This is a genomic window from Pedococcus bigeumensis (assembly GCF_006438965.1).
Classification (GTDB): Bacteria; Actinomycetota; Actinomycetes; order Actinomycetales; family Dermatophilaceae; genus Pedococcus; species Pedococcus bigeumensis_A.
Window position 1 is genome coordinate 57672 of record NZ_RCZM01000001.1, and the last position, 56687, is coordinate 114358.

Here is a 56687-nt window from a genome sequence, read left to right on the forward strand (position 1 = left end):
CCAGGAAGGCCCTGCACGCCAGGGGTGGCACGGTCTTCCGGATCCTCGAAGGAGGGGTCATCCGGGTGGGTGACCCGGTGGTGCGGGAGGGGTCCTGAGCGGGGGCTAGCCTTGCCGCCATGACCGAGCAGAACAGCAGCGACCAGGGCTTCTCGACGCGTGCGATCCACGCGGGACAGGAGCCCGACCTGGGCACCGGAGCCGTGATCACGCCCATCTTCCAGGTCTCCACCTACAAGCAGGACGGGATCGGCGGCTTCCGCGGCGGCTACGAGTACAGCCGCTCGGCCAACCCGACCCGGACGGCGCTGGAGGAGTGCTTCGCGGCGCTCGAGGGCGGTGCCCGCGGGTTCGCGTTCTCGTCCGGGCTGGCCGGTCAGGACACCGTGCTGCGCGCGCTGCTCAAGCCGGGCGACCACGTCGTCGTGCCGAGCGACGCCTACGGCGGCACCTACCGGCTGTTCAACAAGGTCCTCTCCACCTGGGGTGTCGAGCACACCATTGCCAAGATCGCGGACGTCGAGTCGGTGCGTGCCGCGATCCGCCCCGGGCAGACCAGGATCGTGTGGGTCGAAACGCCCACCAACCCCCTGCTCGGGATCGCTGACATCACCGCCCTCGCTGAGATCGCACACGAGGCCGGCGCCCTGCTCGTCGTCGACAACACGTTCGCGTCGCCCTACCTCCAGCAGCCGCTGGCCCTCGGGGCCGACATCGTCACCCACTCGACCACCAAGTACTGCGGGGGTCACTCCGACGTCGTCGGCGGCGCGGTCGTCGTGGGCAAGGACATCACCGTGCCGGGCTTCGAGGACGCGGTGGATCGCGTTGCCTTCCACCAGAACTCGATGGGTGCGGTCGCCGGCCCGATGGACGCCTGGCTGGTCCTTCGCGGGCTCAAGACGCTGGCGATCCGGATGGAGCGGCACAGCGACAACGCCGAGCGGGTCGTCGACTTCCTGCTCGGCCACCCGGCCGTCAGTGCGGTCCACTACCCGGGGCTGGAGAGCCACCCCGGCCACGAGGTCGCCAAGCGCCAGATGAAGCGGTTCGGCGGGATGATCTCGTTCCAGGTCAAGGTCGGCGAGGACGTCGCCGTCAAGGTCTGCGGCGAGACGCAGCTGTGGACCCTGGGGGAGTCGCTCGGTGGCGTCGAGTCGCTCATCGAGCACCCGGCCCGGATGACGCACGTCTCCGTTGCCGGCACCGAGCTCGAGGTCCCCGCCGACCTGATCCGGCTGTCGGTCGGCATCGAGGACGTCGAGGACCTCATCGCGGACCTCCAGCAGGCCCTCGACCGGCTCGGCTGAGCAGGCAGTGACAAGGGCGGGCGGCTTCAGGCGGACATGTGACGCAGCTGCTGTGTGTCGACTTCGGCTCGACCTTCACCAAGGCGGTGCTCGTCGCCGCAGACGGAACGGTGGTCACCACCGCGTCGACACCGACGACCATCGGCACCGACGTCCTCCATGGCTACCGCACCCTGCGCGCCGAGCTCGCCGCTCACGGTGCGGTCGACGAGGTCCTCGCCTGTTCGAGCGCGGGCGGCGGACTGCGGCTCGCCGTCGTCGGTTATGAGCGCGAGGTCACCGCGCAGGCCGGCCACCGGGTCGGGCTGAGCGCCGGTGCGCGGGTTGCCCACGTGACGTCGGGAGCGTTGTCGGGCGCAGCCGTCCGACAGCTGCAGGCCAGTCGCCCCGACCTCGTGCTGCTGGTCGGGGGCACCGATGGAGGCAACGCAGAAGTGTTGCTGCACAACGCATCTCGACTCGCCAAGGCGCGCATCACGGCACCCGTGGTGGTGGCCGGAAACGCCGACGCGCGGGCCGAGGTCGAGGCGAGGCTGTCCTCCACGGGGCGGTCCTTCACGGTGGCAGACAACGTGCTGCCCGCGATCGGCGTCATCGCACCGGAGTCGGCGCGGGCCGCGATCCGGCGGGTCTTCCTCGAGCACGTCATCGGCGGCAAGGGGCTGTCGCGGGGTCCTGACTTCGCGGCGATGGTCCAGGCGCCGACACCCGACGCGGTCCTCGACGGGGTGGCTGTGCTCGCCGAGCACCTGGACGGCGACGTCTTGGTGGTCGACATCGGCGGGGCCACCACCGACGTCTACTCCGCCCTGCGCCCGCAGGGCGAGGACGCCGGGCTCGCCAAGGACGTCGTCGCGCCGCTGTGGCACTCGCGCACCGTCGAGGCCGACCTCGGCATGCGGTGGAACGCCGAGGGGATCGTGGAGGCCGCGCACCGCGAGCAGGTGCCCCTCCCCGAAGGCATCGAGGCGTATGCCGCGCGCGTGGTCCGCGACACCGGGCACCTTCCGGTGGGCGACGGTGAGTGGGGGTTCGACCTGGCGCTCGCGAGGGCTGCCGCCGTCGTGGCCGTGCGCCGCCATGCCCGTCCGCCCGGGCCGGGCGCCGGCGCGAGGCCGCTTGCCGACGTGCAGGTGGTCGTCGGGTCCGGCGGCGTGCTTCGGCATGCGACGCCGGAGGGTCGCGATTCGGTGCTCTACGCCGTGGCCACGGACCACGCCGGCGGCTGGAAGGTGCCGCGGGCGGCAGCGGTGGTGACGGACACGGCATACCTGCTGTTCGCGGTCGGGCTGTTGCGCGATACGCACCCCGAGGCCGCGCGGGCGCTGGCACGGACCGTGGTCGGCGGGACTGTCGGTGGTGGGTCGTAGCGTCGCTCCCTGACCGGGGTCGCGCTGGCGTGGGTGCATGAGGGCTTGCCGTCGCGATCAGTAACGCGATATAACGTGTCTGGATAAACGCGATATAACGCGAATGGGAGGACCGGAAAATGGTTGGTTCGGCGATGAGGCCCCGGCCTATGGTCGAGGCATGACCTCCCTGGCGATCGAGGCGGAGCACCTCGTCAAGCGGTTCGGTGACCAGACGGCGGTCGACGACGTGAGCTTCTCGGTGCCGGAGGGTTCGGTCCTGGGACTGCTCGGGCCCAACGGCGCAGGGAAGACGACGACGGTGCGGATGATGACCACGCTCTCCAAGCCGACGAGCGGCACAGCCCGCGTCGCCGGGCACGACGTGCTGCGCGAGCCTGATGCGGTGCGTCGGTCGATGGGTCTCACCGGCCAGGCCGCCACCGTCGACGAGCTGCTCACCGGTCGCGAGAACATCCGGCTGATCGGCTCGCTCTACGGGCTGTCCTCGAGCTACGTCAAGGCGGCCGGCTCCGACCTGCTGGAGCGGTTCTCGCTGAGCGAGGCGGCCGACCGCACGGTCAAGACCTACTCAGGCGGCATGCGCCGACGGCTCGACCTCGCCGTCAGCCTCATCGCCACGCCGCGCGTGCTGTTCCTCGACGAGCCCACGACGGGCCTGGACCCCCGCAGCCGTGTTGAGCTGTGGGAGGTCCTGCGTGGGCTGGTCAAGGACGGCACCACGCTGCTCCTCACGACCCAGTACCTCGAGGAGGCCGACCAGCTCGCCGACCGCATCGTCGTCATCGACCGCGGCCAGATCATCGCCGAGGGCACCCCGCTCGAGCTCAAGGACCGCAGCGGCAAGGCGAGCCTGGTCCTCACCGTCTCGCGTGCGGAGGACCTGCAGACGGCCGCCGAGATGCTGCGCCAACGCGTGTCCGAGGTGCACGTCGACGAGGCCGCACGCCAGCTGACCGCGCCGGCCGAGGGGCTGCGCGACATGACCCGGATCGCGGCCGTCTTCGAGGACAGCGCGATCGAGCTCGACGACCTCGGCCTGAAGCGACCGAGCCTGGACGACGTGTTCCTCCACCTCACCGGCCACCGCGCCGAGGACACCGACGCAACCACCGACGAGGAGCAGGCGTCATGACAACCGAGACCACCACCCGCGCGTCGGCCAGCGGCATCGCCCGGCCAGAGATCAGGCCCACCGGGCTGTTGCGCCAGTCGCTGGCGATCACCCGGCGCAACCTCATCCACATCAAGCGGATGCCCGAGATGCTGATGGACGTCACCATCCAGCCGGTGATGTTCGTCCTGCTCTTCGCCTACGTCTTCGGTGGCTCGATCGCCGTCCAGGGCTCGCCGGCCGGCTACCGCGAGTGGCTGATGGGCGGGATCATGGGGCAGACGATCGCCTTCGCGTCCTTCATCGTGGCGGTCGGGCTCACCGCCGACATCGACAAGGGCATCGTCGACCGGATGCGGTCGCTCCCGATCAACCCGTCCGCGGTGCTCGTGGGGCGCAGCATCTCCAGCCTGCTGCACTCCAGCATCGGCATCCTGGTCATGTCCGTGACCGGGTTGTTCGTCGGCTGGCGGATCAGGGGCAGCCTCGCGGAGGCCGTGCTGGCCTACGCCCTGCTGCTGCTCTGGGGTTTCGCCATGATCTGGGTCGGGATCCTGGTCGGGTCGGCCATGCGGTCGGTCGAGGCCGTCAACGGCCTGATGTTCACGACGATGTTCCCGATCACCTTCCTGGCCAACACCTTTGCGCCGACCGACAAGATGCCGCACGGGCTGCGGGTGGTCGCCGAATGGAACCCGATCTCCTCGCTCGTCCAGGCGGTGCGACAGCTGTGGGGCAACGACATCCCGGTGCCGGCCGACGCACAGCTGCCGATGCACCACCCGGTCATCACCACGCTGATCTGGACGATCGGCCTGACTCTGGTCATCGCGCCGCTCGCGATCCGGGCCTTCAACAAGCGCACCCAGGGCTAGTCATCGACCGGTCGCGGAGGGACTAGCCTTCGCGGCATGGCATCACCGACGCTGTCCGTCACCCTCGACGACGTGCGCGCTGCGCAGGACCTGCTCAGCGGCGTCGTCCGTCCCACCCCGCTCGAGTACAGCCGGGCGCTGTCCGACCGCGTCGGCGCCGAGGTCTTCCTCAAGTGCGAGAACCTCCAACGCGCGGGGTCGTTCAAGATCCGCGGCGCGTACACCCGGATGGCCAGGCTCTCCGACGCGGAGAAGGCACGCGGGGTGGTGGCGGCCAGCGCGGGCAACCACGCCCAGGGCGTGGCCCTGGCCGGCCAGCTGCTGGGCATCGACGTCAAGGTCTACATGCCCCATGGCGCGCCCATGCCCAAGCTGATCGCCACCCAGGCCTACGGAGCCACGATCGAGCAGGTCGGGACGACCATCGACGAGTGCCTGGTCAAGGCACGCGCCTGGGAAGCCAGCAACGGCGCGGTCCTCATCCACCCGTTCGACCACCGCGACATCGTCGCGGGACAGGGCACCGCCGGGCTGGAGATCCTCGACCAGTGTCCCGACGTCAGGACCATCGTGGTCAGCACCGGTGGTGGCGGACTGCTCGCCGGGATCTCGGTGGTGGTCAAGGCTGCTCGGCCCGACGTCCGGATCATCGGCGTGCAGGCCGAACAGGCCGCGGCCTACCCGTTGTCGTTGGCGGCGGGAAAGCCCGTCGCCTTTGCCAACATGCAGACGATGGCCGACGGCATCGCGGTCGGGATGCCGGGCGACGTGCCCTACGCCCTGGTCCGCGACCTCGTCGACAGCATCGAGACGGTGAGCGAGGAGGAGCTGTCCCGCGCGCTCCTCTTCGTCCTCGAGCGCGCCAAGCTCGTCGTCGAACCCGCAGGTGCTGCCGCCGTGGCCCACCTGCTCGACCGTGCAGGGCAGCAGCAGCTCGACGGCCCGGTCGTGGCGGTCCTGTCCGGTGGCAACATCGACCCCCTCCTCCTGCTGCGCATCCTCCGACACGGCATGGCCGCGGCGGGACGCTACCTGCAGTTCCGGGTGCGGGTCTCCGACCGCCCGGGCCACCTGGCCAAGCTGCTCGCCGACTGCGCGGCGGTGGACGCCAACGTCCTCGAGGTCGAACACATCCGCACGGGCACGACGATCACCGTCGACGAGGTCGAGATCGGGCTGCAGCTGGAGACCCGCGGCAAGCAGCACTGCGACGAGGTCCTGAGCGCGCTGCGCGGCAAGGGCTACCAGCTCAAGTTCGGCTGACCGGCACCCTCCCGGGCGACTGGCGCACACTCCTGGGCGACCGGCATACGCCCGCAGCCGCGGGGCACGACGAAGGGCCGCACCCGTGGGTGCGGCCCTTCGTCGTTGACGCTCCGGGGATGTCGACGCTCAGGGGGTGTAGGGCGTGGCCGACTTCACGGAGACCTGGATGACCTTGCCGTTGGGGGCCTTGTAGGACGCCTTGGCACCGACCTTCTTGCCGTTGATGGCAAGGCCGAGCGGCGACTTCTCGCTGTAGACCTCGAGGTCGGTGCCCTCGGCGATCTCGCGCGAGCCGAGCAGGAACTCGACGTCCTCGCCGAACATCTGCACGGTGACGACCATGCCGGGCTCGACGATGCCGTCGTCCGCGGGCTTGGTGCCGACGATGGAGTTCTCGAGCAGCTGGGTCAGCTGGCGGATGCGGGCCTCCATCTTGCCCTGCTCCTCCTTGGCTGCGTGGTAGCCGCCGTTCTCCTTGAGGTCGCCCTCGTCGCGGGCGGCTTCGATCTTCTTGGCGATCTCCGTACGGCCGGTGCCGGAGAGCTGGTCCAGCTCGGCCTTCAGACGGTCGAAGGCCTCCTGGGTCAGGTAGCTCGCGGTGGGGGTCGCGGTCTCGCTCACGATGTACTCCTTGATTGGGTCTCCGTCGGACGCGGCTGCGTCTCGGAGAGGGTGGTACGCACAACGGCCCGGACTCCCGACCACGTGTGAGGTGTCATCGCAGTGGCGGGTCCAGACCGCTCGGTGAAGGCTCCAGACTACATCGCGCCGCTAGAAGGGGTCCATTTCGTCGAGCATCCGGACAACCCACCCGGGCGGCTCGCCGTCGGGCGTCCGGTGGGTCTCGTTCGGGGGTCTGCGGGCTAGGAAGTTCGGCAGTCGCGGACGCTGCCGCCGACGGCGCGTGAGGCCGTGCGGACCACCACCTGCTGGTGCACCGAGCGCACTGCGGACGGCGGCACCTGGACCTCGAGCACCCCGACGACGCCGTGCGCGGTGTCCTGCGCCTCGACCGTGCAGGTGACGGCCTGGTCGGGGGAGCGGTGCACGTCGAACCCGACCTGCACGCTGCGGTCGTCGATCACCTTGTAGTCGGTGTCGACGAACGTCACGGCGCCCAGGCTGTTGGCCAGCCCGAGCCACACGGCGAGCGCCACGCCGATGCTGATGCCGATCGTGCCGATGACCCACCAGCGGCCGGTGCCGGGGGCGGGACGGGGGAGCGGCATGGGGGACCTTCCACGGGTGAGAGGATGGCAAACGGTCCGGATGTCTGCTGACTCCGGACGACCATTGTCGGCGATGGACGAATGAGGTTGTGCAGGTGGCTGACCGGTTGCGGTTGATGGCGGTGCACGCGCACCCCGACGACGAGTCGAGCAAGGGCGCGGCGACGACGGCGAGGTATGCCGCCACGGGTTACGACGTGCTCGTGGTGTCGTGCACGGGTGGCGAGCGCGGCGACGTGCTCAACCCCCGGCTCAAGGGCGATCCCCACATCGAGCGTGACCTCGCGCAGGTCCGGCGGGACGAGATGAAGCGGGCACAGGAGATCCTCGGGGTGGACCACACCTGGCTCGGGTTCGTCGACTCGGGCCTGCCCGAGGGCGACCCGCTCCCTCCGTTGCCCGAGGGCTGTTTCGCCCTCGAGCCGATCGAGGTGACGACCGAGGCGCTGGTCCGCGAGATCCGCCGGTTCCGTCCCCACGTCATCACCACGTACGACGAGAACGGTGGCTACCCCCACCCGGACCACATCATGACCCACACGGTGTCGATGGCGGCCTTCGCGGCGGCCGGTGACGCCGCGGCATACCCCCATGCCGGTGAGCCGTGGCAGCCGCTCAAGCTCTACTACAACTCGCACAACCGGGCGAAGTACGCCGCCTTCCACGAGGCGTTGCTGGCGCAGGGGATCGAGAGCCCCTACGCCGACTGGCTCAAGGACTGGGACCCGGAGAAGGCCCGCACGATCACCACCCGCGTGCACTGCGCGGACTGGTTCGACCAGCGCGACCAGGCCCTGCTCGCCCACGCCACCCAGATCGACCCGGACGGCGCGTGGTTCCGCGTCCCGCGCGACCTGCAGGTGAGCGTCTGGCCGACCGAGGACTACGAGGCCGCGCTCTCCTACCTTCCCGTCACCCCGGTCGAGGACGACCTCTTCGCCGGCATCCCCGATGCAGCGACGGGCGACGAGCTGGCCACCCGCGGCGGGCTCGAGCTGGCCTATGACGGTCGCACAGAGGTGACCGCGTGAACGGCGCACCGTCGTCGATGGTCTCGCCTGGCTTGTGGGGCTTCGTGGCCTTCTTCGTGCTGGCCATCGCGCTCTACCTCTTGATGCGCAACATGAACGCGCGCATGCGGCGGATGTCCTACCGCTCGGAGGAGCTGGCGCGAGAGGCGCAGGCCGAGGCCGACGAGCGCAAGGCCCGCAAGCGCGGTGACGAGCCGAAGGGTGGCGCGCCTGAGGGTGACGCGCCCGAGGATCCGGAGCAGACTGGCAGCACCAACCCGTAGGTCCCGCACCCTCGGTCGGGACGTGTCCCAGGAGGCCAGCCATGAGCGGTCGGATCGTGCACTTCGAGCTCCCCTACGACGACCGCGACCGCGCGTCGGCCTTCTACGGCGAGCTGTTCGGCTGGGACCTGCAGTCCTACCCGGGCATGGACTACACGATGGTGTCGACCGGCCCGTCCGGCGACCAGGGGCCGACCGAACCCGGCTTCATCAACGGGGGCATGGGCCCGCGGACGGGCAACCTGACCGCGCCGACGGTCGTCATCGACGTCGAGGACATCGACGCCACGCTCGCCCAGGTCGCGGCGCAGGGTGGCTCCGTGCTGTCCGGGAAGGAGCCGGTTGCCTCGATGGGCTGGTCGGCCTACTTCACCGACTCCGAAGGCAACACCGTCGGGCTCTGGCAGACCAACCCCGCCGGCTGACGCTCGTCGGAGCCTCAGCGACGCGCGGGGCCTCAGCGACGCGTGGCGCGAGGAGCAGTCGTCCAGCTCGCGAGCAGGTCGAGGGCCTGCTGCGACGGTGAGCCCGGTTCTGCGGTGTAGGTCAGCAGGCTCTGGCCGGGATCGCCGGGCAGCGGGAGGAACTCGAACGGGAGGTCGAGGTCGCCGACCGTGGGGTGGTGGATGCTCTTGCGGCCGGTGACGTGGAGCCGGACGTTGTGATCTGCCCATCGCACTCGGAACTCGTCGCTGCGGGTCGAGAGCTCGCCGACGAGGTCGGAGAGGTCGCGGTCGTAGGGGTCACGGCCGGCCTCGGTGCGCAACATGGCGACGGTGTCGTTGGCTGCTTTGGCCCAGTCGACCCAGAACCGGGTCGCCTGGGGGTTGAGGAAGATGAACCGCGCGTTGTTGGGAGGGTCAGTGACCTCTTCGTAGATCGGCGCACAGAGGGCCCGCCCGAGCTCGTTCGAGGCCAGCACATCGAGCCGGCCGTTGATCACGAAGGCGGGCGTGCCGACCATCGAGTCGATGATGCGCTGCACGGTCGGACGGACCCGTGCGACGGCCGGCCGCTGCCGTGGGCGGCGCGTGCTGCTCGCGACGCGGAGCAGGTCGAGGAGGTGGCTGCGCTCGGCGTCGTCGAGCTGGAGGGCCTGCACGAGCCCGTCGACCACTCCTTCGGAGATGCCGGTGGCGTCGCCGCGCTCGAGCCGGACGTAGTACTCACTGGAGATGCCGGCGAGCATCGCGGCTTCCTCACGGCGCAGGCCCGGAACGCGTCGGCGAGCGGTGTCGAAGACCGGGAGCCCGGCTTGCTGCGGCGTGATCCGGGCGCGCCGGCTCGTGAGGAACTCACGGATCTGGGTGCGCACGTCGCCGCGAACATCCGGATCGCGATGGCTCGTCATTCCTCCAGCGTACGGACCTGCATCCGGTTGCGGGGTCGTCGAGGGAGGCACTGTCAGTACCACTCTTGACAGTGCCTTCTTCCTCGTCCGGAGGGGTGGTTCCGTGGAGGAGTCGGCAGCACCGACGACCCCGACTCCAAAGGAAGTACGACAATCATGAAGCTCGTTTCCCTGGGTGGCCTGCAGGTCTCCCGCATCGGTCTCGGTGCGATGACCATGGCCGGCACCTACACCAGCGAAGGCGCCCTCGACGACACCGAGTCGATCCGCACGATCAGGCGTGCCCTCGACCTCGGCGTCACCCACGTCGACACCGCTGAGATCTACGGCCCCTTCCACAGCGAGGAAGTCGTCGGCCAGGCATTGAGGGGCCGACGTGACCACGTGGTCGTCGCCAGCAAGTTCGGCCTGGTGTCCCATGCGGACGGCGAGGTCAGCCCGGGCGTCATGGACAGCAGCCCTGCCAGTGTTCGCGCTGCGGTCGAGGGCTCGCTGAAGCGTCTCGGCACGGACTACATCGACCTCTACTACCAGCACCGGGTCGACCCGAACACTCCGATCGAGGAGACCGCCGGTGCAGTCGCGGACCTCGTCGCCGAGGGCAAGGTCCTTCGCTTCGGGCTCTCCGAAGCCAGCCCCGAGACCATCCGCAGGGCTCACGCGGTCCACCCGGTGTCCGCGCTGCAGACCGAGTACTCGCTGTGGACCCGCGACCCGGAGGCGGAGATCCTGCCACTCCTTCGCGAGCTGGGCATCGGGTTCGTCCCGTACTCGCCACTCGGGCACGGGCTGCTCACCGGCCAGATCCGCTCCGTGGACGACTTCGCGGATGACGACTGGCGCAAGACCAACCCGCGGTTCACGGGAGAGAACTTCGTCCGGAACCTCGCCATCGTCGACGAGGTGCGTGCCATCGGTGCCGAGATCGGCGCCACCCCGGCGCAGACTGCCCTGGCGTGGCTACTGACGCGCGGGGACGACGTCGCGCCGATTCCCGGCACCCGTCGCGTCTCCCGGGTCGAGGAGAACATTGCCGCGGACGGCGTCGAGCTCACGGTCGACCAGATCGCCCGACTCGACACCCTCGCACCCGCGGCCGGCGAGCGCCACGACGAAGCCAACATGGCCTCGATCGACCAGTGACGAGGGGGTCAGGGTGAAGCAGTCACCAGGCCGTCAGGACGGGTGGCTCAGGAAGGCGACCCGGCGCCGTAGACCGACATCGACGCCGCGATGTAGTGCACCGTGAACGCGGCGACCGTCAGGGTGTGGAAGATCTCGTGGAACCCGAACCAGCGCGGTGAGGGGTTCGGCCGCTTGATGCCGTAGACGAGAGCGCCTGCGGTGTAGAGCAGGCCGCCGACGGCGATCAGGGTGACGATGGCGGGTCCGCCGAACTTGAGCAACGGGCCGAGGTAGAAGACCGCGACCCAGCCGAGGGCGACGTAGACCGGGGTGTAGAGCCAGCGGGGAGCGCCGACCCAGAAGACGCGGAACAGCACGCCTGCGATGGCGCCGATCCAGACGATGAGCAGCATGGTGCGTGCGTCGTCGCGCGGCAGCAGCAGCGTGAAGGGCGTGTAGGTGCCCGCGATGATGAGGAAGATGTTGGAGTGGTCCATCCGCTTCAGGATGCCGGCGACCTTGGGCGACCAGTTGCCGCGGTGGTAGACCGCGGAGGTGCCGAACAGGAGCCAGGCAGTGACGCTGAAGACCGCGGCAGCGATGCGCGCGGGAGTCGTGGGGGCCAGCGCGATCAGGACGATGCCTGCCGCGAGGGCGAGGGGGACCATGCCGGCGTGCAACCAGCCGCGCAGGTGCGGCTTCACCGTGGCGACGACTGACTCGAGGGGGCCCTGCTCGGAGCGAGGGGCGGGTGCCGTAGTCATGGGTCCACTGTAACCTACGGTTGCGTAGGTTACCTGAGCGTAGGTCGTGAGGCTGGTCGCAGGAGAGCCGTGGAACCGGCCATCCGTCACTCCTGCACCGCTGGTCGCACGAGCAGGGCCTGAGCCGTCCGTCCCACGAAGCCGTGCTCGTCGAACACCTCGGCCATCGCCAGGCCGACCGCGCCACCGCCCAGCGTGGTGTGCGCGCGCAGACCGATCCACTCGCCGGCTGCCTCTCGGACGAGGTGGCCGGTCAGCTCGGTGTTCATGAACTGCCAGTCGCGGATGTCCAGCGCCGCGCTGGCTCCCGATGCGGAGTCGACGCAGACCAGCAGCCGCTGCAGGGGTGACAGCGGTTCGTCCGGCACGAGCGTCACGCGGGGACGCATCCACACGGTGGCCGGACCGGGCTGCTCGAGCCCTCCCTCGACCCAGGACCACTCGATCGCGTCGAGGTACCCGGGGTGCCAGCCCTGCGGCATACCGTGCTCGACCCCGTCAGGGGGCCCGGGCGGAGGTGTCGGGAACCCCGCCACCGGGCCGTCCTCGACGCGCGGCACCAACCACAGCGCCGCTCGCGCCACCGCACGCGAGCTGGTGAGGTCGACCAGCTCGCACTCGACCAGCTCGACCGAGCGTCCGGGGCGGACCACACGAGAGTCGACCCGGAGCCGCCCGACCGGCACCGGTCCCAGCAGGTCGCAGGTCACCCTGGCGACGACGCGCGAGCCGTCGCCCAGCCGCTGCGCCTCACGAGCCATCAGCGCCATCGGTGGCCCACCGTGCTGGGCGTCCGGCGACCACGGCCCGGCTGTGTGGGTCGTGGCGGTCACGGTGCTGGTCCCGGTCGCGGCCTCGTCGAGCTCGTAGAAGGATCCAGGGGCGGGTGACATGGTCGCCATCCTGCCCGACCACATCGACCCCTCGGGGGTAGCGTGGTGTGGTGGGCCGCGGGTGCGGCCGCCGAGCTGGTTCGGGAGAGGGTGAGGAGTCCGCGTGGCGCTGTCCGACATCCTGTATGCCGCGTACGAGCGACGCCTGAGCCGTCGCCTCTCGCGCGAGACGCTTCCCCGCCACGTGGGCGTGATGCTGGACGGCAACCGCCGCTGGGCCAAGGCACGCGGCCATGGCACGAAGGAAGGCCACCAGGCCGGAGCGGACAACATCGCCGGGTTCCTGGACTGGTGCGAGGAGGCCCGGGTCGAAGTGGTCACCCTGTGGCTGCTGTCGACCGACAACCTCAGCCGCCCGGCCGCGGAGGTCGTCCCCCTGCTGTCGATCATCGAGAACACGGTGAGCGACCTGGCCCAGACCAAGCGCTGGGTGATCAACCCGGTCGGGTCGCTGGACCTGCTGCCGGCCGAGACCGCGCGTCGGCTCAAGGAGAGCGCTGACCTCACCGAGGGCGTGCAGGGTATGACGGTCAACGTCGCCGTGGGCTACGGCGGGCGCCAGGAGATCACCGACGCCGTCCGGTCGATGCTCGTCTCGCACGCCGCGAACGGCACGACGATCGAGGAGCTGGCCGAGACGCTGCAGGTGGAGCACATCGCCGAGCACCTCTACACCAAGGGCCAGCCCGACCCGGACCTCGTCATCCGCACGTCCGGCGAGCAGCGGCTTTCCGGCTTCCTGCTGTGGCAGAGCGCGCACAGCGAGTTCTACTTCTGCGAGGCCTACTGGCCCGACTTCCGGCACGTCGACTTCCTCCGCGCGCTGCGCGCCTACGCCGACCGCAACCGCAGGTTCGGCAACTGAGTGCGCCCCGCGGCATACCAACGTCTGAGGGGCGCATCGGGCCAACGGGTTAACTCTGGATGACACGCCGCGAGCCTGCCTTCCCCGAGGTCGGGTGAGTCGTACCGTCCGTAGTGACGCGGGGCACCCGTCCCGCGTTCGGGGAGGCCAACCTATGGAGCAGATCCAGCTCCGAGCGGAGGGCCGGAACCGGCTCCACCGCGGTGGGAAAGCCTGGTCCCGGCACCTCGTTCGCGAGTAGGCGCATCGCGCCGAAGCGCGCGCTGTGCCAAGGAGAGACATTGGCCTCGAACCACGACAGCACCCGTCGTACCTCCTCCAGCACTGCGGGCGCGCCCCGCGCGATGCCGGTTCCCAAGGCCAAGGGCAAGGCCAAGGCCCCCGACTTCCGGACCTTCGTGCTCGACACGTCCGTCCTGCTGTCCGACCCGCGGGCGATGCTGCGCTTCAAGGAGCACGAGGTCGTGCTGCCGGTCGTCGTCGTCACCGAGCTCGAGGCCAAGCGGCACCACCCGGAGCTGGGCTACTTCGCGCGCCAGGCGCTGCGGCTGCTCGACGACCTGCGCATGAGCGAAGGGCGGCTCGATGCCCCGGTGTCGGTCGGGGACGTGGGCGGGACCCTGCGCGTCGAGCTCAACCACACGGACCCGAGCTCACTGCCGGCCGGCTTCCGCTTGGGCGACAACGACACCCGCATTCTGTCGGTGGCCAAGAACCTGTCCGACGAGGGCTTCGCCGTCACGGTCGTCAGCAAGGACCTGCCGATGCGGGTCAAGGCGTCGGCCGTCGGGCTGGACGCCGAGGAGTACCGCGCCGAGCTGGCCATCGACTCCGGCTGGACGGGGATGACCGAGCTCGACATCAGCGTCGAGGAGATGGACTCGCTCTACGAGCACGGCCGGATCGAGAACGCCGCCGCTGCCGAGATGCCCTGCCACACCGGGCTGGTCCTGCTCTCGCCGCGGGGAAGCGGTCTGGGGCGGGTCGGTGCCGACAAGCAGATCCGGCTGGTGCGTGGCGACCGTGACGCGTTCGGGCTGCACGGCCGCAGCGCCGAGCAGCGGATCGCGCTCGACATCCTGCTCGATCCGGACGTGGGCATCGTCTCGCTCGGCGGCCGCGCCGGCACCGGGAAGTCCGCGCTCGCGCTCTGCGCCGGCATCGAGGCGGTCATGGAGCGTCGTCAGCACCGCAAGGTTGTGGTCTTCCGCCCCCTGTATGCCGTGGGCGGCCAGGAGCTGGGCTACCTCCCCGGTAGCGAGTCGGAGAAGATGGGGCCCTGGGCCCAGGCGGTCTTCGACACCCTCGGTGCGCTGGTCTCGCACGAGGTGGTCGAGGAGATCATGGACCGGGGGATGCTCGAGGTCCTGCCGCTGACCCACATCCGCGGGCGCTCGCTGCACGACGCCTTCGTCATCGTCGACGAGGCGCAGAGCCTCGAGCGCAACGTGCTGCTCACCGTGCTGTCGCGCATCGGCCAGAACTCCCGGGTCGTGCTCACCCACGACGTCGCCCAGCGGGACAACCTGAGGGTCGGCCGCCACGACGGGGTCGCGGCAGTCATCGAGGCGCTCAAGGGCCACCCGTTGTTCGCCCACGTCACCCTCACCCGCAGCGAGCGGAGCCCGATCGCGGCCCTGGTGACCGACCTGCTGGAGGGGCTCGAGGTCTGAGCGGTGGGCCTCGAGGCCCCGTCCTGGATGTGTCCGGAGGCACATCGCCCTGCTCAGTGGGCGGTGTGCCTCCACCAAAAGGATGAATCTGATGTCTCACCTGTCACACGGGTCACAGATGTCTGGGGACGATTGGGTTTTGACTTCCAAGTTCGGGTAAAGTCTCGGTTTCATAACGTGCCGGGACGCTTTCTGTGTGGCCACGGAGTTGGCTGCCGACTGATGAGCGACTTGGCGAACACATCCCCCCGGCACCGATTGAGGCCACCACCTGTGCGGTGGCCTTTCCTTTGGAGGAACCCCGTATGAGTCAGCCCTACCAGGGTCGGCACCGTCATGGTGCGGCCCACGGCAGGAAAGCCTCTCGATCCTCCGGCCTCACCAAGGCGATCCGTCGCCCCGCGGTGACGTCGAGCCTGCTGCTGGCGGTCATCGCGACCACCGCCGCCGGCTACCAGGCCGCCGACCAGCGCCAGACCGGCGCGGCCGCCTTCACCGTGAGCACCGAGGCGATCGCGCAGGCCAACGAGCTCGCGGACGCCCAGATCGAGGACACCGCGCGGCTCGCCGCTGATCGCAACGAGACCAACTCGAGCATCGCCGCGGCCCAGGAGAAGGACCGTATCGCCACGATCGCTGCCGGTGAGGCCGCCGCCAAGGCGCGTCGGCAGGCCGCCGAGAAGGTGGCCCGCGACAAGGCCCGCAAAGCCCTCGAGGCCAAGAAGCAGGCGATCCTCGAGAACGCCCAGAAGGACCCCCGCGCTGCCGCCCGCGCGCTGCTCTCCGAGTTCGGGATGAGCGACAGCCAGTTCGGCTGCCTGGACACCCTCTGGATGGGCGAGAGCGGCTGGCGCTACACCGCTGAGAACTCCTCGTCCGGCGCCTACGGCATCGCGCAGTCCCTCCCGGCGTCCAAGATGGCGAGCGTCGGCGCGGACTACCGCACCAACCCGGTGACCCAGATCCGCTGGGGCCTGCAGTACATCAAGGGCTCCTACGGCACACCCTGTGGCGCGCTGAGCGCGTGGCAGAGCCGCTCACCGCACTGGTACTGAGCCGCACCTCCCACGAACGTCGAGAGAGCCGCACCCCAAGGGTGCGGCTCTCTCGTTGCGTCCGTCCGCCCGTTGTCGGGTGAGGTATGCCGGGTGGCCGGCCACCCGGCATACCTCACCTAGCGCGGTGGGCGGGTCATGGCGAGGACGTCGAGCGCCTGGTCGAGCTGCTCCTCGGTGAGCTCGCCGCTGGCGACGTGGCCGCGCTCGATGACCACCTCGCGGATGGAGCGCCGCTCCTTGATCGACTGCTTCGCGACGGCAGCGGCGGCTTCGTAGCCGATGTAGCGGTTCAGCGGGGTGACGATCGACGGGGAGCCCTCGGCGAGGTCCCTGGCTCGCTCGATGTCGGCCTCGATGCCGTCGATGCAGCGGTCGGCGAGGAGCCGTGAGCTCGCCGCCAGCAGCGAGGTGGACTCGAGGATGTTGCGCGCCATCACGGGCAGCATCACGTTGAGCTCGAAGGCACCCGATGCTCCGGCCAACGTGATGGTGGTGTCGTTGCCGATGACCTGGGCGCAGGCCATCAGGGTGGCCTCGGGCAGGACCGGGTTGACCTTGCCCGGCATGATGCTGGACCCGGGCTGGAGGTCGGGCAGGTGGATCTCGCCGAGCCCCGACCGCGGGCCGGAGGACATCCAGCGCAGGTCGTTGCAGATCTTGGTCAGGCTGACGGCGACCACCTTGAGCGCGCCGCTCAGCTCGACGACGGCGTCCTGGGCGGACTGTGCCTCGAAGTGGTCGGCTGCCTCTCGGAAGGACACCCCCGTCTGCGCGCTCACGGCCTCGATGACAGCCTGCGCGAAGCCGGGCGCGGCGTTGAGACCGGTCCCTGCCGCGGTGCCGCCCAGCGGCAGCTCGGCTGTCGCCCCGGCAGCGGCGAGGACGCGTTCGGCGCCGAGCTCGACCTGGCGGGCATAGCCGCCGAACTCCTGGCCGAGGGTCACCGGCACGGCGTCCATCAGGTGGGTACGGCCGGCCTTGACCACGTCGGCGAACTGGGTCTCCTTGGCCCGCAACGCTTTCGCGAGGTGGGCCAGGCTGGGCGCCAGGTCTCGGTGCACCGCCAGGGTGGCCGCGATGCGAAGCGCACTCGGGAAGGTGTCGTTGCTGGACTGACCGGCGTTGACGTGGTCGTTGGGGTGGATTGCGTCACCGGTCGCCAGGTGGGCGATCCGGGCCACGACCTCGTTGACGTTCATGTTGGTCGAGGTGCCGGAGCCGGTCTGGAAGACGTCGATGGGGAACTGGTCGTCGTGCTGGCCCTGCGCCACCTCGGCCGCCGCGGCGGCGATGGCCGAGGCCCGGGCCGTGTCGATGACGCCCAGGCCGGCGTTGACCTCCGCGGCGGCGGCCTTGAGGAGGGCCAGGGCATGGATGACACCGGCTGGGACCGGTTGACCGGAGATGGGGAAGTTGTCGACGGCCCGGGCGGTCTGCGCGCCCCACAGGGCGTCAGCAGGGACCTCCACGTCGCCCATCGAGTCGTGCTCGGTGCGGGTGGCGGGTTTCAGCTCGCTCATGCCCCCATCATGCGCCACCCCTCAGCGGGCAGCAGGCGCAGTCACGCCGCTAGGAGGCGATCGCGGCCACCGGCCAGGCGAGCGCCGCGAACCGGGCCGCTCGGCCGAGCAGCACCGCCACGGTGAACATTGCCAGTGGGGTCCGGCGGAGCCCGGCGACCACGGCGACCACGGCCAGCGGGGGCAGCCCTGCCGAGGCGCTCACCAGCACCACGAGGCCACCCACCCACGGTCGGTCCAGCTGGAGCAGCAGCCGCGCCGACCAGTCGCGCAGCCTCAGCCGCCAGGCACTGGTCGGCTGTTGCGCCGGTCGCCGGCGCCGCTCCCGCAGGAACCTGCGATGTACTCCCTTACGCACCATCACGAAGATCGCGACCTTGCCGACCGTCTGTCCGAGGGAGGCCCCGGCCACGCCCCACACAGCCGCCGAGGCACCCCCGGCGGCCGCGGCCACGACGAAGGCCTCGGCGTTGAGCAGCGGGATGAATGCCGAGACGATGCCGTAGCCCAGCCCCCCGAGCGCGAGGTAGAGGAGTGCCGTCGTCACGGGACGAGGGTGCGGTCGCCGGCCGGCGTCAGCTCGCCGCGGCTGCTGGCGCCCCGAGTCGCGACGAGCAGGCGCGCGATCGACCAGACCTTGACGCCGAGGACAACCAGTGCGGCCAGCGCAGCCGGCCACACGAGGTCGGCAAGGCACAGCAGCACGACGAGGGAGTTGTTCAGGGCCTTGGCCGGGTGGGTCCAGTTCATCCGGTAGATCGACCGGTCGACGCGGTAGAAGTAGTTGGGGCTCACGATGTCGAAGGCGAGGAACGACAACGAGAGCATCGTGTCCACGACGCAGAACTGGAACAGGAAGATGCCGATGGCCGGCGTCGAGTCCGGGTCGATGCGCAGGAACGCCGCCGCAACCACCATGGTGCTCGCGCGGTCGCACACGATGTCGAACACGGCGCCCAGGCGGGTCTCCTGGTTCATCCGACGGGCGGCCTGTCCGTCGGCCATGTCGCCGAACCAGTAGACGATGTACGCCGCCACCAGCACCGGGACCGAACCCGTGTAGCCCGCCCAGACCGCGAGCCCCATCGCAACCACGGTGCGGACCACGGTGATCGCGTTCGGGACCGAGACCACCCGCTCACGCGTCCATAGACCCGCCAGCTGACCCGCGGGTCGGACGACCCCCGACCGACTACCCACCCGTCGAGCATAGGGCGACGCGGCAGCGCGGTGGGGGAGGTCGCTAAAGCTTGCGGAGCCGGATCCGGCGGACGCTGTGGTCCTTGCCCTTGGCGAGCACCAGCGTGGCCCGGCTGCGGGTGGGCAGCACGTTCTCCCGCAGGTTGACCTCGTTGATCTCCCGCCAGATGCGGGCGGCCGTGTCGCGAGCCTGCTCGTCGGACAGCACGGCATACCGGTGGAAGTAGGAGTCGGGATCCGCGAAGGCGGTCTCGCGCAGGCGCAGGAACCGTTCGACGTACCACTGGCGGATGTCGTCGAGGTGGGCGTCGACGTAGACCGAGAAGTCGAAGAAGTCGCTCACTGCCAGGCCGGTGCGGCCGTCCTCCTGCAGCCGCGGAGCCTGGAGCACGTTGAGGCCCTCCACGATCAGCACATCGGGCTGGCGGACCACGACGCGCTCGCCGGGGACGATGTCATACGTCAGGTGGGAGTACACCGGCGCACTGACCTCGGCCTTGCCGGACTTCACCTCGGCCACGAACCGCAGCAGCGCCCTGCGGTTGTAGGACTCGGGGAACCCCTTGCGCTGCAACAGGTTCCGGCGCTCGAGCTCGGCGTTGGGATAGAGGAAGCCATCCGTCGTGATCAGCGCGACCTCGGGTGTCCCCGGCCAGCGGGACAGCAGCTCCTTGAGCAGGCGCGCCGTCGTGGACTTGCCGACGGCCACCGACCCGGCCACTCCGATGACGAACGGTGTCTTGGCAGGACGCTCCCCGAGGAAGTCACCCGTGATGCGGTGCAGCCCGGCGGTGGCACCCACGTAGAAGTTGAGCAGCCGGGACAACGGGAGGTAGACCGCTTCGACCTCGGCGAGGTCGATCCGGTCGCCGAGTCCCCTGAGCCGCGTGAGGTCGGCGGCGTCGAGGTTCAGCGGCTGGTTCTCCCGCAGGCGGGCCCAGGCAGCGCGGTCGAGCTCGACGTAGGGCGAGGGAAGGGCGCCGTTGCCGTTCGCGGGATGGCTCACGGTCGCCATTCTTGCTCACCCCCGCGCAAGCCCTCGGATGCCGTCCGGGAGTCGGTCGACAGTTAGGCTGCCAGTCATGTGCGGAATCGTCGGATACGTCGGCCCCAACGCAGACGGCAGAGCCCTGGGCGTCGTCATGGAGGGCCTGGCCCGCCTCGAGTACCGCGGCTACGACTCGGCCGGTGTCGCCCTCGTCACGGCTGACGGTGTCTCGAGCGAGAAGCGCGCAGGCAAGCTGGTCAACCTCGTGGACGCGCTCGAGGCCGACCACCTCCCCGGAGCGACGACCAGCATCGGCCACACCCGCTGGGCCACGCACGGTGGGCCGACCGACCAGAACGCGCACCCGCACCGTGCCGGTGAGGGCGGCAAGCTCGCCCTCATCCACAACGGGATCATCGAGAACTTCCACCAGCTGAAGAGCGCCCTCCTCGCGGACGGCGCGACCTTCGAGAGTGAGACCGACACCGAGGTGGCTGCCCACCTGGTGGCACGCGAGTACGCCACGACCGGTGACCTCACCCTGGCCATGCAGAACGTCGTCAACCGGCTCGAGGGTGCGTTCACGCTGCTCGCGGTCCACGCCGACAGCCCGGGCGTCGTCGTCGGCGCGCGCCGCAACAGCCCGCTCGTCGTGGGCCTGGGCGACGGCGAGAACTTCCTCGGCTCCGACGTCGCGGCCTTCATCGGCCACACCCGCCACGCGCTCGAGCTGGGCCAGGACCAGATCGTCACGATCACGCCGGACTCCTACACGATCATCAACTTCGACGGCAGCCCCGCAGAGGGCAAGCGATACGAGGTCACCTGGGACGCCGCCGCTGCGGAGAAGGGCGGCTACGCGACCTTCATGGAGAAGGAGATCTACGACCAGCCGCACGCCGTCGGTGACACGCTGCTGGGCCGCACCGACATCGACGGACGGCTCGTGCTCGACGACATGTCGATCACCGAGGACCAGCTCCGCAACGTCGACCGCATCACCATCGTGGCGTGCGGCACTGCGGCCTACGCCGGCATGGTCGCCAAGTACGCGATCGAGCACTGGACCCGCATCCCGGTCGAGGTCGCCCTCGCGCACGAGTTCCGCTACAGCGACCCGATCGCGACCGAACGCACGCTGGTCGTCTCGATCAGCCAGTCCGGCGAGACGATGGACACGCTGATGGCCGTCAAGCACGCCCACGACCTGGGCGCGCTGACCCTGTCCATCTGCAACACCCACGGCTCGACCATCCCGCGCGAGTCCGACGCGGTGCTCTACACGCACGCCGGACCCGAGATCGCGGTCGCGTCGACCAAGGCGTTCCTCGCGCAGATCACCGCCTGCTACATCCTCGGCCTCTACCTCGCCCAGCTGCGTGGCGGGACGTTCGCCGACGACGCCCAGTCGGTGATGAAGGAGCTGCACGAGATCCCGGCCAAGCTCGAGGACCTGCTCGGCCGGATGGACCGGGTCAAGGAGATCGCCCGCTTCATGGCCGACACCCGGTCGGTGCTCTTCCTCGGTCGCAACGTCGGCTACCCCGTGGCCATGGAGGGCGCGCTCAAGCTCAAGGAGCTCGCCTACATTCACGCCGAGGGCTTCGCCGCCGGGGAGCTGAAGCACGGCCCGATCGCACTGATCGAGGCCGGGCAGCCGGTCTTCATCGTGGTTCCCGGCCCCGGTACCCCGCACGAGCTGCACAAGAAGGTCGTCTCCAACATCCAGGAGATCCGGGCCCGTGGCGCCCGCACGATCGTGGTCGCCGAGGACGGTGACGAGGACGTGGTCCCGTTCGCCGACGAGGTGATCCGCGTGCCTGCGACCTCGCCGCTGCTCGCGCCCCTGCTGACCGTCGTCCCGCTGCAGGTCTTCGCGCTGCACCTGTCGACCGCCAAGGGCCTCGACGTCGACCAGCCTCGCAACCTCGCCAAGAGCGTCACGGTCGAATGATCGTCGGCGTCGGGATCGACGTCGTGGACGTCGAGCGCTTCGGGCAGTCGCTCGAACGCACGCCCGGCCTGCTCGACCGCCTGTTCACCGACGAGGAGCGGTCCCTGCCGCTCAACTCGCTCGCGGCCCGGTTCGCGGCGAAGGAGGCGCTGGCCAAGGCTCTCGGCGCCCCGGTCGGGCTGCACTGGCAGGACGCCACCGTGCGCCGCGGCGAGGACGGCCGTCCCCACCTGCAGATCACCGGCACCGTCGAGGCCCGTGCCGAGGCGCTGGGCGTGCATGCGATGCACATCTCCCTGTCCCACGACGCGGGCATTGCCTCTGCCGTCGTGATCGCCGAGGGCTGAGCCGTGCTGCAGGCGTGGTCCGCCCAGCGCGTCCGCGCCGCCGAGGAGGCCCTGATGGGCGAGCTCGCCGACGGCGAGCTCATGGCCCGTGCAGCAGAGGGGCTGGCTGAGGTGTGCCGCGCCCGGCTGACTGCTTCTGGCGGCTCCCGTGTCGTGGTCCTCGCGGGGCCGGGCAACAACGGCGCCGATGCCTTGTATGCCGCGGCTCACCTCGCCGACGGCGGCTCGGACTGCGTTGCGCTGCAGGGAGGCTGGCCGTTGGCCATCGGCGATCCTGAGTCGTGGCTGGCCGCGGGTGTCCGCGTCGTCGCCCCCGACGGCGACTGGGTAACCGCCCTTGCCGACGCCGACCTCGTCATCGACGGGGTGCTTGGCATCGGCGGACGTCCGGGGCTGCCGGACGAGGCCGTGGCCTGGGTCGATGCGATCCCCGACTCTGCTTATGTCGTCAGCGTCGACCTCCCGTCGGGTCAGGACCCGGCAGGCGAGACGCCCTCGGACACCGGCGTGTTCGCCGACGAGACCGTGACCTTCGGCGTCGCCAAGCCGGTGCACCTGCTCCCTGCGACCGAGCCGGCCGTCGGTCGCCTGACGGTCATCGACATCGGGCTCACGGTGCAGGGTGCGCCGGATGTCGAGCGGCTCGACTTCGCGGATGTCGCCCGCCTGTGGCCGGTCCCGACCGACACCGATGACAAGTACTCCCGTGGCGTGCTCGGGGTGGTCGCCGGTGGTGAGGACTACTCGGGTGCAGCGGTCCTGTGCTGCACGGCGGCGGTCGGTGCCGGACTGGGGATGCTCCGCTACGTCGGCACCCCGACGCCGACCGGTCTGGTCCGGTCAGCCATCCCGGAGGCGGTGCACGGCGACGGACGGGTGCAGGCCTGGGTGGTCGGGCCCGGCCTCGACACCGGATCCCGGGCACGGGGCAGCAAGGCCCAGCTGGACGTCGCCCGGGCCGCCCTCGACTCCGAGCTGCCCGTCCTCGTCGATGCCGGCGGACTCGACCTGGTCGCCGGTCGCCGGGCCGGACCGACCCTGCTGACCCCCCACGCTGGAGAGCTGGCCCGGCTGCTCACCCGGCTCGAGGATGCCGAGACCACTCGCCCCGAGGTGGCGGCTGACCCGCTCGGCCACGCCCGCCGGGCGGCCGACCTGACCGGGGCGACGATCCTGCTGAAGGGCGCCACCACCCTGGTCGTCCCGCCAACCAGCGCAGGGCTGGCCGTGCGCTCGCAGAACGACGCACCCCCGTGGCTGGCCACTGCGGGTGCGGGCGATGTGTTGGCAGGAGTCTGCGGCGCCCTCCTGGCCGCCGGGCTCTCGCCGCTGGACGCCGGCAGCCTGGGCGCGCTCGTGCACGGGGTGGCCGCCGACCGGGCCAACCCGGGAGGGCCGGTCCGCGCGCTCGCGGTGGCCCACGGCATACCCGAGACCGTCGCCCACCTGCTCGTTCGCTGATTTCGGCGGTCGTGAAAGACTGCTCGGCGATGAGTGCCACCACGACGAACGCCACCCCAGCCCCGGCGCCGCCGGGGCTGCCCGCATGCGCCCAGGTCGACCTCGGCGCCATCACCAGCAACGTCGCAGCCCTCAAGGCGCTGGCCGGCAACGCAGAGGTGATGGCGGTCGTGAAGGCGGACGCCTATGGCCACGGTCTGCTGCCCAGCGCGCGCGCTGCCCTGCGTGGCGGAGCCACCTGGCTCGGCGTCGCCCAGCTCCCCGAGGCCGTCGAGCTGCGACGCGCCGGGATCGAGGCGCCGCTGCTCTCGTGGCTGCACGTGCCCGGTCAGGACTTCGTCAAGGCGGTCAACCTGGGCATCGACCTCGGTATCTCCACCACCTGGGCGCTCGACCAGGTGCTCGCGGCGGCCACCGTCTCCGGGCAGACCGCCCGCGTGCACCTCAAGGTCGACACCGGCCTGGGCCGCAACGGCGCCTGGGACGCAGACCTCGAGGCCCTTCTCGCGACCCTCGCCTCGGCGCAGGCCAAGCAGGCCGTCGAGGTCGTCGGCCTGTTCAGCCACTTCGCCTATGCCGACGCCCCGCAGCACCCGACGGTCAAGGCCCAGCAGGAGCGGTTCGAGGGCATCGTCGCCCAGGCCGAGCGCGCGGGGATCCGGCCGCAGGTGCGGCACCTGGCCAACTCGGCAGCCACGCTGACCAACCCGTCGGCCCACTACGACCTCGTGCGCCCGGGCCTGTCCGTCTACGGGCTCTCACCCGTCCCCGACCTGGCTGCGCCCGAGGACTTCGGTCTGCGTGAGGCGATGCGACTCGTCGCCCGGCTGTCCAGCGTGAAGGAATCCCCTGCAGGACAAGGGGTTTCGTACGGTCACGCCTACACGACCAGCGAGGACACCAGGCTCGGGTTGGTGCCGATGGGCTACAGCGACGGCGTGCCCAGGCACGCCACCAACGTCGGTCCGGTGCAGGTCGGCAGCCGCAGGTATGCCGTGGCGGGACGGGTCTGCATGGACCAGTTCGTCCTCGACCTGGGACGCGACAGCACCGCCAAGGCCGGCGACGAGGTCGTCCTGTTCGGCGTCGGCGTGGAGGGTGAGCCCACCGCGCAGGACTGGGCAGCAGCGATCGACACGATCAACTACGAGCTCGTGACACGGGTCGGCGCCAGGGTGCCTCGGGTCTACCTCGGCGGCGACACGTGAGCCCTGCGAACCGCAGCCTGGCCGGGCTCGGGATCGGCCTCGCGGCCGCCGGCGTGGCGGCTGCAGCCGGTATCGCCGCCGGACGGGTCACCAAGGAACGTCATGCCCGGCTGGCCGTCCTGGCCCCAGCCGGCGCCTATGCGCACACCCCAGACCTGGAGCTTGTGGTCATCGCCGACGACGGCGTGCCGCTGCACGTCGAGGTCGACGAGCCGGCCCCGGACGCCGCCACCGGCGACAAGCCGACCGTGGTCTTCTCGCACGGCTTCTGCCTGAGCCTCGAGAGCTGGGTGCTGCAGCGCAAGGAGCTCATCCGCGACGGCCATCGCGTGGTGACCTGGGACCAGCGTGGGCACGGGCGCTCCGGACGGGGCACCGAGGAGTCCTGCGACATCGACCAGCTGGGGCGCGACCTGTACCGCGTCATCGAAGAGGTCGCGCCGGATGGTCAGCTCGTCCTCGTGGGTCACTCCATGGGTGGCATGACGACCATGGCCCTGGCCGACCAGCACCCCGACCTGATCCGCGACCGGGTGGTGGCCACCGCGTTCGTCGCCACCAGCGCGGGCGGCGCCCAGCTCGTGTCGCTCGGCTTCGGCCAGTACTTCGGCAAGCTCGTGGGGCGCTTCGGCCCGGGGGTGCTGGACCGGCTCTCGGCGCGCCCCGGACTGGTCCGCACCGCGCTGCGCGCCGGCCGCGACATCGAGGAGTTCCTGGTGGAGCGGTGGAGCTTCGCGTCACCGGTGCCCCCGGCTGCGGTCCGACTGACCGGCGACATGATCTTCGGGACACCGCTGGACGTGATGGCCGACTTCCTGCCGACCTTCGACCGCCACGACAAGCGCGACGCGCTCGTCCACTTCCACGGTGTGGAGGTGTTGGTGCTCAACGGGAACCACGACGTGCTAACCCCGCCCGAGCACAGCGAGGAGATCGTCCACCTCATCCCCGGAGCCGAGCACGTGGTGATCGAGGAGGCCGGTCACATCATCATGCTCGAGCACCCCGAGGTGCTCAACGAGCAGTTCGCCGGCCTCATCGAGCGGGGCACCCGGGCCGCGGCTGAAGGCATCGAGATCGCGCGCAAGCCACGGGTCCGGCGCACTGTCACGGACCTGGCCAAGCGCCGCCGGGTGGCCAAGGCGCGTCGCGGGCAGAGCAGTGCCTGACCTGGTCAGCCCCGACCTGCCCACGGCCGAGGACACCCGGGCCTGGGGTGTGCGGCTCGGCCGCCTGCTGCGTGCCGGGGACCTCGTCGTCCTGACCGGCGGACTCGGGGCCGGCAAGACCACGCTGACCCAGGGGCTGGCCGAAGGAGTCGGGGTGCGCGGCCCGATCACCTCGCCGACCTTCGTCATCGCCCGCGTCCATCCGTCGCTGGTCGGCGGTCCCGCGCTCGTCCACGTCGACGCCTACCGCGTGGGTGGCTTCGCCGAGCTCGACGACCTCGATCTCGACACCTCGCTCGAGGACTCGGTCACCGTGGTCGAGTGGGGTCACGGGCTGGCCGAGGACCTGGCCGACGACCGGCTCGAAGTCACCCTGTCCGGTGAGGACACCCGCCGCGCCGCGGTCCAGACCCACGGTGACCGGTGGGCCACCGCCGACCTCACCTCCCTGGGTGGAGCTGCCTGATGTTGCTGCTGGCCATCGACACCTCGACCTCCGCAATCACCGTCGCGCTGCACGGTGACGAGGTCGCTGCGACCGCAACGGTTCTCGATGCGCGTGGTCACACCGAACACGTCGCGCCACTCATCGAACGCTGCCTGGAGTCAGCCGGGCGGAGCCCTGCTGACGTGACCGACGTGGTCGTCGGCAACGGCCCCGGACCCTTCACCGGCCTGCGGGTGGGCATCGTCACCGGGCTCGTCTTTGCGCACGCCCGCGGCATCCCGGTGCATGGCGTCTGCAGCCTCGACGTGCTCGCCTTCGACGTCGCTGCCCTGCGCGGCGAGGGTGACTTCCTCGTCGCCACCGACGCGCGCCGCAAGGAGGTCTACTGGGCGAGGTATGCCGCGTCGGCGGGTGTCGCACGTCGCCTCACCGATCCTGCGGTGGCGCTGCCGGCAGACCTGCCGGACGAGCTGCGTTCCCTGCCCACTGCCGGCCGCGGGCCGTTGCTCTATCCCCATCTCTTCCCCGCTCCCGTGCAGGTCCACGACGTCCAGGCCGGGTCGCTGGCAGTCGTTGCGCTGCAACGCCTGCGTGCTGGTGTGGCCATGCCGGTGGAGCCTCTCTACCTGCGACGGCCAGACGCGCTCACGACCGCAGAGCGGGCGAAGTCGTGAGGGAGCTGCACTGGACCGACATCGATGCCGTGGTGGGGCTGGAGCGCGAGCTCTTCCCCGACGACGCGTGGTCGCCGGCGAGCCTGTGGGCCGAGCTCGCTGCTCGTCCGCGACGGACCTACGTGGTCGACGAGGACGACGAGGGTGCAGTCGCGGGCTATGCCGGAGTCGACCTCGGTGGTGAGGTGGCCGACGTGATGACGATGGCGGTGGCGAGCCGCGCGCAGGGCGGTGGGCTGGGTCGCCGGCTCCTCGAGGAGCTGGTGGCGCGGGCGGCGGCCGACCACGCGGCCTACCTCATGCTCGAGGTGCGCGCCGACAACCTGCCTGCCCGAAAGCTCTATGAGTCAAGGGGATTCGAGCTGCTCACGGTGCGCCGCCGCTACTACCAGCCGGGTAACGTCGACGCGCACGTCATGCGGCTCACTCTGCAGGGAGCGACCGCATGAGCGCCGCATCGAGGAACACAGACCAGCCCCTCGTCCTCGGCCTCGAGACGTCCTGCGACGAGACGGGCGTGGGCATCGTGCGCGGCGAGACGCTGCTGTTCGACGCGATTGCCAGCAGCGTCGACGAGCACGCCCGGTTCGGCGGCGTGGTGCCCGAGGTGGCCAGCCGCGCGCACCTGGAGGCGATGGTTCCGACGATCGAACGCGCCACCCGTGAAGCCGGCGTCCGGCTCTCCGACCTGGACGCCATCGCCGTCACCTCCGGCCCCGGTCTCGCGGGCGCCCTGATGGTGGGGGTGGGCGCTGCGAAGGCCCTCTCGGTAGCCCTCGGGATCCCGCTGTACGGCGTCAACCACCTCGCGTCCCACGTCGCCGTCGACATCGTCGAGCACGGCCCGCTGCCCGAGCCGACCCTGGCCATGCTGGTCTCCGGCGGCCACTCGTCGTTGCTGCTGGTGCCCGACGTCACCCACGACATCCGTTCGCTGGGGTCGACGATCGACGACGCGGCGGGGGAGGCGTTCGACAAGGTCGCGCGCGTCCTCGGGCTGCCGTTCCCCGGTGGGCCGCACATCGACCGGATGGCTCGGGAGGGCAACCGGGTCGCCATCGACTTCCCGCGCGGACTGACGACGGGGCGCGACATGGAGCGCTACCGGTTCGACTTCTCGTTCTCCGGGCTCAAGACCTCCGTGGCCCGGTGGGTGCAGGCGCGCGAGGCGGCAGGGGAGCCGGTGCCCGTGGCAGACGTGGCCGCGTCGTTCCAGGAGGCGGTCACCGACGTGCTCACCCGCAAGGCCGTCCTGGCCTGCAAGGAGCACGGCGTCGCGAACCTCCAGATCGGCGGCGGGGTCGCCGCCAACAGCAGGCTCCGCGCGATGGCCCAGGAGCGCTGCGACGCGGCCGGGATCACGTTGCGCGTGCCGCGACCGGGCCTGTGCACCGACAACGGGGCAATGGTGGCCTCACTGGGGGCTCAGATGGTGCTCAAGGGGCGCGCGCCGTCCGACCTCGGGCTGCCGGCGGACTCGTCCATGCCGGTCACCCAGATCCAGTCGTAGCAGGCGCCGGCGCCGGCGCCGGTTCCGGCCCTGGGTCACCCGCACTTGACCAGGCCGAGGTCGGCCTTCAGGTCGAGCACGCGCGCGGCCGCCGCGTCCACCTGCGCCGCGAAGGCCGGGCTCGTGGCTCGCTTGGCCGCGATCGCCTTCAGCATCGCTGCGGCCTGCGACGCCTTCGCCGTGAGGACGATGTCGCCGCCGGCCGCGATGAAGCGCGTCGCCCGCTGCCCGACCGAGACGGGAGCCACGGCCTTGGCTGCGCCCACGTCGTCGGTGATGACCACCCCGTCGAAGCCCATCGACTCGCGCAGCAGGCCGGTGATCACGGCCTTGGAGAACATCGCCTGGTTCTCGGGGTCGAGCCGGGGGTAGCGCGCCGACGAGATCATCACCAGGGGCGCACCAGCCTCGATCCCCGCCGCGAAGGGCGCCAGGTAAGGGTCGTCGGGGCCGGTCGTCCGGTCAGTGATGCCCGAGCTGGTCACGTCGGTGTTCCCGGTGATGCGGCCGAGTCCCGGGAAGTGCTTGACCGTCGGCGCGATACCGGCGGCGAGGGTCCCGCGGACGAACGCCGCGGCATACCTCGCGTTGGTCTGGGGCGAGCCGGGCGCGAAGTCGCGGCGGTAGCGGCCGATCGGCTGGTTGGCGGCCCCGAGCGAGGTGGGCACGGTGTCGGAGACCGGCGCGAGGTTGACGTTGACGCCGCCCGCCACCAGCTCTCGCGACCACGTCTCGACGTTCTTCTCCTCGGCGGCGACGCCGGTCTGAGCCTGGGTGCGCGCTGACGGCATCCGGGTGAACCCGGGCCCGCGCAGCTGCTGGACCTGCCCACCCTCCTGGTCGGCGGCCACCAGCAGGCCGTCCACGGCGGCCGCCTTCAGTCGCTTGGAGATGGTCGCCATCGACGCGGTTCCGCCCGACCAGCCACCGAGGTAGATCACCCCGCCCAGCCCCTGGGCCTTGATCTGGGCCGCCAGGGCGCGTGAGCTGCCGGTCGGCTGGAGCCCGACCATGAGCAGCTGGCCCGACCGCTGTCGTGCCGTCATCGCTGCCGCGAGCTGCTCGCCGCACGTGGGGGCAGCGGTGGTCGTGCTGGAGGTGCTCGAGGTCCCCGACGACGTGGAGCTGGTGGCCGAACCCGGGCCGCTGGTCGAACCCGTGGCCGACCCGGTCGGTGTCGCCACGGGGCTGTCCGCGTCGCACGCAGCCGTTGCCGTCAGCGCCATCGCGGTCAGGGCGACCAGCACCAGGCGGGTGTGGCGGGCCGGGGGAGCAGTCACGGTCGGAACCTACCCCGCGGCCGTGGCCCCGACGAAACCCGGACTCAGTCGGATCCGCCGGGCCTCTGGCAGGATCGACGCATGGCCATTCCCGTCGTCCTCGACGTTGACACCGGGGTCGACGACGCCTGTGCCCTGCTGCTCGCCGCCCTGCACCCGGCGCTCGACCTGCGTGCGGTCTCCTGCGTCGGCGGCAACGCGCCGGTGGACGCCGTCGTGGCCAACACCCTCACGGCGCTCGATGCCGCGGGCCGCCCCGATGTCCCCGTGGCGCGTGGTGCCGACCGTCCGCTGCTGGAGGAACCCGTCGATGCCCGGCACGTCCACGGCCAGGACGGGATGGGCGACCTCGACTGGGCCAGGTCCGAGCGTGTGCCGGACCCGCGGCACGCCGTCGAGCTGCTCCGGGACGTGCTCCACGAGGCTGCCGACCACGGCGACGATGCCCGACGGATCACTCTCATCCCGCTCGCGCCGCTCACGAACATCGCGCTGCTCTTGCGCACCTATCCCAGTGTTGCCAAGGGAATTCGCGAGATCGTATTCATGGGTGGCGCTGCTGAAGTCGGCAACGCGACGGCCTCGGCCGAGTTCAACGTCTTCCACGACCCCGAGGCCGCGGCGGTCGTCTTGGACGCGTGCGCGGATCTCGACATCCCCGTCACGATGTACGGCCTGGACGTCTTCTACGCCCCGCGGATCAGCATCGAGACGGCCCGCAAGCTCGCTGCGCCGGGAGGTCACGGTGCGGCCGAGCTGGCCGGGCGGCTCATCGAGTTCCAGTGCGAGCGCTTCGGATCGGTGGACGCGACGATCGGTGACGCCGGTGCCGTCTGCGCCGTCCTCGAACCAGCCGGGGTCCGCCGGGAGCAGCTCCCCGTCCGGGTCGAGCTGGCCGGCACCTGGTCACGAGGCCGCACGATCGTCGACCGGCGCGACTGGTCGGGCGACCTCTCGCACGACCCACACGGCCAGGCGCGCTCCAGCATCGACGTCTGCCTCGAGGTCGACGCCCAGCGCTACGCAACGCTCTGGCTCGACACCGTGAGCGGCGGGATGCGCTGATGGGGCGGGTGGTCGTCCTCGGGTCGCTCAACGTGGACCTCGTCGCCACGGTGGAGCGTCACCCGAAACCCGGTGAGACGGTGCTGGCGGACGGCGAGCTGCAGCGGTTCGCCGGGGGCAAGGGCGGCAACCAGGCCGTAGCGGCTGCCGCAGCAGGTGCCCGCGTGAGCTTCGTCGGGGCCGTGGGTTCCGACGAGGGGGGCCGGGCCTACCTCGAGCGGCTGCGGTCGCGCGACATCGACGTCTCCGCGGTGCGCACCGTGGACGGCACCTCCACTGGTCAGGCGTGGATCACCGTCGACGACGAGGGCGAGAACTCCATCGTCGTCATCGCGGGCGCCAACGCCCAGGTCACCGCCGACCAGCTGGAGGGCCTGACCGACATCGGGCCCGGGGACGTCCTGCTGCTCCAGCTCGAGGTGCCGCTGCGGACCGTCGCCGCGGCCGCGCGCAGCGCCCACGGGCGCGGGGCGCGAGTGGTCCTCAACGCTGCGCCGTATGCCGCCCTGCCGCACGACGTGGTTGCCCTCGCCGACCCGCTTGTGGTCAACGAGCACGAGGCGCTGCAGCTGGCCGACAGCGATGCGGCACCCACCTCGGTGCTGGTGACCTTCGGCGCCGCGGGGTGCAGCTGGGACGGCGACCGGTCGGACGGCATACCCGTGGACGACGCGGACGTCGTGGACACGACCGGCGCCGGTGACGCGTTCTGTGGCGCGCTGGCTGCCGCCCTGGCCGCTGGCGCGACGCGGGAGCAGGCCGTCACGGCAGCCAGTGAGGCGGGCGCGGCCGCGGTCCGGCACCGCGGCGCGCAGCGTGACCCGGAGCTGTCCTAGAAGACCGAGACGTGCACGTGGTCCATGTGGTTGGCGGTCGGGCTGCCGCGGTCCGCCATGGCCTTCCAGCTGCCGCCGGGGTACCAGATGCGCTGACGCCAGATGAGGTACTTGATGTTGAGCTCACCGGCGTGCGCCTGGAGGAAGCTCGCGATGGTGTTGCCCTCGGTCGTGCTGCACATGATGTCGACCGCGTGGCCGGTGCCGTGGTCCAGTGGGTCGCCGGGGCGGTAGCCACCGAACGGCCCGGACCCGGGGAACTGCGCCTTGACCGCGTTGATGACGGCGATCGCGTTCGGCGTCATGCCCCCGACGTTGGACAGGCCGACGCGGGAGGTGTTGCGCGAGATGCCGGAGCTGCGGGAGGTGGCACCGTCGGCGGTGCTGCCCTGCCCGGCCTTGGCCTTGGGTGCCGCCTTCGCGGTGAACCCGATGACGCCGTACTTGGCGACCTGCGCCGGAGCCGAGACGGCTTCGGCGCGTGCCACGACCGGCGGCCGGAGCTCCGCGGAGGTCAGCTCGAAGGCCTGCGTCGAGGCGGGAGCGGGGGCGGCAAAGGCCGTGGCCACCCCGAGGGCCGACGCGGCCAGGCCGAGCCCCTTGAGGGCCGACTTGTGGCTCGGGCGTCGCCGCAGGCCTGACAGCAGGGCTGTGGAGCGGGCGCTGCTGGCGCGGTGACGGCCGGAGCCGGTGGTGTGGGGGGAAGGCATCGCCGACGAGGATACGAGATGGTAACGGCGCAGGGCCAACCCGCGGCGTGTCAGGGCGCAGCTTGGGCACCAGTGCGTGCAGTTGCCTCCGGTTGCGGCTCGGCGGTGGGCCATGGAGGGCCCGGGAACGGCCTGGTTCAGGCGGGGCGGACGATGATGGCCACCTGGTTGCTGCGCACCCGCGTGAGGATCACGATCGCCTCGTTGTGCCCCTTGGTCGGCAACCGCAGCTGGCGACGCAGCAGGTCCGCATCGACGCTCACGCCGCGCTTCTTGATGGTCAGCCGGTCGATGCCGTGGTCGCGCAGCCAGCCGCGCAGCGCCTTGACGTTGAACGGCATCGCCTCCACCACGGCATACCTCCTCGCAAAGGGGACGTCGACGGACCGCGTCGACCCGACGTAGCCGACACCCGCATCCAGCTCGGCGCCGTCGGTCGCGGCCGTGAGCGCGCTGACCAGACCGGCGCGCAGCACCGCCTTGTCGGGTTCGTAGAGCCAGCCGCCCAGCGCCGCGAGGTTCTGCAGCGGAGCAGCGTTCTCGTCCCCGTCGGCCTCACTGACGACGACGGCGGGGCCGGTGGCGCGGAGCAGAGCGGCGGTGCGGCCCCGGGTGCGCACGAGCGGACCCCACCAGACGACGCACTCGACGACGTCGCCCTCCCACGAGGTCCACTGCCCCTCGGTCCCGGCCGGCAGCGCCGCGTGCGGGAAGCCCGGGCTCAGCTTGGCGCCAGTGGCGGGCAGGGCGCGGGCGATGTCCTGGACGGTGTCCCACGTGGGCGAGATCTCGGAGAGGTTGAAGATCCGGCGGGTGCGACCGGAGACGTCCGCGACGCCCGGGGTGCGGCGCGCCGGGTCGAGCCACGCGCCCACCCCGCGGGCGCCCTCACCCGAAGGTGCGGTGAACTCCTCCACCACCCCTTGGTATGCCGTGGAGTCCGGCCAGTGCCGCAGGTTCACCGCGGCGATCCCCGCCGTGACCTCGTCGGCGTCGATCGCCCGGACCCGCAGGTCGAGCCCCGCCATCGCCATGGCGTCCGACCCGATGCCACACCCGAGGTCGTGCACGGTGTGGATGCCGGCGGCGCGGAAGCGTTGGGCGTGCTGGGCGGCGACCCCGAGCCTGGTTGCCTGCTCCAGGCCGTGGGAGGTGAGCACCATGCCGCGGGCGAACTCGCCGAACTTGTCCTTCGCCTTGGCCCGCAGCCGAGCCTGGTTGAGCGCGGCGGCGACGAGGTCGGGATCGAAGCCGGCGTCCCGAAGGCGTTGCTGCAGGGCCAGCGCGACCGACTCGTCGTACGGCGGGAGCGACTGCATCAGTCCCCAGCCCTCGCCGGTGGTCAGCCGTCGCAGCAGGGCCAGGTCCATGGCGGGCATTCTGTCGTACGGGAGGGCAGCGGGTGCCGGAGGCACTCGGGTGCTACGGACGGCGCCACTCGTAGGGCGTCGTCGTCGAGACCTTGAGGAAGCCGGAGCGTTCGAGGATCGGCCGGGAGAACTCGGTCGAGTCGCTGTTGATGTAGCGCTTGCCGTGGGCGATCGCCGACCGTGCTCGCGCCGACGTGAGGGCGCGGTAGATCCCCCGGCCCCGGTACTCGGGACGGGTGGCGCCACCCCAGATGCCGGCGAACTCGGTGCCGGCAACCGGCTCGAGGCGACCGGCACTGACGATCTCGCCGTCGTGCTCGGCGACCCACATCTCCATGTCGTCGCGGGTCCGCAGCCGGTGCAGGATCTGCTCGACCATCTCCGCCTCCTCTTCAGCGCTATCGCCGAAGACCTCAGCCTGCATGGCCATCATCCGGCGGACCTCCGCCTCCTCGGTGACCTGTCGGACGACCATCGCGTCGGGCAGCTCCACGTCGACGGCGAGCAGGTGGGCCTCGCCGATCATCACCGACTCGGACTCGTCGGGAGTGAAGCCGTGCGTGACGAGGGCCTCGTGCAGGCCCGGGGCGTGGTCGTGGCCCCGGGACTTCCACTCGACCCGCGTGATCTCGGGCATCGACTGGTAGTGCGCGAGGGCCTCCTCGACGAGCTGGGCGACCGAGTCCTCGGTGGCTGGCGCTCCGGCCGAGTCCAGGTTCCGGTAGGTGATGAAGCCTCGCCCGCCGACGAAGGTCGCCAGCACCAACGGGCCGAGCCGATCGGTGCGAACCGCCGACGGCACCTCCGCCTCCTCACGCAGCTGCTCGTCGTAGGCGCGCAGGAGGGTGGCGGCGTCAGCCGTGGGGGTGGGAGCAGCGGGCGTCTCGGGGGTGTCGGTCACGGGGCTGACCCTGCCGTCGGGAGGCCCTTTCGGGCAACTGGTTTGTGGGGCGGACGGGAGCCGGTCGTCCGCCGGTGGCGAACGCGCCGACAAACTCTGGCACTCGAGTTGACCGAGTGCTAACCACGAGCCTAGATTTGCGTTGGCACTCCGGTTCGCCGAGTGCTAACGCAGCCAGTCGGTCGACCCCCGCGACGGCGACCGCCAGGCAGTGCATCGGTACCAAGCTCCACAGCATGACCAGCACCATCCACCTGTCCATCTTCGACATTCCCGAAGGGGAGGTCACCATCGTGTCGGTTTCCATCAAGCCGCTCGAAGACCGCATCGTCGTCAAGTCCGTCGAGGCCGAGCAGACCACCGCGTCTGGCCTCGTCATCCCGGACACCGCGAAGGAGAAGCCCCAGGAGGGCGAGGTCCTCGCGATCGGTCCCGGCCGGATCGACGACAACGGCAACCGCGTCCCGCTCGACGTCACCATCGGTGACCGGGTCATCTACAGCAAGTACGGCGGCACCGAGATCAAGCACGGCGGCGAGGAGTACCTCATCCTCTCCGCCCGCGACATCCTCGCCATCGTCGGCTGAACGACGCTGCACTGAGAGCACGCCCCGGCGGGCCCCGCTGGGGCCTCGCCCGGGGCGTGCTCTTCTTCTCGGCTTTCCAGTTCCTGATCACCAGTTCGCCCCGGTATGCCGCATGGCCGGCATACGGCTGAATCTCACTGAACCAGAAGGACATTCATGGCTAAGACGCTGGAGTTCAACGACTCCGCCCGCAAGTCGCTGGAGCGCGGCGTTGACGCGCTCGCGAACGCGGTCAAGGTGACGCTCGGCCCGAAGGGCCGCAACGTCGTCATCGACAAGAAGTGGGGCGCCCCGACCATCACCAACGATGGCGTGACCATCGCCCGTGAGATCGAGCTCGAGGACCCGTACGAGAACCTCGGTGCCCAGCTCGCGAAGGAGGTCGCCACCAAGACCAACGACGTCGCGGGTGACGGCACCACCACCGCCACCGTGCTCGCCCAGGCCATGGTCAAGGAGGGCCTGCGCAACGTTGCTGCAGGCGCCGCTCCGGCCAGCCTGAAGCGTGGCATCGACGCTGCGGTCAGGGCCGTCAGCGAGCGGCTGCTCGAGACGGCTCGCGAGATCGAGGGCAAGGAAGAGATCGCCCAGGTCGCCGCGCTGTCCGCACAGGACGAGACGATCGGCTCGACCATCGCCGAGGCATTCGACAAGGTCGGCAAGGACGGCGTCATCACCGTCGAGGAGTCTTCGACCGCGACGACCGAGCTCGAGTTCACCGAGGGCATGCAGTTCGACAAGGGCTACATCTCGCCCTACTTCGTCTCCGATGCCGAGCGCATGGAGGCCGTGGTCGAGGACGCCTACATCCTCATCAACCAGGGCAAGATCTCGGCGATCGCCGACGTCCTCCCGGTGCTGGAGAAGGTCGTCAAGACCGGCAAGCCGTTGCTGATCATCGCCGAGGACATCGACGGCGAAGCGCTGTCGACCCTGGTGGTCAACAAGATCCGTGGCACGTTCAACGTGGTTGCGGTCAAGGCGCCCGGCTTCGGCGACCGTCGCAAGGCGATGCTCCAGGACATGGCGACCCTCACCGGTGGCCAGGTCATCTCCGAGGAGGTCGGCCTCAAGCTCGACCAGGCTGACCTCGACGTGCTGGGCCAGGCCCGCCGCGTCGTCGTCACCAAGGACACCACCACGATCATCGACGGCGCCGGCAACTCCGACGACGTCGCCGGCCGGGTCAACCAGCTCAAGGCCGAGATCGAGCGCACCGACTCCGACTGGGACCGCGAGAAGCTCCAGGAGCGTCTCGCCAAGCTCGCCGGTGGCGTCTGCGTCATCAAGGTGGGTGCCCACACCGAGGTGGAGCTCAAGGAGAAGAAGCACCGCATCGAGGACGCCATCTCGGCGACTCGCGCGGCCATCGAGGAGGGCATCGTCGCCGGTGGCGGCTCCGCCCTCGTCCACGCCTCCAGCGTCATCGACGACCTCGACCTCGAGGGCGACGAGGCGACCGGTGCGCTCATCGTCAAGAAGGCGTCGGCCGAGCCGCTGCGCTGGATCGCCGAGAACGCCGGCATGGAGGGCTACGTCGCCGTCTCCAAGGTGCGCGAGCTCACCGCGGGCAACGGCCTCAACGCCGCGACCGGCGAGTACGGCGACCTGATCAAGGCCGGCGTCATCGACCCGGTCAAGGTCACCCGCTCCGCTCTGGTCAACGCCGCCTCGATCGCGTCGATGGTGCTCACCACCGACACGCTCGTCGTGGAGAAGAAGGAAGACGACGACAGCCAGGGCGCCGGCGGCCACGGTCACGGCCACGGTCACTGACCGGGCCAAGCAGGTCGTCCAAGACTGAGCAGGTTGACAGAGGCTGACGTGCGGCGCTGAGCCGCCCGGCATACCTCTCGAAGGCCCGTCCCCACTGCGGGGGCGGGCCTTCGTCGTGCCTGCCGTCATACGATGCGGTGAACGGGGTGGCGCAGAGCGAGGTGGCCCATGGCGGATCGGTTCGCCGAACCTCCCAGCTTCGACGAGTACGTCGTGGCTCGGGGTGCCGACCTGCTGCGGACCGCGTGGCTGCTGGTCGGGGACGACCGGGGTGCCGAGTCACTGGTCCGGGCGACCCTCGCCCGCAGCTGGCCGCAGTGGCACCACCTGTCCGAGGTGGGGGCTGGGTCGTACGACGCGGAGCTGCGACGGTCGCTGATGGCGACCTATCTGGGGCGTTCGCGTATTCACCGAAGTCACGACGAACACGCGAAACCCGCTGTGCCGCAGGGTCTCACGTCGACCCCTCCCTCTAAGACGCACGTGCTGAACGCGTTGGGCGGGTTGTCCCGCCGCGAGCGGGCGATCCTCGTGCTGTGGACCTTCGACGGCCTCAGCGAGACCCAGATCGCCGACGCGCTCGACGACGGCGTCGCAGCGGTCCACCGCCAGCGGCTGCACGCCCTCGGGACCGTCGGGGCGGAGCTCGCACTCGACGAGGAGGGACTGCGCGCAGTCCTCGCCGGGTTGCCGCCCCAGGACCCGTCGATCAACGGCCTTGTCGACCCACCTCGCGCGTATCCCGGGTGGAGACGCGGTGCGCGCGGGTGGGCGCTGGCCGCAGCGGGCCTGGTCGTGGTGGCCGTGGTTGGTGGGCTCGCCTCCAGAGGCGGTGACGCCGGGGTCGGCCCGACTCCACCGACCCCGGAGAAGGAGAGCCTGGCGTGCCGGACGACCTACGGGCCACCGACAGCACCCGTCGTCCCCAGTGAGCCGCTCAGCATCACGGTCGCCGCCGTCCTCGTCTGTGCCCAGACCGACGTGGGGTCGGTCTGGGCCGGCTCGCTACCGCCCGATGCCCCCGTCAGCGTGCCGCTCGCGGTCGACGCGCTGGCCCTTCAGCCGCGCACCGGCGGATCCGAGTGTGCCGCCCTCCCTCAGGGGCCGGCCTTCCGCATGGTGCTCGAGGGAAAGGACGGCGCCTTCAGGACCTACGCCAACGAGGGTCTCGCCTGCAACGGCTGGCCCGCTCTCGCGAGCTACTACGTCGCTCTGGCGGAACAGTCGGCGGAAGCAGGCTCCGGGTCCGGTTCGACGGGCGACGGGTTCCTGGGGTGCCCGTCGATCCTCGGCAAGACCCTCTCGTCGCCGGGCGTCGCGCCACCGAGCCTGTCCCGGGGGACCGTGCTGGTGACGGCGACCGCCTGCCTGCACCCGCGAGCCGTCCTCACCAAGCTCCCGCGGTACCGCGCGATCCGGACCAACGTCATGGGCGCCCCCCAGCTCGCCCAGCTCAACGCCGACCTGGCCAGGGCGGGGTCGAGCCTGGCGCCCGGCAGCACCTGCGTCGCAGGGAGCTCACTGTTCGTGGTGCGGGGGAAGACCGACGAGGGGCGACTGGTCGAGCTCAGCAGCGTGTGCGCCGACCTGTTCACGGTGGACTGGAAGGCGCGCGACAGCTGGCCGGTGAGCAAGCAGACCCGGGACATGCTCCGAGCCCTTCTGGTCGTCGCCGACTGAGCGACGGGGCTTGAACCCGTCGCCGAGGCGGCGCGAGCTCAGCCTGCTCTGACCACGGTCAGGGACTGACCGGCATACCCAACGCTCTGACCCGGGCGCACCTGCGCGCCGCGGCGGACCTCCACCGCACCGTCGACGGTGACCTCCCCGAGCTCGATGACCGACCGCGCCATCGCGCCGTCGTCGACCACCCCCGCGAGCTTGAGCAGCTGGCCGAGTCGGATCGACTCGTCACGGATGGGGACGTCGAGGGGGCTGCTCACGCAGCCGAGTCTAGGTCGCTCAGCTGGCGGTCGGGACGGCGTGGCCGGCGTAGTGGGCCTCGCGCTCGTCCTCGGTCATCGCGCCCCACACGCCGTAGGGCTCGCGGACCCGCAAGGCGTGCTCGCGACACTGCTTGAGCACCGGGCAGGCGAGGCAGACCTCTTTGGCCTGGGAGTCGCGGGACCGGCGAGCCGGGCCACGCTCACCCTCGGGGTGGAAGAAGACCTCTGGGTTGAGCTGGCGACAGGAGCCGTCAAGCTGCCATTCCCACAGGTCAGCGACTGGTCCCGGAAGCCGTGACAACTCAGCCATGTCGTCCTCTTCTCCCCGCGGCACGTTGCCGCACGTCTCGGACGCTACCGCCCCCTGACCTGCGGAAACAGTCCAGAAAGTTAAGGACTTGTTCAAGGCCCTTCACACGCGACGGGGTCATCCCGAATGCTGGACAGTGCGCGCGCGCCAGCTCTCCCGGGCCTGTCCGGATGTCCGGGACGGGGCGGCTACGATTGGGCAATGAGCCTTGGTGTCGACCTGGAAGACCGTCAGCGCCTGTCGGAGTCCGCTCCCGACTCGACCCCGGAGCCCACTCCCGAGCTCGAGGAGCACGACCCGTTCGGCAAGCTGGGCCTGACCTACGACGACGTCCTCCTGCTTCCCGGTGAGACCGACGTGATCCCGTCGGACGTCGACACCACGGCGCGGCTGACCCGGGAGCTGTCCCTGCGGATCCCGCTCGTCTCAGCGGCGATGGACACCGTCACCGAGTCGCGGATGGCCATCGCGATGGCCCGGCAGGGCGGGATCGGCATCCTCCACCGCAACCTGTCGATCGAGGACCAGGCCTACCAGGTTGACCTCGTGAAGCGGACCCAGACGGGGATGATCAGCAACCCCATCACGATCGGTCCCGACGCCACGCTCGAGGAGCTCGACCGGATCTGCGGCGAGTACCGCGTCTCCGGCCTCCCGGTCGTCCAGCCCGACGCGACCCTCATCGGCATGATCACCAACCGCGACCTGCGGTTCACACCGGTCGCCGAGTGGGGCACCACGCTGGTGCGCGACGTCATGACGCCGATGCCCCTCGTCACTGGCGCCGTCGGCATCTCGCGGGACGACGCGACCGCCCTGCTGCGCCAGCACAAGCGCGAGCGGCTGCCGCTGGTCGACGACCGTGGCCGGCTCGCCGGCCTCATCACCGTCAAGGACTTCGTGAAGTCCGAGCAGTTCCCCCACGCCAGCAAGGACGACCACGGCCGGCTGCTCGTCGGGGCCGCGATCGGCTTCTTCGGCGATGCGTGGGAGCGGGCGACCACCCTTGTGGAGGCAGGCGTCGACGTGCTCGTTGCCGACACCGCCAACGGCCACGCCCGGCTCATGCTCGACATGGTCCGCCGGCTGAAGACCGACCCGGCCACCCGGCACGTCCAGGTCATCGGTGGCAACGTCGCGACCCGCGCCGGGGCCCAGGCCCTCGTCGACGCCGGCGTCGACGCCGTCAAGGTCGGCGTCGGACCGGGCTCGATCTGCACCACGCGCGTGGTCGCCGGTGTGGGCGTGCCGCAGGTGACCGCCATCTACGACGCCTCCCTCGCCTGCCGCCGGGCCGGTGTGCCCGTGATCGGTGATGGCGGGCTCCAGTACTCCGGTGACATCGCCAAGGCGCTCGTCGCCGGGGCAGACACCGTCATGCTGGGCTCGCTGCTCGCCGGCTGCGAGGAGAGCCCCGGCGAGCTGATCTTCGTCAACGGCAAGCAGTTCAAGTCCTACCGCGGCATGGGGTCGCTCGGAGCGATGGCCTCGCGTGGAAAGAAGTCCTTCTCCAAGGACCGGTACTTCCAGGCCGATGTCGCCAGCGACGACAAGATCGTGCCCGAGGGCATCGAGGGCCAGGTTGCCTACCGCGGCCCGCTCGGCAACGTCGTCCACCAGCTCGTCGGCGGCTTGGCCCAGTCCATGTTCTACGTCGGTGCACCGACCATCCCCGAGCTCAAGGCTCGCGGAAAGTTCGTGCGGATCACCTCGGCGGGACTCAAGGAGAGCCACCCGCACGACATCCAGATGACCGTCGAGGCACCCAACTACAGCGGCCGCTGAGTCGCCCCACCGAGTGTCCAGATCGGGATACGCAATCTGGGTGAGTCGCGACGGGCTCCGGCAACTTATGGTGGCGACACGAGCGCTTTCGCGTATCGCAGCAGGGGGTTCGCCAAGTACGTCGTCGTGCCACGCCATGGCCTGGTCCGACGATCCAAGGGCGTCCCGTCGCCGGCCGCCCCCTCACCCGGCGACGGGACGTCGCGCGCGGACGTGGTTGGCGGACGGGGTGGGCGGACAGCCCTGGGCGCGCGTCGTGGCCCCGATCCAACTCCCGATAGCCTTGCGCGGTGACTGAGATCGAGATCGGCCGAGGCAAGCGCGGCCGTCGGGCCTACTCCTTCGACGACATCGCGGTGGTCCCCTCGAGGCGCACCCGCGACCCCGAGGACGTGTCCGTCGGCTGGCAGATCGACGCCTACCACTTCGACATCCCGGTCATCGCTGCCCCGATGGACTCGGTGATGTCCCCTGACTCCGCCATCGCGCTCGGCAAGCTCGGCGGTCTGCCGGTCCTCGACCTCGAGGGTCTCTGGACCCGCTACGACGACCCGACCCCGCTGCTCGCCGAGATCGCCACGCTCGACCCGGCCCTGGCGACCGCTCGGATGCAGGAGATCTACTCTGCCGAGATCCAGCCCGAGCTGATCACCCAACGACTGCGCCAGGTGCGCGAGGCAGGAGTCACCGCTGCCGGTGCACTCAGCCCGCAGCGCACCCAGCAGTTCTGGAAGACCGTCGTCGACGCCGGCGTGGACCTGTTCGTCATCCGTGGCACGACCGTCAGCGCCGAGCACGTCTCGGGCCGCGCCGAGCCGCTCAACCTCAAGCGGTTCATCTACGAGCTCGACGTGCCCGTCATCGTCGGTGGCGCCGCGTCCTACACGGCCGCCCTGCACCTCATGCGCACCGGCGCCGCCGGCGTCCTCGTCGGGTTCGGCGGGGGAGCGGCGCACACCACCCGTCGCACCCTCGGCATCCACGCGCCGATGGCCAGCGCCATCGCCGACGTGGCGGCGGCCCGCCGTGACTACCTCGACGAGTCGGGTGGCCGCTACGTCCACGTCATCGCCGACGGTGGCATGGGCGACAGCGGCGACATCGTCAAGGCCGTGGCCTGTGGCGCCGACGCCGTGATGCTGGGTGCCGCGCTCGCGCGGGCCACCGAAGCCCCCGGTCGCGGCCTGCACTGGGGGTCCGAGGCCCACCACCCCGACCTGCCTCGCGGCGAGCGCGTCGAGGTCGGAGCCCTGGCCCCGCTCGAGCAGATCCTGTTCGGCCCTGGACGCACCGCCGACGGCAAGAGCAACCTGATCGGCGCGCTGCGCCGGGCGATGGCCACCACCGGCTACTCCGACCTCAAGGAGTTCCAGCGGGTCGAGGTCGTCGTCGCGCCCTACCAGCGCAGCTGACCGCTCCCAGTGACCAGGGTCGCTAACTTACTGCTGGTAATGAAGGGTGCGCAGACCTAGGCTGCCTGCATGGCTCCGGACCTGATCGCCGACCCCGAGACCGACCCCACCGCGACGTATGCCGTGGACCCGGCGCTCGCTCGACGGCTGGCCCGGCGGGTGGTGTCAGCACCACGAGCCGAGCACTTCGTGAGCCACACCCCGCTGACCGGGGCGCCGCTTGCGTCGCTGCCGCTGTCGACGCGCGAGGACGTCGCCGTCGCGGTGGATGCGGCCCGCTCCGCCCAACGCGCGTGGTCGCGGACCCCGATGGAGCTGCGCGAACGCATCTTCCTGCGCTACCACGACCTCGTCCTCGAACGGCAGGTCGAGCTGCTCGACATCGTCCAGCTGGAGTCCGGCAAGACCCGCCGCCAGGCCTTCGAGGAGGTCGCCGACGTCGCCCTGGTGTCGCGGCACTACGCCCGCTCCGCCGCGGCATACCTGCGGCCACGGCGCCGGGCCGGGCTCTTCCCGGTGCTCACGCAAAGCACCGTCCACCACCACGCCCGTGGTGTGGTCGGCATCGTCAGCCCGTGGAACTACCCCCTGTCGTTGGCGATCACCGACGCGATCCCCGCGCTGCTGGCCGGCAACGCCGTCGTCCTTCGCCCCGACCTGCAGGCGTCGCTCACCGCGCTCCAGGCCGTGCAGCTGCTGACCGAGGCGGGGCTGCCCGAGTCGGTCCTGCAGGTCGTCCTCGGCGACGGACCGACGGTCGGGCAGGCGGTTGTCGACCTCACCGACTACGTCTGCTACACCGGCTCGACGGACACCGGCCGGCGGGTCGCCGAGTCGGTGGCCGGGCGCCTCGTGGGCTACTCGCTCGAGCTCGGCGGCAAGAACTCGATGTACGTCGCGGACGACGCGAACCTCGACAAAGCGGTGGAGGGTGCGGTCCGGGCCTGCTTCTCCTCGGCCGGCCAGCTGTGCATCTCGATCGAGCGGTTGCTCGTCCACGGCTCGGTGGCCGACGAGTTCACCAGCCGGTTCGTGACGGCGGTCAAGGCGATGCGGCTGGGGGCGGACCTCGCCTACGGCATCGACTTGGGCTCGCTCGTCTCGGCGCAGCAGCTCGAGCGGGTCACCGCCCACGTCGACGACGCCCGCGCCAAGGGTGCCCGGGTCTTGACCGGTGGCCGCGCCCGCCCCGACGTCGGCCCGTACTTCTACGAACCGACCGTCATCGAGGGTGTCACCGCCGCGATGGAGCTGCGCGACGGCGAGACGTTCGGCCCGGTCGTGTCGATCTACCGGGTGCACAGCGACGACGAGGCGATCCGGCTGGCCAACGACACCGACTACGGCCTCAACGCCGCCGTCTTCACCCGCGACGTGGCGCGCGGACGTCGCATCGCGACCGCGATCCAGGCGGGCACCGTCAACATCAACGAGGGGTATGCCGCCGCCTGGGGCAGCGTCGCCTCGCCCATGGGTGGGATGAAGCAGTCCGGCGTCGGTCGTCGGCACGGCAGCGAGGGCATCCTCAAGTACACCGAGTCGCAGAACGTCACCGCGCAGTACGTCCTGCCCATCGCGCCCGTCGCCGGGATGAGCGAGGAGACCTACACCCGGCTGATGACTGGCGCGCTGAGGCTGCTCAAGGTCGTGGGGCGCCGATGACCGCTGGTGCGGCGACCGGTTCGGCCGCGTCGGACAGCCACTACGACGTCCTGGTGGTCGGGTCTGGCTTCGGGGGTTCGGTCACCGCGCTGCGCCTGGCCGAGAAGGGCTACCGCGTCCACGTGGTCGAGTCCGGCCGGCGGTTCCGAGACGAGGACTTCGCCAAGACGTCGTGGGACGTGCGCCGCTACCTGTGGGCGCCCAAGCTCAAGTGCTTTGGGGTGCAACGGATCCACCGCCTCCCCGATGTCATGGTCCTCGCCGGTGCCGGGGTCGGCGGTGGGTCGCTCAACTACGCCAACACCTTGTACGTCCCGCCGGCTGCGTTCTTCCAGGACCCGCAGTGGGGCGACATCACCGACTGGCAGTCCGAGCTCGCGCCGCACTACGACCTGGCTTCGACGATGCTCGGCGTGGTGACCAACCCGTGCGACGGCGTCGTCGACGACGTCATGCGCCTGGCCGCGCGCGACATGGGCGTCGAGGACACCTTCCGCAAGACGCCGACGGGTGTCTTCTACGGCATGCCCGGCAAGCGTGTCCCCGACCCCTACTTCGGCGGCGCCGGACCCGACCGCACCGGCTGCACCGAGTGCGGCAACTGCATGGTCGGCTGCCGCGTCGGGGCCAAGAACACCTTGGTCAAGAACTACCTCGCCCTCGCAGAGAAGCTCGGCGTCACGATCGAGCCGATGCGCACCGTCGTCCGCGTGGCACCTCGCCGTCAGGGCGGGTATGCCGTGACGCACGAGGCGAGCGGCGCGTGGTTCCGGCGGGCGCGGCATACCGTCACTGCCGACCAGGTGGTCTTCGCCGGCGGCACGTGGGGCACCCAGAAGCTGCTGCACGCCATGCGCCAGACGGGTGTGCTGCCGCGGCTGTCCGCCCGTCTGGGTCACTTGACGCGCACCAACTCCGAGGCCGTCAACGGTGTGATGATGGAGAAGGTCAAGGCCGGGATGGACCTGTCCAAGGGGGTGGCCATCACGTCGTCGTTCCACCCGGACGCCGACACCCACGTGGAGAACGTGCGCTACGGCAAGGGCTCCAACGCGATGGGGGTGATGGCGACCATCCTCGTCCCGGGAGGCCAGCTCCCGCGGCCCGTCCAGTTCGTCGTCGAGGCGGTCCGGCACCCGTCGATCTTCGTGAGGTCGTTGTCGCAGTACCGGTGGAGCGAGCGGACCGTGATCGGCCTGATCATGCAGACCCGCGACAACTCGCTGCACGTCCGCGGCACTTCGGGGCTGTTCGGCGGACGTGGGCTGACGTCCCGCCAGGGTCACGGTGAGCCCAACCCGACCTACATCCCGGCGGGGCAGGAAGCCATGAAGGCCGTGGCCACCCGACTCAGCGAGGCCACCGGGCTGCGCGCCTTTGCCGGCAGCAGCCTCGGCGAGATCGTCAACATCCCGCTGACCGCGCACTTCCTCGGCGGCGTGACGATCGGCTCCAGCCCCGAGCGGGGTGTTCTCGACGGCTACCAGCGGGTCTGGGGCTACCCCGACCTGCACGTGGTCGACGGCTCGGCCGTCTCGGCCAACCTCGGCGTGAACCCGTCGCTCACCATCACCGCGCAGGCCGAGCGGGCGATGTCGCTGTGGCCCAACAAGGGCGACGCGGACCAGCGTCCTGCCCAGGACGAGGGCTACCGCAGCCTTGAGGCCGTGAAGGCCGCGAACCCCGCCGTCACCAGCTACACCCACGAGAGCGCCAAGGTCTAGCGGCGACCCCCGTCAGGGCACAGCAAAGACGGTGGGCGACGCAGGCCCCTGCGCCACGCCGACCACCGCCTCAGGTGGTGTGGCTGGAGACGAGCCGGGGGGTGGGTCTCCAGCCACACCACCCAGACAACGACCCGCGTGACGAGGGGTTACGCGGGTCCCGGGGATTTCTCTGCGCCGGGCTGGTCCGAGTCGAGAGTGCACGACACGCTGACCGCGGACAAGCGACATGAGCGGGTCGTGCACTCTCGACCGTGGCCGCGCTGGGCACCCTCCGTCGCCTGTGGATGGCGGTCGGGATTGGTGGTCGCGTGCAGCACAGTGTCAGGGATGCAGACGCACTGGCTGCCTCCCGAGTTCGCGGCGGCACCGTTCGGTGTGGCCGACGCTCGTGCGTCAGGTATGCCGCTCTGGCGGCTACGCAACGGCGTCCTCCACTCCCCGACGCGGTCGGTTCGATCGGTCGACGCCCCACGCACGCCGGTCCAGCGCGCCGCGGCCTTCTGGGTGGCCCTCCCGGATGACGCGGTTTTCAGCCACGTCACGGCGGGCCAGCTGTGGAAGCTGTCGTTGCCCAACGACCTCGAAGGACAGCGAGACCTCGACGTCATGAGGGCGACCAGCCGAGCCCATGTCCGCCGCTCTGAATGCATCGGCCACCGAGGGCTGGAGCTCCGTGCGACGACGACAGCCGCCGGCTTGAGAGTGACCGGGCTGGCGGACACCTGGGTGGACCTGGGTGAAGTCTTGGATCGCGGCATCACGCTGGACGACTTGGTCGTGATGGGTGACGAGGTGGCCACCCGGCTGTGCGGGCGGCCGGAGCCGGGCAACGCCCACCAGGGGCTGTCCGACCTCGGACGGGAACAGCTGCGTGCGACCCTCGCTCGTCGCGTGCGGCCACGTGGCAAATCCATCCTCGTGGAAGCACTTGGCCTCGTGCGTGCCCCGGTGCGGTCGCCGATGGAGACGCGGGCACGCCTGATGTTCCACCGAGCTGGTTTCCCGGAACCCCAGGTCAACCGACCTGTGTTCCATCGCGACGGCAGCTGGCTGCTCGAGGGCGACCTCGTCTGGGAGTCGGAGCGGGTTGTGGGCGAGTACCAGGGACGCGATCACGCGTCGATCCGCCGCAGGAGCTACGACGCGAGTCGCAACGCGCTCGCTGCCGACGAGGCCTGGCGAGTTCTCGAGATCTACGCGGAAGACGTCTACCGCCCGGCGCGACGGGTCGACTGCCTGACTCGCTTCGCCAGGGCGCTCCACCTCGACCCAGCACGCCTCGTGATTCGGTGAGGCGCGATCGAGTGTGCACGACACGCTGAGGGTCGACACGTGCCTCCAGCGTGTCGTGCACTTTCGACTGCTAAATGGTCCCGGGGCCCGGCTCTCCGCCACCACGACCTTGCCCGACACCCGGCGCGGGTGAGCCGGCAGCCGCGGAGGTCGCGCTCGGCTGGTCGCGCCAGGAGGCCCAGAGGGCGGCATACGGGCCATCGGCGGCGACCAGCTCGTCGTGCGTTCCGATCTCGGTGACGAGCCCGTCCTCCACCACCGCCACCCGGTCCGCGTCGTGCGCGGTGTGCAGCCGGTGCGCGATCGCCACCACCGTGCGGCCCTCGACCACGGCAGCCAGCGAGCGCTCGAGGTGGCGGGCGGCGCGCGGGTCGAGCAGCGACGTGGCCTCGTCCAGGACGAGGGTGTGCGGGTCGGCGAGCACCAGGCGGGCGAGCGCGACCTGCTGCGACTGGGCCTCGCCGAGCGTGTGCCCACCGCTGCCCACGACCGTGTCGAGGCCTTCGGGCAGGCCGGTGGCCCACTCATGGGCGTCGACGGCCCGCAGTGCGGACTCCAGCTCCTCACGGCTCGCGTGCGGCCGGGCCAGCAGGAGGTTGTCGGCGAGGGTACCCACGAAGACGTGGTGCTCCTGGGTGACGAGCGCGACCTCGCCTCTTAGCTGACCGAGGGTGAGGTCGACCAGCGGCACGCCACCGACGTCCACGCGTCCCTCGCGCGGCCCGTCGATGCCCGCCATCAGCCGTCCGAGGGTCGACTTGCCGGCACCGGACGGACCCACGATGGCCAGCCGCTCGCCCGGTCGCAGGTCCAGCGACACGCCACGCAGGACGTCATGGCCGGGACGGTAGGAGTAGCGGATGTCGTCGACCGTGATGTCGGCCCCGTCAGGCTGCTCGCCCGTCGCCGTCCGGTCGGGCGGCACCGCGCCCACGCCGATGACCCGCGCCAGCGACGTGGCACCGACCTGGATCTCGTCGAGCCAGCTGAGCACCTCGTCGAGCGGGTTGACCATCTGCTGGATGTACAGCGTGACCGCGGTCGCCGCGCCCGCCGTGATGTGGCCGTTGATGACCAGCCAGCCACCCCAGACGATGGCCCCGGCAGTCGGCACGTAGTAGCCGAACACGACGGAGGGGAACCAGTGCAGCCGCAGGCCCAGGGTGTAGCGCTCGGCCCGGTAGCACTCACGCAGGGCCTCGTGGAACCGGCTGCGGCGCACGCCGACTAGCGACAGCGCGTCGATGGTGCGGGCGCCGTCGACCGTCTCGGCCACGACCCCGTTGAGCTGGGCGTAGGTCGCCCGTTCCCAGAGGTAGCCGTCGGACGCGTGCTTGAGGTAGCGACGGGTCGAGAACCAGTAGAACGGCAGCCCGAACAGGATCGGGACGGTCGCCAAGGGTGAGGTGAACAGCGCCGCAACCACGGTCATCAGCACCGTCATGACCGCCACGAACAGCGAGGGGATGCCGAACCGCACCACGTGCGACAGCGCCTCCACGTCGTTGGTGGTCCGCGCCACGAGGTCGCCCGTGCCGGCCCGCTCGACGGTGGACAGCGGCAGGTTGACCGCGCGGCCGACGAACTGCTCACGCAGCTGGGCGAACACCGTCTCGCCGAGGATGAAGGACAGCCGTCGGGCAGCCCAGGTCAGCCCCGTCTGGGCGACGACGGCGACGGCGAGGCCGACCGCGATCCTGTCGACGGTGCCACGGCTGCCCTGGCTGCTGACCTCGTCGACGAGCCGGCCGACGAGCCACGGCCCCGCCAGCGCGGCGAGGGCCGCGAGGGCGTGCAACCCCAGCACCCGGGCCACCAGCCCACGGTGGGTGGCGGCCAGGGCGCGCGTCTCCCGCCACACGGCACGGGAGTCCGCGATCGGCAGCGTCCGCCGGGTGGGGTCGGTGTTCATCGGTCGTCCTCCTCTCCGCGCAAGACGATGTGGCGGTATGCCGGGTGGTCCAGGAGCTCGCGGTGCGTGCCGCGCGCGGTGGCGAGCCCGTCCTCGAGCAGCACGACCTCGTCGGCCTGGCCGAGCAGCAGCGGACTGACCGTGGTCACGACGGTGGTGCGGTCGCGGCGGTGCTGGGCCAGGCGCTGGGCGATGCGTGCCTCGGTGTGGGCGTCGACGGCGCTGGTCGGCTCGACCAGCACGAGGACCGGCGCCTCGGTGAGGAGGGCACGCGCCAGCGCCATCCGCTGGCGCTGGCCGCCGGAGTAGGACCGTCCGCGTTCCTCCACGGTGCCGTCCAGCCCGTCGGGCAGGGCGTCGAGGACGTCGAGAGCGCTCGCGGTGTCGAGGGCGCGGTTGACCCGGCGGTCCCCGGCCGGCTCTGGCTGGCCCGAGGCGCTCGCGGTCCCGGTCGCGCCAGACCCGAGCAGCTGGTCGCGGAGCACGCCCGTGAACAGCCGGGGGTCCGGCTCGCTGACGACGATGTGTCGACGGACCTCGGCGATCGAGAGGTCGTCGAGCCGCGTGCCGCCCCAGGTGGTCTGGTGCGGACCGGGACCGTGTCGACCGAGCCGGTCGGCCACGGCCGAGGACTCCTCGGGCCTCGCCGAGACGATGGCGGTGAGGCGCCCGCCACGGATCACGGTGCCGGACAACGGGTCCACGAGGTCAGCGTCGTCGTCGGGGACGGCGGCGGTGCTGGGCTTGGTGGCGTCGTGGTCGGGCCGGACCGCCATGACCCGGAGCATCTTGCCGGCCGCGATCTGGGCCCGGATGCCGCGGTCCACGATCTCGATCGCGGTCTGCAACGGCATGGTGAGGAACGCGGTGTAGCCGTAGAACGCCACGAGCTGTCCCGCGCTGATCTCGCCCTCGATCGCCTGTCGGGCACCGAGCCAGGTCACCAGCACGACGAAGACGCCGGGGAGCAGCACCTGGGCCGAGTCGAGCGCCGCCTGGATGCCCGCGACCCGGACACCACGCACCCGCACCCGCTGGGACTGCTCCTCATAGCGGCGCAGGAAGGTCTGTTCGCCGCCGATACCGCGCAGCACGCGCAGCCCGGCGACCGTGTCGGCGCCGAGCGTGGTCAGCCGCCCGGCCTCCTCGCGCTGGAGCGCCTGCCGACGCTGCAGCGGGCGGACGATCAGGGCCAGGCTGGCCAGCATGACGGGGCCGCCGAGCAGCACCAGCCACCCGAGCGGCGGCGACGCGGCGAGCAAGATAGCGCCAACGACGATGTAGCTGACGACAGCACCGGCGAACCGGCCCATCGCGTCGTAGAGCCCACCCAGACGCATGACGTCGTTGGCGAACACCGTGACGACCTCGCCTGCGGGGATCGACCGGGTCAGCGCTGGCCCGGCGCGCTCGGCACCCTCGGCGGCCAGCTGGGCGCCCCGGTAGGACGCGTAGAGCCAGTTGTGCACGGCGAAGAAGTGTCGCGCGGCTGCCGTCGACGCAGCGATTGCGCCGAGCCCGAGCAGGGCCAGCGCCCACCGGAACAGGCCCGCGCGGTCGCCGGGCACGATGCCCTCGTCGACGCCACGGCCGACGGCGGCCGGGATCAGGGCGATGGAGACCATCCACACCATGCCGGAGAGCATCCCCAGCACCTGGGTTCGCCACTGCTCCCGGGCGACCCACACCATGAATCGCAGCGTGCTGCGGGTGTCGGGACGGCCGGGATCCGGGAACGGGATCTCGCGCATCAGGGTCACCACCGTAGGCCGCGGGACCGACCCTCCGACACCGAATATCCGGCGGCACAGTGGCTCTGTCACCAGTGGAGCATCCTCGTCCTCGATGGCTCCGGGCGTCCCGTAGCCTGACCCGGTGCTGCGAACCGCCCTCAAGCCCCGGTGGCTGGGGCTGTTCGCCCTCCTGCTCGTCATCATCGCCGCCTGCACCCAGCTCGGCCTCTGGCAGCTGCACGTCGCCCAGGACAAGGGACTCCGTGACGCCCTGCAGAAGGCCCACGAGGCCCGTCCGGCGTTGATCGACACCGTGGTCCGACCGCACCAGGCCTTCCCGAACCCCCAGTCCAACCGTGCGGTCACCGCCATCGGCAGGTATGCCGCGTCCGACCAGTTCCTCGTCGGCCCCCGTCGGCTCGGGGGCCGGACCGGCTACTGGGTCGTGACCCCGCTCGACGTCACCGAGACCGGTGCGCGCCTGGCCGTGGTCCGCGGCTTCGTCACCGACACGACCACCCCCATCGAGCCCCCGGCGGGCGCGGTATCGGTCGACGGTTCGCTTGCTCCGGGAGAGGCCCCGGGCACGGCGCCGGCCGGCGTGCTCCCCTGGCCGAAGCCCGCGCGCGGCTCGATCGACTTCTCCCTCCTCGTCAACGACTGGCCGGGGGAGCTCTACAACGCCTTCGTGTTCGCCCAGGGCGAGAAGACCGCTGCCGGTGCGGGGATCCCGGCCCCCGCCGGGCTGGACCGGGTGCCGCCGCCCGAGGTGACGGGCGGGCTGAAGTGGCGCAACGCGGCATACGCGCTGCAGTGGTGGGTCTTCGGCGGCTTTGCCGCGTTCATGTGGTTCAGGATGGTGCGAGAGGATGCCCAGCGTGACCCAGCCACTGAAGGAGACCCAGAACGTGAGTGACATCAAGGACGTGGAGGCCACGACCAAGGCCCTGCGCTTCTTCAAGGTGATGGCCATCCTGTCCGGACTGGCGCTGTTCGTGCTGATCGGGATCATCGTGGTCAACGGTGGCTTCGGGAAGGGCGGGGCATCGGAGGTGTGGAGCCCGATTCACGGGCTGATCTACTTCGTGTACGTCGTGTCCATCGCCAACCTGGGGTTCAAGGTGGGCTGGAGCCTGCCCAAGATGGTGCTCATCATGCTGACCGGGTTCGTCCCGCTCCTGCCGTTCTGGGCGGAGCGACGGTTCGCGCGTGAGACCGAGGCGCGACTGGCGGAGGCCCGCCGGTAACCTGTGCGCGTGAGCGACCCCGCAGCCGCCGACGTGGTGACCCAGGCCCAGGACGACGATCGGGTCGAGGCCCCCGATGCTGAGCGCTCGGAGGTGCCGGCGACACCCCTGCAGGCCCGCCCCGTGCTCGTCGTCGACTTCGGCGCGCAGTACGCGCAGCTGATCGCGCGCCGGGTGCGGGAGGCGAAGATCTACAGCGAGGTCGTCCCGCACACGATGAGCACGGCCGAGATGCTGGCCAAGGACCCCGCGGCGATCGTGCTGTCGGGTGGCCCGTCGTCGGTCTACGCCGAGGGTGCGCCCGAGCTCGACAAGGCCGTTCTCGAGGCCGGCGTCCCGGTGTTCGGCATGTGTTACGGCTTCCAGGCGATGTCCCAGGCGCTCGGCGGCACCGTGGCCCACACGGGGCTGGGGGAGTACGGCGCCACCCCAGCAGCAATCTCCGACACCGAGTCCACTCTCTTCAACGGGCAGCCGCTCGACCAGTCGGTCTGGATGAGCCACGGCGACTCGGTCATCGAGGCCCCGGCGGGGATGCGGGTCACCGCCTCGTCCGCGGGCGCTCCCGTTGCTGCCATCGAGGACGACGAGCGCAAGCTCTATGGCGTGCAGTGGCACCCCGAGGTGATGCACTCGACCTTCGGTCAGCGGGTGCTCGAGAACTTCCTCTACCGCGGCGCCGGTCTTGAGGGGGACTGGACCGCGGCCAACGTCGTCGAGGAGCTCGTCGACTCCATCCGCGAGAAGGTCGGCGACTCGCGCGTGCTCTGCGCCCTGTCCGGTGGCGTCGACTCCTCGGTCGCTGCGGCCCTCGTGCAGAAGGCCGTGGGCGACCAGCTCACCTGCGTCTTCGTCGACCACGGGCTGCTGCGCTCCGGTGAGGCCGAGCAGGTCGAGAAGGAGTTCGTCGCGGCGACCGGGGTCGACCTCGTGGTCGTCGACGCCAAGGAGCGCTTCCTGTCCGCGCTCGCCGGGGTCTCCGACCCCGAGGAGAAGCGCAAGATCATCGGGCGCGAGTTCATCCGGGTGTTCGAGCAGGCGGCTCGTGACGTCGTCGGCACCCGCGGCGACGACGAGCACCCCGTCGAGTTCCTCGTGCAGGGCACGCTCTACCCCGACGTGGTCGAGTCCGGCGGTGGCACCGGCGCGGCGAACATCAAGTCGCACCACAACGTCGGCGGACTTCCTGAGGACCTGCAGTTCAAGCTCGTCGAGCCGCTGCGCTCGCTGTTCAAGGACGAGGTCCGCCAGGTCGGGCTCGAGCTCGGTGTCCCCGAGGCGATCGTCTGGCGCCAGCCGTTCCCGGGTCCCGGGCTGGGCATCCGGATCGTCGGCGAGGTCACCGGTGAGCGGCTCGAGATCCTGCGCGCGGCCGACCAGATCGCACGCGAGGAGCTCACCGCTGCAGGCCTGGACCGCGACATCTGGCAGTGCCCCGTCGTCCTGCTCGGCGACGTGAGATCCGTTGGTGTGCAAGGAGATGGCCGGACCTATGGCCACCCCATCGTGCTGCGCCCGGTGTCCTCCGAGGACGCCATGACGGCCGACTGGACCCGCGTCCCCTACGACGTGCTGGCCAAGATCTCGACGCGGATCACCAACGAGGTCCGCGAGGTGAACCGGGTCGTGCTCGACATCACGAGCAAGCCGCCGGGCACCATCGAGTGGGAGTGACGCTTGCGTCCCGGTAAGGCATCCGGCCTGAGCACGGCCAGCGTCAATGACGCCGTGAGCCGCGCGGTGATGCGCCACGTCCTCATCGGGCCGCCGATGCGGCTGCTGACCGGGCTGCGCGTCGAGGGACGCGAGAACGTGCCCCGCGAGGGCGGGCTCATCGTCGCGTCCAACCACCTGTCGTTCGTGGACTCGATCGTCATCCCGCTGGCGTCGGGCCGGCAGGTGCACTTCTTGGGCAAGTCCGAGTACTTCGAGGGCAAGGGCCTGCGGGGCGCAGCCGTCCGGTGGTTCCACTCGACAGGCGGCACCATCCCCGTCGACCGCACCGACCCTCGCGCCGCGGCAGCCTCGCTCGAGATGTCCGAGGACGTCCTGCGCCAGGGAGAGGCGTTCGGTGTCTACCCGGAAGGCACCCGCTCGCCCGATGGTCGGCTGCACCGCGGACGCACCGGTGTCGCGCGGATGGCCCTCTCGACCGGCGCGACCGTGCTGCCGTGTGGCGTCATCGGCACCGACCACGTCCAGCCCTCCGGGTCCAACGGCTTCCGTCCAGCGAAGGTCACCGTGAAGTTCGGCCCGCCCATCGATGTGGCGGGCCTGTCCGCCCAGTTCCAGAAGGCCGCCCTGCTGCGCGCCATCACCGACGCCACGATGGCGGCCATCGGTGAGCTGTCCGGTCAGGAGTACTCCGGCCAGTACGCCTCCGACGTGAAGGCCGCGCTGGGCCGCTGAGGACACCTCCTCAGTCGAAAATCTCCCCGGTAGATGGTGGATCGACGGCCCCTGAGGGTGTAGGCATGGCGTGGGCGCGACCTGCGCGTTCCTCAGCGAGGAGGACCCCATGGCCGGACTCGACAGCGCGCAGCTGCTCGCCGCCCTCGAGCCGGCGGTCGAGGAGAACCTCAACCGTCACCTGGCGGTCGCGCAGGAGTGGATGCCGCACGAGTACGTCCCGTGGTCGCTGGGCCGCGACTTCGCCGAGATGGGGGGCGAGGCGTGGTCGCCAGACCAGTCGCAGCTCTCGCCGATCGCTCGCACGGCGCTGGAGGTCAACCTCCTCACCGAGGACAACCTGCCGAGCTACCACCGGGTGATTGACCAGGTCTTCGGACGGGACAGCGCCTGGGGGACCTGGGTCAACCGCTGGACCGCCGAAGAGGGGCGGCACGCGTTCTGCATCCGCGACTACCTGCTCGTCACGCGCGGCGTCGACCCCATCGAGCTCGAACGGGCGCGCATGGACACGATGGAGACGGGTTACGACGCGGGTGAGAAGTCACTGCTCAATGTCTGTGCCTACGTCTCGTTCCAAGAGCTGGCCACCCGCGTGTCGCACCGGAACACGGGCCGCTACACCGAGGAGCCGATCGCCGAGAAGCTGCTCACCCGGGTCGCCAAGGACGAGAACCTCCACATGATCTTCTACCGGAACCTCGTCCAGGCTGCGCTCGAGCTGACGCCGAGCCAGACGATGCGGGCGATCACCGACGAGGTGGTCACCTTCCAGATGCCCGGCGCGATCATCCCCGGGTTCGGCCGCAAGGCCGTGCAGATGGCCATGGCTGGTATCTACGACCTGCGCATCCACCACGACGACATCGTGGCGCCGATGCTGCGCCAGTGGGGCGTCTGGGACCTCGAGGGCCTCGACGCCGATGGCGAGCAGGCTCGGGAGGAGCTTGCCGCTGCTCTCACGGCCCTCGACGAGGAGGCCGCTCGGTTCGTGGCCCGCCGCGAGGAGCGCACGGCAAAGCGGGCGGCCCGCCAGGAGGGCTAGCGTCACGCCCGGACCTCACGGACCTCAGAAGGTCCAGCGGGTCGCGCCACCTGGCTCGGACGTCGCCAGCGCCGTGGCGGAGGTGGGGACGATGCGGAACACCGACCACGGTGGTGGCCCGGCTGAGGGGGCGCTGTAGGGCGCCGTGAGCGCGGTGCCGCTGTCGTCCACCCGAGCCGGCCAGCCCCCGTCCACCGCGACGACCGCGATGCGTGCGACGCGGTCAGGGTCGGTGACCAGTGACGCGTTCCCGTCCACCACCAGGTCGTAGTCGCTGGTGGCGACGCTCACGGCGCAGCGCCGTTCGCGGGTCAGGTTCCGGCCCTTGCGGGTGCGCGTGCCCGTGACCACCCAGAACGCCCCGTCGTCCCAGAAGGCGCCGACACCCGTGACGTGCGGGCTCCCGTCGGCGTTCACGGTGCTGAGCCAGCAGGTGTGCCGGTTGGGACCGCCGGTCCCGGGCTTCTGCGTCAAGGCCGGACCGAGCTGGGCCTCGATGGGCGCCCAGTCCAGTTGTGGCAGGTCGTACAGCTCCGCGAGGTTCGTGGCATCCATACGGCTACTGACCGCCACCGGCCGTTGAACTCATCGGTCCTTTGGCGGGTCGACGCCGGCGCTCCCACGGCACGGTGTTCCGGGGTCGATGCCTCCCAACGTGAAGGCGGCGCTGGCCGGCGGAGCCAGTTCCGCGGCATACCCGCCTGCCTCGCGTATGCCGCGTGCTCGCGGCCCGCCCGCGGACGGTTAGGGTTTGGAGCGTGCTCAGGACAACAGCGGCAGTCGTCGCCGGCAAGGCGGCGCGGGCGGCTTCGCGCCTGCGTGGTGGTGGCTCCGCGCTGCCCGGACTGGTGGCCGAACGGATCGACCCCGGGTTCTTGGCGCACGCGCTGGCCGACGTGCCCGGCGGGATCGTGGTGGTCACCGGCACCAACGGCAAGACCACGACCACCAAGATGCTGGTCGCCGTGCTGCGCGCCCACGGACGCCGTGTGTTCAGCAACCCGACGGGCTCGAA

General features: G+C 70.7%; 56 protein-coding genes (2 of these 56 cut by a window edge). 38 read left to right on the forward strand and 18 right to left on the reverse strand.

Annotated features, from left to right (window positions below):
• The 6 genes from EAH86_RS00250 to ilvA form a co-directional block, all read left to right on the forward strand.
• Positions 1–98: the 3' portion of an MOSC domain-containing protein gene (locus tag EAH86_RS00250; protein WP_241668100.1), read on the forward strand. The gene continues 367 nt to the left of window position 1, outside the view; 98 of the gene's 465 nt are visible here — the last part of the coding sequence; its start codon lies beyond the left edge, outside the window; the stop codon is at positions 96–98.
• Positions 99–119: 21 nt separating this feature from the next.
• Positions 120–1310 carry a cystathionine gamma-synthase gene (locus EAH86_RS00255; RefSeq protein ID WP_140736639.1) on the forward strand — a complete coding sequence of 397 codons (1191 nt, stop codon included), beginning with the start codon at positions 120–122 and terminating at the stop codon, positions 1308–1310.
• Positions 1311–1348: 38 nt separating this feature from the next.
• On the forward strand, positions 1349–2680 hold the full coding sequence (locus EAH86_RS00260) for a glutamate mutase L (protein WP_140736640.1): 1332 nt from the start codon (positions 1349–1351) through the stop codon (positions 2678–2680).
• A 160-nt stretch (positions 2681–2840) separates the two neighbouring features.
• Positions 2841–3815 carry an ATP-binding cassette domain-containing protein gene (locus tag EAH86_RS00265; protein ID WP_140736641.1) on the forward strand — a complete coding sequence of 325 codons (975 nt, stop codon included), beginning with the start codon at positions 2841–2843 and terminating at the stop codon, positions 3813–3815.
• Complete coding sequence (locus tag EAH86_RS00270; protein WP_140736642.1) at positions 3812–4669, forward strand: ABC transporter permease; 858 nt, start codon at positions 3812–3814, stop codon at positions 4667–4669. Before EAH86_RS00265 ends, EAH86_RS00270 begins: the two co-directional genes overlap by 4 nt.
• Positions 4670–4705: 36 nt before the next feature.
• Positions 4706–5932 carry a threonine ammonia-lyase gene (gene ilvA / locus EAH86_RS00275; protein ID WP_194150720.1) on the forward strand — a complete coding sequence of 409 codons (1227 nt, stop codon included), beginning with the start codon at positions 4706–4708 and terminating at the stop codon, positions 5930–5932.
• 129 nt (positions 5933–6061) lie between these two features.
• On the opposite strand, the gene greA is transcribed toward ilvA, so the two are convergent.
• On the reverse strand, positions 6062–6556 hold the full coding sequence (gene greA / locus EAH86_RS00280; protein ID WP_140736643.1) for a transcription elongation factor GreA: 495 nt from the start codon (positions 6554–6556) through the stop codon (positions 6062–6064).
• 242 nt (positions 6557–6798) lie between these two features.
• On the reverse strand, positions 6799–7164 hold the full coding sequence (locus EAH86_RS00285) for a DUF4307 domain-containing protein (RefSeq protein ID WP_140736644.1): 366 nt from the start codon (positions 7162–7164) through the stop codon (positions 6799–6801).
• Positions 7165–7259: 95 nt separating this feature from the next.
• On the opposite strand from EAH86_RS00285, the gene mca reads away from it, so the two are divergent.
• Genes mca through EAH86_RS00300 form a run of 3 tightly spaced genes read left to right on the forward strand, consistent with a single transcriptional unit; the run spans position 7260 to position 8883 of the window.
• Positions 7260–8195 (forward strand): mycothiol conjugate amidase Mca, encoded by a 936-nt coding sequence (mca, locus tag EAH86_RS00290; RefSeq protein ID WP_194150721.1) that lies wholly within the window; start codon positions 7260–7262, stop codon positions 8193–8195.
• Positions 8192–8458 (forward strand): hypothetical protein, encoded by a 267-nt coding sequence (locus tag EAH86_RS00295; protein ID WP_140736645.1) that lies wholly within the window; start codon positions 8192–8194, stop codon positions 8456–8458. The genes mca and EAH86_RS00295 overlap by 4 nt, the downstream gene beginning before the upstream one ends.
• 41 nt (positions 8459–8499) lie before the next feature.
• Positions 8500–8883 carry a VOC family protein gene (locus EAH86_RS00300; protein ID WP_140736646.1) on the forward strand — a complete coding sequence of 128 codons (384 nt, stop codon included), beginning with the start codon at positions 8500–8502 and terminating at the stop codon, positions 8881–8883.
• A gap of 32 nt (positions 8884–8915) precedes the next feature.
• Here EAH86_RS00300 and EAH86_RS00305 read toward each other — a convergent pair whose 3' ends face one another.
• A complete protein-coding gene (locus EAH86_RS00305) occupies positions 8916–9809 on the reverse strand; it encodes a helix-turn-helix transcriptional regulator (protein WP_140736647.1) in 894 nt (297 codons plus the stop codon).
• A gap of 156 nt (positions 9810–9965) precedes the next feature.
• Between EAH86_RS00305 and EAH86_RS00310 the strand changes: the two genes are divergently transcribed.
• Positions 9966–10952 (forward strand): aldo/keto reductase, encoded by a 987-nt coding sequence (locus EAH86_RS00310; RefSeq protein WP_140736648.1) that lies wholly within the window; start codon positions 9966–9968, stop codon positions 10950–10952.
• 47 nt (positions 10953–10999) lie between these two features.
• Here EAH86_RS00310 and trhA read toward each other — a convergent pair whose 3' ends face one another.
• Entirely contained in the window at positions 11000–11698 is a 699-nt protein-coding gene (trhA, locus tag EAH86_RS00315; RefSeq protein WP_140736649.1) for a PAQR family membrane homeostasis protein TrhA, read from the reverse strand.
• Positions 11699–11784: 86 nt separating this feature from the next.
• Positions 11785–12591: a thioesterase family protein gene (locus tag EAH86_RS00320; protein WP_140736650.1), complete on the reverse strand. Its 807-nt coding sequence runs from the start codon at positions 12589–12591 to the stop codon at positions 11785–11787.
• A gap of 103 nt (positions 12592–12694) precedes the next feature.
• Between EAH86_RS00320 and EAH86_RS00325 the strand changes: the two genes are divergently transcribed.
• The 3 genes from EAH86_RS00325 (at position 12695) to EAH86_RS00335 (ending at position 16184) form a co-directional block, all read left to right on the forward strand.
• Positions 12695–13456: an isoprenyl transferase gene (locus EAH86_RS00325; protein ID WP_140736651.1), complete on the forward strand. Its 762-nt coding sequence runs from the start codon at positions 12695–12697 to the stop codon at positions 13454–13456.
• 344 nt (positions 13457–13800) lie between these two features.
• On the forward strand, positions 13801–15129 hold the full coding sequence (locus tag EAH86_RS00330) for a PhoH family protein (RefSeq protein ID WP_140737435.1): 1329 nt from the start codon (positions 13801–13803) through the stop codon (positions 15127–15129).
• A 305-nt stretch (positions 15130–15434) separates the two neighbouring features.
• Positions 15435–16184, forward strand: coding sequence for a lytic transglycosylase domain-containing protein (locus EAH86_RS00335; protein WP_140736652.1), 750 nt, complete (start codon positions 15435–15437; stop codon positions 16182–16184).
• A 119-nt stretch (positions 16185–16303) separates the two neighbouring features.
• Here EAH86_RS00335 and EAH86_RS00340 read toward each other — a convergent pair whose 3' ends face one another.
• From EAH86_RS00340 to coaA, 4 genes are read right to left on the reverse strand one after another with little or no spacing between them, the layout of a single operon-like run.
• Complete coding sequence (locus EAH86_RS00340; RefSeq protein ID WP_140736653.1) at positions 16304–17707, reverse strand: class II fumarate hydratase; 1404 nt, start codon at positions 17705–17707, stop codon at positions 16304–16306.
• A 49-nt stretch (positions 17708–17756) separates the two neighbouring features.
• A complete protein-coding gene (locus EAH86_RS00345; RefSeq protein WP_140736654.1) occupies positions 17757–18254 on the reverse strand; it encodes a hypothetical protein in 498 nt (165 codons plus the stop codon).
• Positions 18251–18907 carry a CDP-alcohol phosphatidyltransferase family protein gene (locus EAH86_RS00350; protein WP_206665690.1) on the reverse strand — a complete coding sequence of 219 codons (657 nt, stop codon included), beginning with the start codon at positions 18905–18907 and terminating at the stop codon, positions 18251–18253. The genes EAH86_RS00345 and EAH86_RS00350 overlap by 4 nt, the downstream gene beginning before the upstream one ends.
• 43 nt (positions 18908–18950) lie before the next feature.
• The gene (gene coaA / locus EAH86_RS00355) at positions 18951–19922 is read right to left on the reverse strand and encodes a type I pantothenate kinase (RefSeq protein WP_140736655.1); all 972 of its coding nucleotides are present in this window, start codon (positions 19920–19922) and stop codon (positions 18951–18953) included.
• 67 nt (positions 19923–19989) lie between these two features.
• On the opposite strand from coaA, the gene glmS reads away from it, so the two are divergent.
• From glmS to tsaD, 9 genes are read left to right on the forward strand one after another with little or no spacing between them, the layout of a single operon-like run.
• Entirely contained in the window at positions 19990–21849 is a 1860-nt protein-coding gene (gene glmS, locus EAH86_RS00360) for a glutamine--fructose-6-phosphate transaminase (isomerizing) (RefSeq protein ID WP_140736656.1), read from the forward strand.
• Positions 21846–22196 (forward strand): holo-ACP synthase, encoded by a 351-nt coding sequence (locus EAH86_RS00365; RefSeq protein WP_140736657.1) that lies wholly within the window; start codon positions 21846–21848, stop codon positions 22194–22196. The genes glmS and EAH86_RS00365 overlap by 4 nt, the downstream gene beginning before the upstream one ends.
• 3 nt (positions 22197–22199) lie before the next feature.
• Positions 22200–23657, forward strand: a complete 1458-nt coding sequence (locus EAH86_RS00370) for a bifunctional ADP-dependent NAD(P)H-hydrate dehydratase/NAD(P)H-hydrate epimerase (RefSeq protein WP_140736658.1) — start codon at positions 22200–22202, stop codon at positions 23655–23657.
• Between the two features lie 29 nt (positions 23658–23686).
• Positions 23687–24865 (forward strand): alanine racemase, encoded by a 1179-nt coding sequence (alr, locus tag EAH86_RS00375; protein WP_140736659.1) that lies wholly within the window; start codon positions 23687–23689, stop codon positions 24863–24865.
• Positions 24862–26034 carry an alpha/beta fold hydrolase gene (locus tag EAH86_RS00380; protein WP_161988532.1) on the forward strand — a complete coding sequence of 391 codons (1173 nt, stop codon included), beginning with the start codon at positions 24862–24864 and terminating at the stop codon, positions 26032–26034. The genes alr and EAH86_RS00380 overlap by 4 nt, the downstream gene beginning before the upstream one ends.
• Complete coding sequence (tsaE, locus tag EAH86_RS00385; RefSeq protein WP_206665691.1) at positions 26027–26500, forward strand: tRNA (adenosine(37)-N6)-threonylcarbamoyltransferase complex ATPase subunit type 1 TsaE; 474 nt, start codon at positions 26027–26029, stop codon at positions 26498–26500. Before EAH86_RS00380 ends, tsaE begins: the two co-directional genes overlap by 8 nt.
• A complete protein-coding gene (tsaB, locus tag EAH86_RS00390; protein ID WP_140736662.1) occupies positions 26500–27156 on the forward strand; it encodes a tRNA (adenosine(37)-N6)-threonylcarbamoyltransferase complex dimerization subunit type 1 TsaB in 657 nt (218 codons plus the stop codon). Before tsaE ends, tsaB begins: the two co-directional genes overlap by 1 nt.
• Complete coding sequence (gene rimI, locus EAH86_RS00395) at positions 27153–27605, forward strand: ribosomal protein S18-alanine N-acetyltransferase (protein WP_241668101.1); 453 nt, start codon at positions 27153–27155, stop codon at positions 27603–27605. The genes tsaB and rimI overlap by 4 nt, the downstream gene beginning before the upstream one ends.
• Positions 27602–28666: a tRNA (adenosine(37)-N6)-threonylcarbamoyltransferase complex transferase subunit TsaD gene (gene tsaD, locus EAH86_RS00400; protein ID WP_140736663.1), complete on the forward strand. Its 1065-nt coding sequence runs from the start codon at positions 27602–27604 to the stop codon at positions 28664–28666. Before rimI ends, tsaD begins: the two co-directional genes overlap by 4 nt.
• 35 nt (positions 28667–28701) lie before the next feature.
• Here the strand turns inward: tsaD and EAH86_RS00405 are convergent, their stop codons facing one another.
• Positions 28702–29946 carry a glycoside hydrolase family 3 N-terminal domain-containing protein gene (locus EAH86_RS00405; RefSeq protein WP_241668102.1) on the reverse strand — a complete coding sequence of 415 codons (1245 nt, stop codon included), beginning with the start codon at positions 29944–29946 and terminating at the stop codon, positions 28702–28704.
• A gap of 81 nt (positions 29947–30027) precedes the next feature.
• Here EAH86_RS00405 and EAH86_RS00410 point away from each other — a divergent pair, with 81 nt between their 5' ends.
• Together EAH86_RS00410 and EAH86_RS00415 are read left to right on the forward strand one after the other, a co-directional pair.
• Positions 30028–31011 (forward strand): nucleoside hydrolase, encoded by a 984-nt coding sequence (locus EAH86_RS00410; RefSeq protein ID WP_140736664.1) that lies wholly within the window; start codon positions 30028–30030, stop codon positions 31009–31011.
• Positions 31011–31847 carry a ribokinase gene (locus tag EAH86_RS00415; RefSeq protein WP_140736665.1) on the forward strand — a complete coding sequence of 279 codons (837 nt, stop codon included), beginning with the start codon at positions 31011–31013 and terminating at the stop codon, positions 31845–31847. Before EAH86_RS00410 ends, EAH86_RS00415 begins: the two co-directional genes overlap by 1 nt.
• On the opposite strand, the gene EAH86_RS20725 is transcribed toward EAH86_RS00415, so the two are convergent.
• The 3 genes from EAH86_RS20725 to EAH86_RS00430 form a co-directional block, all read right to left on the reverse strand.
• Complete coding sequence (locus EAH86_RS20725; protein WP_140736666.1) at positions 31844–32557, reverse strand: hypothetical protein; 714 nt, start codon at positions 32555–32557, stop codon at positions 31844–31846. The genes EAH86_RS00415 and EAH86_RS20725 overlap by 4 nt on opposite strands.
• Positions 32558–32694: 137 nt before the next feature.
• Positions 32695–33927 (reverse strand): class I SAM-dependent methyltransferase, encoded by a 1233-nt coding sequence (locus EAH86_RS00425; RefSeq protein ID WP_140736667.1) that lies wholly within the window; start codon positions 33925–33927, stop codon positions 32695–32697.
• Between the two features lie 52 nt (positions 33928–33979).
• On the reverse strand, positions 33980–34828 hold the full coding sequence (locus EAH86_RS00430; protein WP_140736668.1) for a GNAT family N-acetyltransferase: 849 nt from the start codon (positions 34826–34828) through the stop codon (positions 33980–33982).
• 293 nt (positions 34829–35121) lie between these two features.
• Between EAH86_RS00430 and groES the strand changes: the two genes are divergently transcribed.
• From groES to EAH86_RS00445, 3 genes are all read left to right on the forward strand, one after another.
• Positions 35122–35415 carry a co-chaperone GroES gene (groES, locus tag EAH86_RS00435; protein WP_140737439.1) on the forward strand — a complete coding sequence of 98 codons (294 nt, stop codon included), beginning with the start codon at positions 35122–35124 and terminating at the stop codon, positions 35413–35415.
• A 156-nt stretch (positions 35416–35571) separates the two neighbouring features.
• Positions 35572–37191, forward strand: coding sequence for a chaperonin GroEL (gene groL / locus EAH86_RS00440; RefSeq protein WP_140736669.1), 1620 nt, complete (start codon positions 35572–35574; stop codon positions 37189–37191).
• A gap of 168 nt (positions 37192–37359) precedes the next feature.
• Entirely contained in the window at positions 37360–38871 is a 1512-nt protein-coding gene (locus EAH86_RS00445; protein ID WP_140736670.1) for an RNA polymerase sigma factor, read from the forward strand.
• Between the two features lie 38 nt (positions 38872–38909).
• Here the strand turns inward: EAH86_RS00445 and EAH86_RS00450 are convergent, their stop codons facing one another.
• Both EAH86_RS00450 and EAH86_RS00455 read right to left on the reverse strand, forming a co-directional pair.
• Positions 38910–39134: an RNA-binding S4 domain-containing protein gene (locus tag EAH86_RS00450; protein ID WP_140736671.1), complete on the reverse strand. Its 225-nt coding sequence runs from the start codon at positions 39132–39134 to the stop codon at positions 38910–38912.
• A gap of 19 nt (positions 39135–39153) precedes the next feature.
• Positions 39154–39447 (reverse strand): WhiB family transcriptional regulator, encoded by a 294-nt coding sequence (locus EAH86_RS00455; protein WP_140736672.1) that lies wholly within the window; start codon positions 39445–39447, stop codon positions 39154–39156.
• A 201-nt stretch (positions 39448–39648) separates the two neighbouring features.
• Between EAH86_RS00455 and guaB the strand changes: the two genes are divergently transcribed.
• From guaB to EAH86_RS00480, 5 genes are all read left to right on the forward strand, one after another.
• The gene (gene guaB / locus EAH86_RS00460) at positions 39649–41232 is read left to right on the forward strand and encodes an IMP dehydrogenase (protein ID WP_140736673.1); all 1584 of its coding nucleotides are present in this window, start codon (positions 39649–39651) and stop codon (positions 41230–41232) included.
• Between the two features lie 290 nt (positions 41233–41522).
• Positions 41523–42644 (forward strand): GuaB3 family IMP dehydrogenase-related protein, encoded by a 1122-nt coding sequence (locus EAH86_RS00465; protein WP_140736674.1) that lies wholly within the window; start codon positions 41523–41525, stop codon positions 42642–42644.
• Positions 42645–42713: 69 nt separating this feature from the next.
• Entirely contained in the window at positions 42714–44306 is a 1593-nt protein-coding gene (locus EAH86_RS00470; protein WP_140736675.1) for a succinic semialdehyde dehydrogenase, read from the forward strand.
• Positions 44303–46030: a GMC oxidoreductase gene (locus EAH86_RS00475; RefSeq protein WP_140736676.1), complete on the forward strand. Its 1728-nt coding sequence runs from the start codon at positions 44303–44305 to the stop codon at positions 46028–46030. The genes EAH86_RS00470 and EAH86_RS00475 overlap by 4 nt, the downstream gene beginning before the upstream one ends.
• A 330-nt stretch (positions 46031–46360) precedes the next feature.
• Entirely contained in the window at positions 46361–47326 is a 966-nt protein-coding gene (locus EAH86_RS00480) for a hypothetical protein (RefSeq protein ID WP_140736677.1), read from the forward strand.
• A 70-nt stretch (positions 47327–47396) separates the two neighbouring features.
• Here the strand turns inward: EAH86_RS00480 and EAH86_RS00485 are convergent, their stop codons facing one another.
• A complete protein-coding gene (locus tag EAH86_RS00485; protein ID WP_140736678.1) occupies positions 47397–49238 on the reverse strand; it encodes an ABC transporter ATP-binding protein in 1842 nt (613 codons plus the stop codon).
• Complete coding sequence (locus tag EAH86_RS00490) at positions 49235–50989, reverse strand: ABC transporter ATP-binding protein (protein ID WP_140736679.1); 1755 nt, start codon at positions 50987–50989, stop codon at positions 49235–49237. The genes EAH86_RS00485 and EAH86_RS00490 overlap by 4 nt, the downstream gene beginning before the upstream one ends.
• A 124-nt stretch (positions 50990–51113) precedes the next feature.
• Between EAH86_RS00490 and EAH86_RS00495 the strand changes: the two genes are divergently transcribed.
• The 5 genes from EAH86_RS00495 (at position 51114) to EAH86_RS00515 (ending at position 55672) form a co-directional block, all read left to right on the forward strand.
• Positions 51114–51887 (forward strand): SURF1 family protein, encoded by a 774-nt coding sequence (locus EAH86_RS00495; protein WP_140736680.1) that lies wholly within the window; start codon positions 51114–51116, stop codon positions 51885–51887.
• The gene (locus tag EAH86_RS00500; RefSeq protein ID WP_241668103.1) at positions 51850–52218 is read left to right on the forward strand and encodes a DUF3817 domain-containing protein; all 369 of its coding nucleotides are present in this window, start codon (positions 51850–51852) and stop codon (positions 52216–52218) included. The genes EAH86_RS00495 and EAH86_RS00500 overlap by 38 nt, the downstream gene beginning before the upstream one ends.
• 93 nt (positions 52219–52311) lie before the next feature.
• Positions 52312–53892: a glutamine-hydrolyzing GMP synthase gene (gene guaA / locus EAH86_RS00505; RefSeq protein WP_140737440.1), complete on the forward strand. Its 1581-nt coding sequence runs from the start codon at positions 52312–52314 to the stop codon at positions 53890–53892.
• 3 nt (positions 53893–53895) lie between these two features.
• Positions 53896–54627 (forward strand): lysophospholipid acyltransferase family protein, encoded by a 732-nt coding sequence (locus EAH86_RS00510; RefSeq protein WP_241668104.1) that lies wholly within the window; start codon positions 53896–53898, stop codon positions 54625–54627.
• A 109-nt stretch (positions 54628–54736) separates the two neighbouring features.
• Complete coding sequence (locus EAH86_RS00515; protein ID WP_140736682.1) at positions 54737–55672, forward strand: acyl-ACP desaturase; 936 nt, start codon at positions 54737–54739, stop codon at positions 55670–55672.
• A 24-nt stretch (positions 55673–55696) separates the two neighbouring features.
• Here the strand turns inward: EAH86_RS00515 and EAH86_RS00520 are convergent, their stop codons facing one another.
• Entirely contained in the window at positions 55697–56227 is a 531-nt protein-coding gene (locus EAH86_RS00520) for a pyridoxamine 5'-phosphate oxidase family protein (RefSeq protein WP_140736683.1), read from the reverse strand.
• 203 nt (positions 56228–56430) lie between these two features.
• Between EAH86_RS00520 and EAH86_RS00525 the strand changes: the two genes are divergently transcribed.
• On the forward strand, positions 56431–56687 hold the beginning of the coding sequence (locus EAH86_RS00525) for a Mur ligase family protein (protein ID WP_140736684.1). 1084 nt of this gene lie beyond the right edge of the window; the window shows 257 of its 1341 coding nt (coding positions 1–257); its start codon is at positions 56431–56433; the stop codon falls past the right edge of the window.

What these genes read in the sequence shown, in the direction of transcription:
- EAH86_RS00255 (WP_140736639.1), top strand. Translation starts at nt 120, where the DNA reads ATGACCGAGCAGAACAGCAGCGACCAGGGCTTCTCGACGCGTGCGATC.
- EAH86_RS00265 (WP_140736641.1), top strand. Translation starts at nt 2,841, where the DNA reads ATGACCTCCCTGGCGATCGAGGCGGAGCACCTCGTCAAGCGGTTCGGT.
- EAH86_RS00270 (WP_140736642.1), top strand. Translation starts at nt 3,812, where the DNA reads ATGACAACCGAGACCACCACCCGCGCGTCGGCCAGCGGCATCGCCCGG.
- ilvA (WP_194150720.1), top strand. Translation starts at nt 4,706, where the DNA reads ATGGCATCACCGACGCTGTCCGTCACCCTCGACGACGTGCGCGCTGCG.
- EAH86_RS00285 (WP_140736644.1), bottom strand. Translation starts at nt 7,164, where the DNA reads ATGCCGCTCCCCCGTCCCGCCCCCGGCACCGGCCGCTGGTGGGTCATC.
- EAH86_RS00300 (WP_140736646.1), top strand. Translation starts at nt 8,500, where the DNA reads ATGAGCGGTCGGATCGTGCACTTCGAGCTCCCCTACGACGACCGCGAC.
- EAH86_RS00305 (WP_140736647.1), bottom strand. Translation starts at nt 9,809, where the DNA reads ATGACGAGCCATCGCGATCCGGATGTTCGCGGCGACGTGCGCACCCAG.
- EAH86_RS00310 (WP_140736648.1), top strand. Translation starts at nt 9,966, where the DNA reads ATGAAGCTCGTTTCCCTGGGTGGCCTGCAGGTCTCCCGCATCGGTCTC.
- trhA (WP_140736649.1), bottom strand. Translation starts at nt 11,698, where the DNA reads ATGACTACGGCACCCGCCCCTCGCTCCGAGCAGGGCCCCCTCGAGTCA.
- EAH86_RS00320 (WP_140736650.1), bottom strand. Translation starts at nt 12,591, where the DNA reads ATGTCACCCGCCCCTGGATCCTTCTACGAGCTCGACGAGGCCGCGACC.
- EAH86_RS00330 (WP_140737435.1), top strand. Translation starts at nt 13,801, where the DNA reads ATGCCGGTTCCCAAGGCCAAGGGCAAGGCCAAGGCCCCCGACTTCCGG.
- EAH86_RS00335 (WP_140736652.1), top strand. Translation starts at nt 15,435, where the DNA reads ATGAGTCAGCCCTACCAGGGTCGGCACCGTCATGGTGCGGCCCACGGC.
- EAH86_RS00340 (WP_140736653.1), bottom strand. Translation starts at nt 17,707, where the DNA reads ATGAGCGAGCTGAAACCCGCCACCCGCACCGAGCACGACTCGATGGGC.
- coaA (WP_140736655.1), bottom strand. Translation starts at nt 19,922, where the DNA reads ATGGCGACCGTGAGCCATCCCGCGAACGGCAACGGCGCCCTTCCCTCG.
- glmS (WP_140736656.1), top strand. Translation starts at nt 19,990, where the DNA reads ATGTGCGGAATCGTCGGATACGTCGGCCCCAACGCAGACGGCAGAGCC.
- EAH86_RS00365 (WP_140736657.1), top strand. Translation starts at nt 21,846, where the DNA reads ATGATCGTCGGCGTCGGGATCGACGTCGTGGACGTCGAGCGCTTCGGG.
- alr (WP_140736659.1), top strand. Translation starts at nt 23,687, where the DNA reads ATGAGTGCCACCACGACGAACGCCACCCCAGCCCCGGCGCCGCCGGGG.
- tsaB (WP_140736662.1), top strand. Translation starts at nt 26,500, where the DNA reads ATGTTGCTGCTGGCCATCGACACCTCGACCTCCGCAATCACCGTCGCG.
- tsaD (WP_140736663.1), top strand. Translation starts at nt 27,602, where the DNA reads ATGAGCGCCGCATCGAGGAACACAGACCAGCCCCTCGTCCTCGGCCTC.
- EAH86_RS00410 (WP_140736664.1), top strand. Translation starts at nt 30,028, where the DNA reads ATGGCCATTCCCGTCGTCCTCGACGTTGACACCGGGGTCGACGACGCC.
- EAH86_RS00415 (WP_140736665.1), top strand. Translation starts at nt 31,011, where the DNA reads ATGGGGCGGGTGGTCGTCCTCGGGTCGCTCAACGTGGACCTCGTCGCC.
- EAH86_RS20725 (WP_140736666.1), bottom strand. Translation starts at nt 32,557, where the DNA reads ATGCCTTCCCCCCACACCACCGGCTCCGGCCGTCACCGCGCCAGCAGC.
- EAH86_RS00425 (WP_140736667.1), bottom strand. Translation starts at nt 33,927, where the DNA reads ATGGACCTGGCCCTGCTGCGACGGCTGACCACCGGCGAGGGCTGGGGA.
- groL (WP_140736669.1), top strand. Translation starts at nt 35,572, where the DNA reads ATGGCTAAGACGCTGGAGTTCAACGACTCCGCCCGCAAGTCGCTGGAG.
- EAH86_RS00445 (WP_140736670.1), top strand. Translation starts at nt 37,360, where the DNA reads ATGGCGGATCGGTTCGCCGAACCTCCCAGCTTCGACGAGTACGTCGTG.
- EAH86_RS00455 (WP_140736672.1), bottom strand. Translation starts at nt 39,447, where the DNA reads ATGGCTGAGTTGTCACGGCTTCCGGGACCAGTCGCTGACCTGTGGGAA.
- guaB (WP_140736673.1), top strand. Translation starts at nt 39,649, where the DNA reads ATGAGCCTTGGTGTCGACCTGGAAGACCGTCAGCGCCTGTCGGAGTCC.
- EAH86_RS00470 (WP_140736675.1), top strand. Translation starts at nt 42,714, where the DNA reads ATGGCTCCGGACCTGATCGCCGACCCCGAGACCGACCCCACCGCGACG.
- EAH86_RS00475 (WP_140736676.1), top strand. Translation starts at nt 44,303, where the DNA reads ATGACCGCTGGTGCGGCGACCGGTTCGGCCGCGTCGGACAGCCACTAC.
- EAH86_RS00480 (WP_140736677.1), top strand. Translation starts at nt 46,361, where the DNA reads ATGCAGACGCACTGGCTGCCTCCCGAGTTCGCGGCGGCACCGTTCGGT.
- EAH86_RS00485 (WP_140736678.1), bottom strand. Translation starts at nt 49,238, where the DNA reads ATGAACACCGACCCCACCCGGCGGACGCTGCCGATCGCGGACTCCCGT.
- EAH86_RS00490 (WP_140736679.1), bottom strand. Translation starts at nt 50,989, where the DNA reads ATGCGCGAGATCCCGTTCCCGGATCCCGGCCGTCCCGACACCCGCAGC.
- EAH86_RS00515 (WP_140736682.1), top strand. Translation starts at nt 54,737, where the DNA reads ATGGCCGGACTCGACAGCGCGCAGCTGCTCGCCGCCCTCGAGCCGGCG.
- EAH86_RS00520 (WP_140736683.1), bottom strand. Translation starts at nt 56,227, where the DNA reads ATGGATGCCACGAACCTCGCGGAGCTGTACGACCTGCCACAACTGGAC.